The organism is Bradyrhizobium sp. USDA 4461, assembly GCF_054055655.1.
This window is the reverse complement of sequence record NZ_JBSRXM010000001.1, coordinates 6519824-6576689: the sequence shown is the minus strand read 5'-3', so window position 1 is coordinate 6576689 and position 56866 is coordinate 6519824. Positions and strand designations below refer to the sequence as shown.

The 56866-nt window shown below is 65.5% G+C and carries 48 protein-coding genes, 2 tRNA genes and 2 pseudogenes (2 of these 52 cut by a window edge); 18 read left to right on the top strand and 34 right to left on the bottom strand.

Annotation, left to right across the window (positions count from 1 at the left end):
* Positions 1 to 285, top strand: partial view of a septal ring lytic transglycosylase RlpA family protein gene (locus tag ACVINW_RS30905; protein ID WP_456754759.1) — the 3' portion only. It extends 645 nt beyond the left edge of the window; 285 of the gene's 930 nt are visible here — the last part of the coding sequence; its start codon lies off the left edge, out of view; the stop codon is at positions 283 to 285.
* Positions 286 to 303: 18 nt separating this feature from the next.
* On the opposite strand, the gene ACVINW_RS30900 is transcribed toward ACVINW_RS30905, so the two are convergent.
* On the bottom strand, positions 304 to 1239 hold the full coding sequence (locus tag ACVINW_RS30900; protein WP_456754758.1) for an alpha/beta fold hydrolase: 936 nt from the start codon (positions 1237 to 1239) through the stop codon (positions 304 to 306).
* A 162-nt stretch (positions 1240 to 1401) separates the two neighbouring features.
* On the opposite strand from ACVINW_RS30900, the gene ACVINW_RS30895 reads away from it, so the two are divergent.
* The 6 genes from ACVINW_RS30895 to ACVINW_RS30870 all read left to right on the top strand — a co-directional run bounded on the left by ACVINW_RS30895 (position 1402) and on the right by ACVINW_RS30870 (position 8055).
* Entirely contained in the window at positions 1402 to 2661 is a 1260-nt protein-coding gene (locus tag ACVINW_RS30895) for a D-alanyl-D-alanine carboxypeptidase family protein (protein WP_456754757.1), read from the top strand.
* 1 nt (position 2662) lies between these two features.
* The gene (tmk, locus tag ACVINW_RS30890) at positions 2663 to 3349 is read left to right on the top strand and encodes a dTMP kinase (protein ID WP_456754756.1); all 687 of its coding nucleotides are present in this window, start codon (positions 2663 to 2665) and stop codon (positions 3347 to 3349) included.
* On the top strand, positions 3346 to 4386 hold the full coding sequence (locus ACVINW_RS30885; RefSeq protein ID WP_456754755.1) for a DNA polymerase III subunit delta': 1041 nt from the start codon (positions 3346 to 3348) through the stop codon (positions 4384 to 4386). Before tmk ends, ACVINW_RS30885 begins: the two co-directional genes overlap by 4 nt.
* A gap of 86 nt (positions 4387 to 4472) precedes the next feature.
* Complete coding sequence (gene metG, locus ACVINW_RS30880) at positions 4473 to 6446, top strand: methionine--tRNA ligase (RefSeq protein WP_456754754.1); 1974 nt, start codon at positions 4473 to 4475, stop codon at positions 6444 to 6446.
* Between the two features lie 14 nt (positions 6447 to 6460).
* Positions 6461 to 7252, top strand: a complete 792-nt coding sequence (locus ACVINW_RS30875; RefSeq protein ID WP_456756539.1) for a TatD family hydrolase — start codon at positions 6461 to 6463, stop codon at positions 7250 to 7252.
* Entirely contained in the window at positions 7249 to 8055 is an 807-nt protein-coding gene (locus ACVINW_RS30870; protein WP_456754753.1) for an MBL fold metallo-hydrolase, read from the top strand. The genes ACVINW_RS30875 and ACVINW_RS30870 overlap by 4 nt, the downstream gene beginning before the upstream one ends.
* Before the next feature lie 184 nt (positions 8056 to 8239).
* Here ACVINW_RS30870 and ACVINW_RS30865 read toward each other — a convergent pair whose 3' ends face one another.
* The 4 genes from ACVINW_RS30865 to ACVINW_RS30850 all read right to left on the bottom strand — a co-directional run bounded on the left by ACVINW_RS30865 (position 8240) and on the right by ACVINW_RS30850 (position 13824).
* Entirely contained in the window at positions 8240 to 9889 is a 1650-nt protein-coding gene (locus ACVINW_RS30865) for an acyl-CoA synthetase (RefSeq protein WP_456754752.1), read from the bottom strand.
* Between the two features lie 24 nt (positions 9890 to 9913).
* Positions 9914 to 11800 carry a TRAP transporter large permease gene (locus ACVINW_RS30860; protein ID WP_456754751.1) on the bottom strand — a complete coding sequence of 629 codons (1887 nt, stop codon included), beginning with the start codon at positions 11798 to 11800 and terminating at the stop codon, positions 9914 to 9916.
* A 37-nt stretch (positions 11801 to 11837) separates the two neighbouring features.
* Complete coding sequence (locus tag ACVINW_RS30855) at positions 11838 to 12857, bottom strand: TRAP transporter substrate-binding protein (protein WP_456754750.1); 1020 nt, start codon at positions 12855 to 12857, stop codon at positions 11838 to 11840.
* Between the two features lie 406 nt (positions 12858 to 13263).
* Positions 13264 to 13824 (bottom strand): phosphatase PAP2 family protein, encoded by a 561-nt coding sequence (locus tag ACVINW_RS30850; RefSeq protein WP_456754749.1) that lies wholly within the window; start codon positions 13822 to 13824, stop codon positions 13264 to 13266.
* Between the two features lie 313 nt (positions 13825 to 14137).
* On the opposite strand from ACVINW_RS30850, the gene ACVINW_RS30845 reads away from it, so the two are divergent.
* The 4 genes from ACVINW_RS30845 (at position 14138) to ACVINW_RS30830 (ending at position 17232) form a co-directional block, all read left to right on the top strand.
* Positions 14138 to 15385, top strand: coding sequence for a DUF763 domain-containing protein (locus ACVINW_RS30845; RefSeq protein WP_456754748.1), 1248 nt, complete (start codon positions 14138 to 14140; stop codon positions 15383 to 15385).
* A gap of 184 nt (positions 15386 to 15569) precedes the next feature.
* Positions 15570 to 16199 (top strand): nitrile hydratase subunit alpha, encoded by a 630-nt coding sequence (gene nthA / locus ACVINW_RS30840; protein WP_456754747.1) that lies wholly within the window; start codon positions 15570 to 15572, stop codon positions 16197 to 16199.
* Positions 16196 to 16855, top strand: a complete 660-nt coding sequence (nthB, locus tag ACVINW_RS30835) for a nitrile hydratase subunit beta (protein WP_456754746.1) — start codon at positions 16196 to 16198, stop codon at positions 16853 to 16855. Before nthA ends, nthB begins: the two co-directional genes overlap by 4 nt.
* Positions 16855 to 17232 (top strand): nitrile hydratase accessory protein, encoded by a 378-nt coding sequence (locus ACVINW_RS30830; protein WP_456754745.1) that lies wholly within the window; start codon positions 16855 to 16857, stop codon positions 17230 to 17232. Before nthB ends, ACVINW_RS30830 begins: the two co-directional genes overlap by 1 nt.
* A 112-nt stretch (positions 17233 to 17344) precedes the next feature.
* Here the strand turns inward: ACVINW_RS30830 and queC are convergent, their stop codons facing one another.
* Positions 17345 to 18064: a 7-cyano-7-deazaguanine synthase QueC gene (gene queC / locus ACVINW_RS30825; RefSeq protein ID WP_456754744.1), complete on the bottom strand. Its 720-nt coding sequence runs from the start codon at positions 18062 to 18064 to the stop codon at positions 17345 to 17347.
* 127 nt (positions 18065 to 18191) lie between these two features.
* On the opposite strand from queC, the gene mazG reads away from it, so the two are divergent.
* Positions 18192 to 19046, top strand: coding sequence for a nucleoside triphosphate pyrophosphohydrolase (gene mazG / locus ACVINW_RS30820; protein WP_456754743.1), 855 nt, complete (start codon positions 18192 to 18194; stop codon positions 19044 to 19046).
* Between the two features lie 159 nt (positions 19047 to 19205).
* On the opposite strand, the gene mgtE is transcribed toward mazG, so the two are convergent.
* From mgtE to dusB, 8 genes are all read right to left on the bottom strand, one after another.
* Positions 19206 to 20573, bottom strand: a complete 1368-nt coding sequence (mgtE, locus tag ACVINW_RS30815; RefSeq protein ID WP_456754742.1) for a magnesium transporter — start codon at positions 20571 to 20573, stop codon at positions 19206 to 19208.
* A 155-nt stretch (positions 20574 to 20728) separates the two neighbouring features.
* The gene (hflX, locus tag ACVINW_RS30810; RefSeq protein WP_456754741.1) at positions 20729 to 22123 is read right to left on the bottom strand and encodes a GTPase HflX; all 1395 of its coding nucleotides are present in this window, start codon (positions 22121 to 22123) and stop codon (positions 20729 to 20731) included.
* Positions 22124 to 22134: 11 nt separating this feature from the next.
* Positions 22135 to 22383: an RNA chaperone Hfq gene (gene hfq, locus ACVINW_RS30805; protein ID WP_006020546.1), complete on the bottom strand. Its 249-nt coding sequence runs from the start codon at positions 22381 to 22383 to the stop codon at positions 22135 to 22137.
* A 360-nt stretch (positions 22384 to 22743) separates the two neighbouring features.
* A complete protein-coding gene (ntrX, locus tag ACVINW_RS30800; protein ID WP_456754740.1) occupies positions 22744 to 24114 on the bottom strand; it encodes a nitrogen assimilation response regulator NtrX in 1371 nt (456 codons plus the stop codon).
* A 17-nt stretch (positions 24115 to 24131) separates the two neighbouring features.
* Positions 24132 to 26612, bottom strand: a complete 2481-nt coding sequence (locus ACVINW_RS30795; RefSeq protein WP_456754739.1) for an ATP-binding protein — start codon at positions 26610 to 26612, stop codon at positions 24132 to 24134.
* A 176-nt stretch (positions 26613 to 26788) separates the two neighbouring features.
* Entirely contained in the window at positions 26789 to 28231 is a 1443-nt protein-coding gene (gene ntrC, locus ACVINW_RS30790; RefSeq protein ID WP_050419700.1) for a nitrogen regulation protein NR(I), read from the bottom strand.
* Between the two features lie 12 nt (positions 28232 to 28243).
* Positions 28244 to 29419, bottom strand: a complete 1176-nt coding sequence (locus ACVINW_RS30785; protein ID WP_456754738.1) for a two-component system sensor histidine kinase NtrB — start codon at positions 29417 to 29419, stop codon at positions 28244 to 28246.
* Positions 29416 to 30417: a tRNA dihydrouridine synthase DusB gene (dusB, locus tag ACVINW_RS30780; protein ID WP_456754737.1), complete on the bottom strand. Its 1002-nt coding sequence runs from the start codon at positions 30415 to 30417 to the stop codon at positions 29416 to 29418. The genes ACVINW_RS30785 and dusB overlap by 4 nt, the downstream gene beginning before the upstream one ends.
* A 284-nt stretch (positions 30418 to 30701) precedes the next feature.
* Between dusB and ACVINW_RS30775 the strand changes: the two genes are divergently transcribed.
* The 3 genes from ACVINW_RS30775 (at position 30702) to ACVINW_RS30765 (ending at position 33070) form a co-directional block, all read left to right on the top strand.
* Positions 30702 to 31898 (top strand): bifunctional 2-C-methyl-D-erythritol 4-phosphate cytidylyltransferase/2-C-methyl-D-erythritol 2,4-cyclodiphosphate synthase, encoded by a 1197-nt coding sequence (locus tag ACVINW_RS30775; RefSeq protein WP_456754736.1) that lies wholly within the window; start codon positions 30702 to 30704, stop codon positions 31896 to 31898.
* Position 31899: 1 nt separating this feature from the next.
* Positions 31900 to 32499 (top strand): CinA family protein, encoded by a 600-nt coding sequence (locus ACVINW_RS30770; protein ID WP_194454282.1) that lies wholly within the window; start codon positions 31900 to 31902, stop codon positions 32497 to 32499.
* A gap of 172 nt (positions 32500 to 32671) precedes the next feature.
* Complete coding sequence (locus ACVINW_RS30765) at positions 32672 to 33070, top strand: BA14K family protein (RefSeq protein ID WP_456754735.1); 399 nt, start codon at positions 32672 to 32674, stop codon at positions 33068 to 33070.
* Positions 33071 to 33408: 338 nt separating this feature from the next.
* Here ACVINW_RS30765 and ACVINW_RS30760 read toward each other — a convergent pair whose 3' ends face one another.
* The 3 genes from ACVINW_RS30760 to lipA all read right to left on the bottom strand — a co-directional run bounded on the left by ACVINW_RS30760 (position 33409) and on the right by lipA (position 35458).
* Positions 33409 to 33867 carry a type II toxin-antitoxin system RatA family toxin gene (locus ACVINW_RS30760; RefSeq protein WP_456754734.1) on the bottom strand — a complete coding sequence of 153 codons (459 nt, stop codon included), beginning with the start codon at positions 33865 to 33867 and terminating at the stop codon, positions 33409 to 33411.
* Between the two features lie 13 nt (positions 33868 to 33880).
* Positions 33881 to 34420 carry a DNA topology modulation protein gene (locus tag ACVINW_RS30755; protein ID WP_456754733.1) on the bottom strand — a complete coding sequence of 180 codons (540 nt, stop codon included), beginning with the start codon at positions 34418 to 34420 and terminating at the stop codon, positions 33881 to 33883.
* A gap of 78 nt (positions 34421 to 34498) precedes the next feature.
* The gene (gene lipA / locus ACVINW_RS30750; RefSeq protein WP_456754732.1) at positions 34499 to 35458 is read right to left on the bottom strand and encodes a lipoyl synthase; all 960 of its coding nucleotides are present in this window, start codon (positions 35456 to 35458) and stop codon (positions 34499 to 34501) included.
* 132 nt (positions 35459 to 35590) lie between these two features.
* Here lipA and ACVINW_RS30745 point away from each other — a divergent pair, with 132 nt between their 5' ends.
* Positions 35591 to 36196 (top strand): DNA-3-methyladenine glycosylase, encoded by a 606-nt coding sequence (locus tag ACVINW_RS30745; protein ID WP_456754731.1) that lies wholly within the window; start codon positions 35591 to 35593, stop codon positions 36194 to 36196.
* A gap of 4 nt (positions 36197 to 36200) precedes the next feature.
* On the opposite strand, the gene ACVINW_RS30740 is transcribed toward ACVINW_RS30745, so the two are convergent.
* From ACVINW_RS30740 to ACVINW_RS30710, 7 genes are all read right to left on the bottom strand, one after another.
* Positions 36201 to 39068, bottom strand: coding sequence for a valine--tRNA ligase (locus ACVINW_RS30740; RefSeq protein WP_456754730.1), 2868 nt, complete (start codon positions 39066 to 39068; stop codon positions 36201 to 36203).
* A 161-nt stretch (positions 39069 to 39229) separates the two neighbouring features.
* A complete protein-coding gene (locus ACVINW_RS30735; RefSeq protein WP_456754729.1) occupies positions 39230 to 39967 on the bottom strand; it encodes a PopZ family protein in 738 nt (245 codons plus the stop codon).
* Between the two features lie 335 nt (positions 39968 to 40302).
* Positions 40303 to 41685, bottom strand: a complete 1383-nt coding sequence (locus ACVINW_RS30730) for a TolC family outer membrane protein (protein ID WP_456754728.1) — start codon at positions 41683 to 41685, stop codon at positions 40303 to 40305.
* Positions 41686 to 41896: 211 nt separating this feature from the next.
* The gene (locus tag ACVINW_RS30725; protein ID WP_456754727.1) at positions 41897 to 42562 is read right to left on the bottom strand and encodes a protein-L-isoaspartate O-methyltransferase family protein; all 666 of its coding nucleotides are present in this window, start codon (positions 42560 to 42562) and stop codon (positions 41897 to 41899) included.
* Positions 42563 to 42685: 123 nt separating this feature from the next.
* Positions 42686 to 42865 (bottom strand): hypothetical protein, encoded by a 180-nt coding sequence (locus ACVINW_RS30720; RefSeq protein WP_076859518.1) that lies wholly within the window; start codon positions 42863 to 42865, stop codon positions 42686 to 42688.
* 136 nt (positions 42866 to 43001) lie between these two features.
* Positions 43002 to 43076: transfer RNA gene (locus ACVINW_RS30715), tRNA-Asn, on the bottom strand.
* Between the two features lie 253 nt (positions 43077 to 43329).
* Complete coding sequence (locus ACVINW_RS30710) at positions 43330 to 43815, bottom strand: anthrone oxygenase family protein (RefSeq protein ID WP_456754726.1); 486 nt, start codon at positions 43813 to 43815, stop codon at positions 43330 to 43332.
* A gap of 92 nt (positions 43816 to 43907) precedes the next feature.
* On the opposite strand from ACVINW_RS30710, the gene ACVINW_RS30705 reads away from it, so the two are divergent.
* Positions 43908 to 44555, top strand: coding sequence for a TetR family transcriptional regulator (locus ACVINW_RS30705; protein ID WP_456754725.1), 648 nt, complete (start codon positions 43908 to 43910; stop codon positions 44553 to 44555).
* Between the two features lie 12 nt (positions 44556 to 44567).
* Here the strand turns inward: ACVINW_RS30705 and ACVINW_RS30700 are convergent, their stop codons facing one another.
* The 6 genes and pseudogenes from ACVINW_RS30700 to ACVINW_RS30675 all read right to left on the bottom strand — a co-directional run bounded on the left by ACVINW_RS30700 (position 44568) and on the right by ACVINW_RS30675 (position 51191).
* Complete coding sequence (locus ACVINW_RS30700; RefSeq protein ID WP_456754724.1) at positions 44568 to 44951, bottom strand: RidA family protein; 384 nt, start codon at positions 44949 to 44951, stop codon at positions 44568 to 44570.
* Positions 44952 to 44973: 22 nt separating this feature from the next.
* Positions 44974 to 46221: pseudogene (locus ACVINW_RS30695) on the bottom strand (acetamidase/formamidase family protein); the annotation flags it as partial.
* 83 nt (positions 46222 to 46304) lie between these two features.
* Positions 46305 to 47325, bottom strand: a pseudogene (locus ACVINW_RS30690) (helix-turn-helix domain-containing protein); the annotation flags it as partial.
* Positions 47326 to 47375: 50 nt separating this feature from the next.
* Positions 47376 to 48617, bottom strand: a complete 1242-nt coding sequence (locus ACVINW_RS30685; RefSeq protein WP_456754723.1) for an acetamidase/formamidase family protein — start codon at positions 48615 to 48617, stop codon at positions 47376 to 47378.
* A 49-nt stretch (positions 48618 to 48666) separates the two neighbouring features.
* Positions 48667 to 50286 (bottom strand): amino acid ABC transporter permease/ATP-binding protein, encoded by a 1620-nt coding sequence (locus tag ACVINW_RS30680; RefSeq protein ID WP_456754722.1) that lies wholly within the window; start codon positions 50284 to 50286, stop codon positions 48667 to 48669.
* A 5-nt stretch (positions 50287 to 50291) separates the two neighbouring features.
* Positions 50292 to 51191, bottom strand: a complete 900-nt coding sequence (locus ACVINW_RS30675; RefSeq protein WP_456754721.1) for an ABC transporter substrate-binding protein — start codon at positions 51189 to 51191, stop codon at positions 50292 to 50294.
* Between the two features lie 503 nt (positions 51192 to 51694).
* Between ACVINW_RS30675 and ACVINW_RS30670 the strand changes: the two genes are divergently transcribed.
* On the top strand, positions 51695 to 51877 hold the full coding sequence (locus ACVINW_RS30670; protein WP_024584196.1) for a hypothetical protein: 183 nt from the start codon (positions 51695 to 51697) through the stop codon (positions 51875 to 51877).
* A 43-nt stretch (positions 51878 to 51920) separates the two neighbouring features.
* On the opposite strand, the gene ACVINW_RS30665 is transcribed toward ACVINW_RS30670, so the two are convergent.
* The 4 genes from ACVINW_RS30665 to ACVINW_RS30650 form a co-directional block, all read right to left on the bottom strand.
* Positions 51921 to 51994 (bottom strand) — tRNA-Cys (locus tag ACVINW_RS30665).
* 55 nt (positions 51995 to 52049) lie between these two features.
* Positions 52050 to 52775 carry a tRNA-uridine aminocarboxypropyltransferase gene (locus tag ACVINW_RS30660; RefSeq protein WP_456754720.1) on the bottom strand — a complete coding sequence of 242 codons (726 nt, stop codon included), beginning with the start codon at positions 52773 to 52775 and terminating at the stop codon, positions 52050 to 52052.
* A 37-nt stretch (positions 52776 to 52812) separates the two neighbouring features.
* A complete protein-coding gene (locus tag ACVINW_RS30655; protein WP_456754719.1) occupies positions 52813 to 55917 on the bottom strand; it encodes an efflux RND transporter permease subunit in 3105 nt (1034 codons plus the stop codon).
* Positions 55914 to 56866 carry the final stretch of an efflux RND transporter permease subunit gene (locus tag ACVINW_RS30650; protein ID WP_456754718.1) on the bottom strand. Its footprint extends 2176 nt past the window's final position, so only the last 953 of its 3129 coding nucleotides appear in the window; its start codon lies off the right edge, out of view; its stop codon occupies positions 55914 to 55916. Before ACVINW_RS30650 ends, ACVINW_RS30655 begins: the two co-directional genes overlap by 4 nt.

The window sequence follows — 56866 nt, the reverse complement described above, 5'->3', positions numbered from 1 at the left end:
ATCCCGGAAGTGTCGTCTTCGGCCGGCCGGATCCGCGGCGATGTCCCGCTGCCCGAAGGGCGGCCCTACAGCCTCGGCAACACCCAGGCCGACTACGCCTCGGTGAACGCGACCTCCGAAATGTCGGCCTCGAGCCGGTCGCACCGCCGCGTCGCGAACAATCAGCGCGAAGTCTCCTACGAGGGTGACCCGCGCTATGCCGCAGCTCCGAGCCCGGCGGCCGCCTATGTGCCGATCGACGCGCGTGGGCCCGCCGAAGTCCTCAGCGGGCGCGGCCTCTACTGAATCAGATACTTCCTCTGATCACTTCAGAAACGCGATCAGCGCCGCGTTGACCTCGCCGGGGCGCTCCTGCTGGATCCAGTGGCCGGCGCCCTCGATGATGAGCTTCTGCTTGAGGTTCGGCAGCACGCGCTCCATGTCCGCAACCCGCTTGGCGCCGATCAGCCCGGTGATGACAGAATCGTTCGAGCCGGCGATGAACAACGACGGCTGATGGATCTGCGCGTCCTGCCAAGGCGCGGTCAGCTCCCAGTTGCGGTCGAGATTGCGGTACCAGTTCAGGCCGCCGCGGAATCCGGACTGCCGGTAGCCGTCGGCGAATTCGGCGATGTCGGCCTCGGTGATCCAAGCCGGCAGCGGCATTCCGGTCGGCAGCTTGCCGAGGAAGCCCTTGGCCTCGTCGACGAACATTGAGCTCGGATCGGAGACGCCGCGCCCGAGCACCAGCCGCATGGTGTGGGCGATGTCGCGCTCGAACTCAGCCTCGGCGACGCCCGGTGGCTGGAAGTACTGCCAATAGAAATTCGTGATTCCGCTCTCCCGCAGGGTTTCCAGCGGGCGGCCGCGACCACGGAATGGCGGCGGCACGCTGAGGCCGGCGACCTTGGTGAAGATGTCCGGACGGAATAGGGCTGCGTGCCAGGCGACCGGCGCGCCCCAATCATGGCCGACGACCATCGCCTGCTTCTCGCCGAGCGCAGCGACAAGTGCGACCATGTCGCCGACGGTATCGAAGATCGTGTAGGCGCCGACATCAGCCGGGGCGCTGGTCCGGCCGAAGCCGCGCATGTCGGGCGCGACGACCCGGAAGCCCGCAGCGGCAAGTGCCGCGATTTGGTGCCGCCAGGAATAGGACAGTTCCGGCCAGCCGTGGCAGAGCACGACCAGCGGGCCTTGGCCTGCCTCGCGCACGAACAAGTCGATGCCGTTGGCGGAAATGGTGCGGGAGGATGACATTCGCGTTTCCGCCTTGTTTGCTGGTTCTGCTGTCGCTAGCTGGTTCCAAGGATACGGACGTTCAATGCCGCCGGCAATCCAGCCGGCCGTGCACAAGCGCAGAAACCTCAGTTGTTTGCGATACTTCCAGCTGTTAGAACGCAGTCTTTCAGGACATCGCCGATGCCAGCCCCAACCGCAGTTCCCCGCACGTTACTAGCTCGCGCCGGGCGGCACTGGCGCGGCCTGGTCGCGGCCGCCGTCGCGCTGGCGATCGGCTGCGGCGGGGTGGCCTACGCGGCCAACAACAGCGTCCAGGGCGCCAAGAAGGAAGAGGGCGGGTTCGACGGCGATGCGCCGACCGCGATCCTGGTCGAGGCCTCCTCGGGCAGCGTGCTGTTCGAGAAGAACGCCGACGAGCTGCGCGCGCCCTCCAGCATGATGAAGCTGATGACCGCCGAGGTGGTGTTCGACGCCATCAAGAAGGGCGACATCAAGCTCACGGACGAATACCGGATCAGCGAGAACGCCTGGCGGCGCGGCGGGGCGCCGTCCGGGACCTCGACCATGTTCGCGGCCATCAACAGCAAGGTCTCGGTCGACGACCTCCTGCATGGCGCGATCATCCCGAGCGGCAATGACGCCTGCATCGCGCTCGCCGAAGGCATTGCCGGCAACGAGCATACGTTTGCGACCGACTTCATGACCAAGCGCGCCCGCGAGCTCGGCATGACCAAGTCGACCTTCGGCAATTCCAACGGGCTGCCTGATCCCGCCAACAAGATGACGGTGCGGGAACTCGCGGTGCTGGCGCGGCACATCATCCTGACCTATCCGGACCGGTACAAGCTGTTCGGCGAGAAGGAATTCACCTGGAACAAGATCCGCCAGCAGAACCGCAATCCGCTGCTGAATGCGTTGCCCGGCGCCGACGGCCTGAAGACCGGCTACACCAAGGAAGGCGGCTACGGCATGGTCGGCTCGGCGGTGCAGAACGACACGCGGCTGATCGTGGTGGTCAATGGCCTCGAGGATTCCGAGGACCGCGCGACCGAAGCCAAGAAGATGCTGGAATGGGGGTTTCGCAGCTTCGAGACCCGGGTCCTGATCGCGGCCAATCAGCCGGTCGGCTACGCCCGCGTGTTCGGCGGCGAGAGCCGATCGGTCAAGCTGGTGAGTCCCGATCCGATCAAGGTGATGGTGTCGAAGAACGGCAACGACAAGCTGCTCGCGCGCGTCATCTATAGCGGCCCGGTCAAGGCGCCGATCACGGCCGGCCAGAAGATCGGCGTGGTGCGCGTGTGGCGCGGCGCCAATGTCGCGATGGAGACGCCGGTCTACGCGGCGGATGCGGTCGGCACGGGATCGACGATGCGCCGTGCGCTGGACGGTGCCCAGGAGCTGGTGATCGGCATGTTCCGCGCAGGAGTCGAGAAGCTCTGACATGGCGGACGCGGCACTCCAACGGCCGAGCTTGCGCGGTCGCTTCATCACCTTTGAGGGCGGCGAGGGGTCCGGGAAATCGACCCAGATCCGCAAGCTCGCCGAACGGCTCGATACCGCCAAGCTGCGTGTGATCGTGACCCGCGAGCCGGGCGGCTCGCCGGGCGCGGAGATCATCCGTCACCTCGTGCTGTCGGGAATGGGCAAGCTGCTCGGGCCCGAAGCCGAGACGCTGCTGTTTGCCGCCGCGCGCGACGACCATGTCCGCACCGTGATCCTGCCGGCGCTGAACCAGGGCATCTGGGTGCTGTGCGATCGCTTCTTCGATTCCACCCGCGCCTATCAGGGCCAGCTTGGGCAGGTGCCGCCAGGTCTCGTCAATGCCATGCAGCGCGTCACCATCGGCGATCTCAAGCCCGATCTGACCTTCATCCTCGACGTGCCGGTCGAGGTTGGTTTGCAACGCGCCGCCGCGCGCCGCGGCAACGCCACGGCCGACCGCTTCGAGGCCGAGGGCATCAAGTTCCATCAGGATTTGCGCGAGGCCTACCGCCGGATCGCGGCCGAGGACCCGGAGCGCTGCATCCTGATCGACGCCACGCCCGATCCGGACACCGTCACGGCCACGATATGGGCCGCGCTGCGCGAGCATCTGCGCGCAACGCTCACCGCGGACAGTCCCGCATGAGCGCGCGCAAGGTCGAACAGGAGAGCCCGGCTCGGCATCCGCGCGAAACCTCCGATCTGTTCGGGCATCGTGAGGCAGAGAGCACCTTGCTCGATGCCTATCGCAGCGGACGGATTCCGCATGCCTGGCTGATCGGCGGCGCGCAGGGGATCGGCAAGGCGACGCTGGCCTACCGCATGGCGCGGTTCGTGCTGGCGTTTCGCAATCCGCGATCGTCCCAGGTGCAGGCCGCGCCGACGCTGCGGGTCGATCCCACAGATCCGGTAGCGCGGCAGATCACGGCCGGTGCCCATGGCGGGCTGCTGGTGCTGGAGCGCGGCCTCAACGACCGCGGCGTGATGCGCACGGTGATCACGGTCGACGAGACGCGGGAGACCATCTCGTTCTTCGGCTCGACTGCCGCGGTCGACGGCTGGCGCGTCTGCATCGTCGACACCGTCGACGAGCTCAATCCGAACGCTGCGAACGCGCTGCTGAAGATCCTCGAGGAGCCGCCGCAGCGGTCGCTGTTTTTGCTGGTCAGCCACGCGCCGTCGCGGGTGCTGCCGACCATCCTGTCCCGTTGCCGCAAATTGCTGCTGCGGCCGCTGGAGGCCGGCGACGTGGTGCGCGCAGCTGCGGCCGCAATCGATATCGACGCTGCGGATCCGGCGCTGCTGGAAGCCGCGGCGGCCTCCGAGGGCAGCGTCGGGCGGGCGCTGTCGCTGCTCGGTGGCGATACGCTGAAGCTGCAGCAGCGCACGGCCGCGCTGCTCGCGACGTTGCCGAGCGTCGATCCGCGCGAGCTGCATGCACTGGGTGATGCGCTCGGCACCAGCGACCGCGTCGCGCTCGCCGCCTTCGTCGACGGCATCGATCGCTGGATGAGCGAGCGCATGCGCAGCGGCGACGTCAATGCCAACCTGCCGCGCCTTGCACGGCTGGCGGAGGTATGGGAAAAGATCGTCCGCGCCGCGCGCGATACCGAAGCCTACAATCTGGAGCGCAAGCCGCTGGTTTTCTCGGTGTTTTCGATGCTCGCGGACGCGACCCGGTAGACGCCAAGTCTGAAAACACCAGTCTAAAAGCAATCTGCCTGACAACACTCCCGACAATCTCGTTTCGATCTGCAAAGGATTCCGTGGTGGCGACCGCTAAGAAGAAATCGTCGAACAAGGCCAAGAAGACGAAGAAGGCATCGCCCGCCCGCGCGACCCGGAAAGCCGCGGCGAAGTCGCGCACGGCCAAGAAGGGCGGGCGCGTCACCAAGACGGCGAAGACGGCCGCCAAGGCCAAGACGGGAGCCAATACGACGGGAGCCAAGACGTCGGCAGCGAAGAAGGCTGCCAAGAAGGCCGTGAAGAAGGCTGCGAAGAAGACGGTCAAGAAAGCCGCCGCGAAGGCCACCAAGGCCGCGCCGAAGAAGGCCGCCGCAGCGGCTGTCGTACCGGCTGCAAAGAAGCCCGCTCCGCCGAAGAAAGCGCCGGCTGCCGAGAAGGCGTCGAGACCGTCAGCCGTCCGCGCGCCGAAGCCGCCCAAACCCGCCGCCGCGGCTCCTGTATCCGCGCCCGCCGCAGATCGCGGCAACGTCTACTATATCACCACCGCGATCGCCTATCCGAACGGCCAGCCGCATATCGGTCACGCCTATGAGGCGATCGCGACCGACGCGCTGGCGCGCTTCCAGCGGCTCGACGGCAAGGACGTGTTCTTCCTGACCGGCACCGACGAGCATGGTCAGAAGATGATCCAGACCGCGCAGGGCGAGGGGATGACGCCGCACGATCTCGCGACCCGCAATGCGGCGCGGTTCAAGGAGATGGACGAACGGCTCAACGTCTCGTTCGACCGCTTCATCCGAACCTCCGAACCTGCTCACCACAAATCGGTGCAGGAGATCTGGCGCCGCATGCAGGACAATGGCGACATCTATATCGACACCTATGCCGGCTGGTATTCGGTGCGCGACGAGGCCTACTACGCCGAGGATGAGACCACGGTCGGCGAGGACAATGTCCGCCGCGGCCCACAGGGCACGCCGGTCGAGTGGGTCGAGGAGAAGAGCTATTTCTTCAAGCTTTCGGCCTACCAGGACAGGCTGTTGCAGCTCTATGAGAGCCAGCCCGATTTCATCGGCCCGGACTCGCGCCGCAACGAGGTGATGAGCTTCGTGCGCGGCGGACTGAAGGATCTCTCGATCTCGCGCACGACGTTCGACTGGGGCGTCAAGGTCCCCAACGATCCCGAGCATGTGATGTATGTCTGGGTCGATGCGCTGACCAACTACATCACCGGCGTCGGCTATCCCGACGAGAGCGACAAGCGCTGGCGCTACTGGCCGGCCGATGTGCACATCATCGGCAAGGACATCATCCGCTTCCACGCGGTGTACTGGCCGGCGTTCCTGATGTCGGCCGGCATTCCCCTGCAGAAGCGGGTCTATGCGCACGGCTTCTTGTTCAGCAGGGGCGAGAAGATGTCGAAGTCGGTCGGCAACGTGGTCGATCCCTTCAATCTTGCCGACCAGTACGGCGTCGATCAGGTGCGCTACTTCTTCCTGCGCGAGGTGCCGTTCGGCCAGGACGGCAACTACAACCATGAAGCCATCGTCGCGCGCATCAATGCCGACCTCGCCAATGATTTCGGCAATCTGGCGCAGCGCTCGCTGTCGATGATCGCCAAGCAGCTCGGCGGCGTGCTGCCGGAGCCCGGCGAATTCACCGACAACGACAAGGCGATCCTGGCGCAGGCCGATGCCATGCTGGAGACGTCGCGGACCGCGATGGCGACGCAGCAGATCCATCAATGGCTCAACACGGTCTGGGCCGTGGTTGCCGAGGCCAACCGCTATTTTGCCGGCGAGGCGCCGTGGGCGCTGGCCAAGACCGATCCGGCGCGCCAGAAGACGGTGCTCTATGTCACCGCCGAAGTCGTGCGGCAGATCGCGATCATGGCGCAGGCCGTGATGCCGGAGTCCTGCGGCAAGATGCTCGACAGCCTCGGCATCCCGGCGGATGCGCGCAGCTTCGCGGCGATCGGGGAGCGGATCAAGCCGGGCACGGCGCTGCCGGCGCCTGTCGGCGTGTTCCCGCGCTACGTGGAACCGAAGACCGAATGAGCGGTTCGAAATTCATGCTGGTCGACAGTCACTGCCATCTGGATTTTCCTGATTTCGCCGACGATCTCGACGGGATCGTCGGCCGCGCCGAAGCGGCCGGCGTCGGCCGCATGGTTACGATTTCGACCCGCGTGAAGCGGCTCGGCGGCTTGCTCGCGATCACGGAGCGCTTTCCAGACGTCTACTGCTCGGTCGGCACCCATCCGCATCATGCCGATGAAGAGGACGGCATCCCGGCCAGCGAACTGATCGAACTCACCAGGCATCCGAAGGTCGTGGCGCTCGGCGAGGCGGGACTCGATTATTTCTACGAGCACGGCTCGCGCGAGGCGCAGGAACGCGGTTTTCGTGCGCACATCGCGGCTGCGCGTGAAACCGGCCTGCCGCTCGTCATTCACACAAGGGAGGCCGACGAGGATTGCGGCCGCATCCTGGAGGAGGAAGTCGCGAAGGGCCCGTTCAAGGCCATCCTGCACTGCTACACCGGCGGACGCGAGCTCGCGATGAAGGCGATCGCGCTCGGGCTTTCGATCTCGTTCACGGGCATCCTGACCTTCAAGAAGTCGGACACGCTGCGCGCGCTGGCCGCCGAGCTGCCGGCCGACCGCATCATGGTCGAGACCGACGCGCCGTATCTTGCGCCCGGCAAATTCCGCGGCAAGCGTAACGAGCCGTCCTACGTCGTCGAGGTCGCCCAGGTGCTCGCCGAAACCCGCGGCGTCTCCCTGGAGGAGATCTCGCGGCAGACAAGCGAAAACTTCTTCCGGCTGTTCTCCAAGGTGCCGGCGCCGAAGGTTGCTGCATGACGCTGACACTGACCATCCTGGGCTGCGGCTCATCCGCCGGCGTGCCGCGCCCGGCGCTCGGCTGGGGCGCCTGCGATCCCAACAATCCCAAAAATCGCCGTCGCCGCTGCTCGATCATGGCCGAGCGCACCATGGAGCACGGCACGACGCGGGTCGTGATCGACACCGCACCCGACCTGCGCGAGCAGCTGATCGACGCCAATGTCGAGCATATCGACGCGGTGTTCCTGACCCATGAACATGCCGACCAGACCCATGGCATCGACGATCTGCGCTCGGTCGTGCTGCACCAGCGCCGCCGCATCCCGGTCTACTTCAACCAGTCGACCGCCAAGGACATCATGGCCCGGTTCTCCTATTGCTTCATCTCGCCTGAAGGCAGCGACTATCCGCCGATCCTGACCCGGCATTCGATCGAGGCCGGCGAGAGCCATACGGTGCAGGGGAAGGGCGGTCCGCTGAAGCTTGAAGCCATCCTGGTGCAGCATGGCCGGATCCCGGCGCTCGGCTACCGGATCGGTGACGCCGCCTACACGCCCGATCTGCACGACATTCCCGAGGAGAGCTGGCCGGCGCTGCAAGGTCTTGAGCTCTGGATCGTCGACGGCCTGCGTTACGCGCAGCATCCCAGCCATTTCAGCGTTGCGGACGCGCTGTCGTGGATCGAGCGCTTCAAGCCGAAGCGCGCCGTCATCACCAACATGCATTCCGACCTCGACTACGAGGTGCTGCGGCAGAGCCTGCCGGCCGGTGTGATCCCGGCCTATGACGGCATGCGGCTGACGCTCGATCGGGCCGGCTGAAAATCCAGTTGATCCAGAGCGAGGCGCCACATACTCGCTGTCGTCCCTGCGAAAGCAGGGACCCATAACCACAGGGCATCGTTGTTGAAGTAAGCTGTCGCTCCAGCTTTGCAATACAATCGGCATTCGTGGTTATGGGTCCCGGGTCAAGCCCGGGACGACAGCGGGTATGTATGTGGCGCTGTTAGGCCGAGATCGCCTTGGCTGATCCGACCTGATTGCGCAGCAGGAATTTCTGGATCTTGCCGGTGGATGTCTTCGGGATCACGCCGAACACCACCGACTTCGGCGTCTTGAAGCCCGACATGTGCTCGCGGCAATAGGCGATGATCTCGGCCTCGGTCGCCTTGGCGCCGTCCTTCAGCTCGATGAAGGCGCAGGGCACTTCACCCCATTTCGGATCGGGCTTGGCGACGACAGCCGCGAACAGCACGGCCGGGTGCTTGTAGAGGATGTCCTCGACCTCGACGGACGAGACATTCTCGCCGCCGGAGATGATGATGTCCTTGGAGCGGTCCTTGATGATGACGTAGCCGTGCTCGTCGAGCACGCCGAGATCGCCGGTGTGAAACCAGCCGCCGGCGAAGGCCTCCTGCGTCGCCTTCTCGTTCTTCAGATAGCCCTTCATCACGATGTTGCCGCGGAACATGACCTCGCCGATGGTCTCGCCGTCGCGCGCCACCTCGCGCATGGTCTCGGGATCGAGCACCGTGACGCCTTCCTGCAATGGATAGGACACGCCCTGACGTCGCTTCAGCTGCGCGCGCGCATCCGCCGATAGCTCGTCCCAGCCGGGCTGCTCGGCACAGACGGAGGCGGGGCCGTAGACTTCGGTCAGTCCATAGACATGGGTCAGCTTGATGCCGATGCTTTCAGCCCCTTCGAGCACCGCAACCGGCGGCGCCGCACCCGCGATCAGGCCGACGACGGGCTTTGCCTTGCCGCTCTTTGGCGCATCGGGCGCATTGATCAGCGTGTTGTAGACGATCGGCGCGCCGCACATATGGGTGACGCCGTGCTTCGGGATCAATTCGAAGATCTTGGCCGGATCGACCTTGCGCAGGCAGACATTGACGCCGGCGGTCGCCGCAATGGTCCAGGGGAAGCACCAGCCGTTGCAGTGAAACATCGGCAGCGTCCAGAGATAGACCGGGTGCTGGCCGAGATTGCCGGCCAGGATGTTGCTGACGGCGTTGAGATAGGCGCCGCGGTGATGGGTCACCACGCCCTTTGGATTGCCCGTCGTGCCCGACGTATAGCTCAGCGCAATCGCGTTCCATTCGTCGGCCGGCGGCCGCTCCACGAAGGCCGGATCGCCCGCCGCAACCGCCGCCTCATATTCGATTTCGCCGATCCGCATGCCGCCGGCGAACGCCGCGTCGTCGACGTCGATCACGAACGGCTTTGCGCCCTTCATCAGCGTCAAGGCCTCAGCGATCACGCCGGAGAATTCGGGATCGACGAGGATGATCTTGGCGCCGCCGTGATCGAGCTGGAACGCGATCGACGCCGCGTCGAGCCGGATGTTGAGTGCATTCAGCACCGCGCCGGTCATCGGCACCGCAAAGTGCAGCTCGTTCATCGCCGGGATGTTCGGCAGCATCGCAGCGACGGTGTCGCCATGGCCGATGCCGTGGCCCGCGAGATAGGACGCGAACCGTTTGCAGCGTTCGTAGGTCGCTTTCCAGGTGATGCTGCGGCCTTCATAGACTGCGCTGAGATGGTCGGGATAAACAGCGGCCGAGCGCGCCAGGAAGCTCAGCGGCGTCAGCGGCACGTAATTGGCCGGCGTCTTGTCCAACCCGATCGAGTACTGGTTTTGAGCTGCACTCATGGCTCTATCCATCCGCAAGGTGCTTTACAGGAAACCGATCGATATCCAGGGGAAGATGGCAACGATGATCAGGCCGATCAACAGCGCCAGCATGTAGCCCCAGATCGGCCGGATACCCTCGGCCGGATCGACGCGCCCGATGGCACAGGCGGCATAATAGCCGACCCCGAACGGCGGCGCGAACAATCCGATGCCCATCGCCAGGATGATGATCATGGCGTAGTGCACCTCGTGGACGCCGACCTGGTGCGCAATCGGAAACAGCAGCGGCCCGAACAGCACGATCGCCGGAATGCCCTCGAGCACGCTGCCGAGGATCACGAAGGCCAGTATCGAGACCGCGATGAAGGTCGCTGACCCGCCGGGCAGCCCGGTCATCGCCGCCGCCAGCGCCCGCGAGAAGCCGGACTGGGTCAGGCCCCAGGCCATGCCGGTCGCGGTGCCGATGATGAACAGGATCGCGCCCGACAGGCACGCGGTGTCGATCAGCATCGGCACGAGCCGCCGCCAGTTGAACTTGCGGTAGATCAACAGGCCGATGACGAAGGCGTAGACGATGCCGATGGTCGAGACTTCGGTCGCGGTGGCGATGCCTTCGACCACGGCGTAGCGGATCACGAAGGGCAGGGCCAATGCGGGCAGGGCGAACACCAATGCCTTGCCGATCTCGCCGCCGGAGGCGCGCTGCACGTGGCTGAGATCCTCGCCGCGGTAGCGCCACCACACCAGCCCCGACAGGGTGATCGCCAGCACCACGCCCGGCAGCAGGCCGCCGGTGAACAGCGCCGAGATCGAGACGCCGGTCACCGAGCCGATCGTGATCAGCACGAGGCTCGGCGGAATGGTTTCGGTCTGCGCGCCGGTTGCGGCGAGCAGGGCGACCAGATCGCCCGGCTTGGCGCCGCGCTGCTTCATTTCGGGGAACAGCACCGGCGCGACGGCGGCCATGTCGGCGGCCTTCGATCCGGAGATGCCGGAGACCAGATACATGGCGCCGACCAGCACGTAATGCAGGCCGCCGCGGACATGTCCGAGCAGGCTCGCCAGGAACGCGACCATCGCGCGCGCCATGCCGGTCATCTCGATCAAGAGGCCGAGGAAGACGAATAGCGGCACCGACAGCAGGATCAGGTGGCTCATGCCCTCGTCCATCCGGCCGACCAGCACCATCAGCGGCGTCCGTGTCGTCAGCGCCAGATAGCCGAAGATCGCCATGCCGAAGGCAAAGCCGATCGGCACGCCGGCGAACACGCAGAAGCCGACCACACCGACGAAGAAGATGATCAAATTGAGATTGCCGAGCGGCCGCAGCATCGGCTGCGCCAGCCAGAACAGGCCGATCAGGACGACCACGGTCAGCGCCGCCAGCAGGAAGGTTTTGAAACTACCGACCCGCGCCAGCCGCAGCAGCGCGAACAGCCCCATCAGGCAGGTGCCGACCGGCAGCGCCGCCGCGCGCCAGGTGTTGGAGATCTGCAGCGCCGGCGTGGTGATGAAGCTTTCCTCGTAGGCGTATTCATAGGCCGGCCGCACGATCAGGATCAGGAACGCCAGCGCGGCGCAGGTCGCGACCACGTCGAGATAGGCCCACAGCCGCGGTCCGGCGCTCGCGACCAGCGCGGTCATTCGCATGTGCTCGCCGCGGCGGAACGCGACCGCCGAGCCCAGCATCGCGAGCCACAGGAACAGGATCGAGGCCAGTTCGTCGGACCAGATCAGCGGCGCATGCAGCACGTAGCGCGACACCACGCCGGCGAACAGGATCACGACCTCAGCGACGACCAGGATCGCCGCCGGGATTTCCACCAGCCATCCAAGCGCCGCCTCGATGGAACCGAGTACGGAGCGGCGGCGAGGGGGCTGCGACGCCGCCTCGCCGGCCACGGCCGGCGTCATCTCGACATGAGCCATAGCAAATCTCCCGCTGGCCAGCCTCCCGCTTGATCGATCAGGACAGCTTGCCGACGGACTTCTCGAGCAGATCCCAGGCCTTCTCGCCGTACTTGCCCTTCCACTCGGCGTAGAAGCCGGCGGCGCGCAGCTTGTCTCGGAACGGCCCGACCTGGGGCTGGTTGAACACGAGGCCCTTGCCCGTGAGCTCCTGCTTCACGGTGGCGTTGAGCTTCTCGGTGTCCTCGCGCTCCTTGACGGCGGCGGCGTTGACGTTCTTGGCGACGATGGTCTTGATATCGTCCGGCAGTGCCGCCCATGCTCTACGGTTCATCAGGAACCAGAAGCCGTCCCACATATGGTTGGTCATCGAGCAGTACTTCTGCACCTCGTACAGCTTCGCGGCCGAGATCAGCGCCAGCGGGTTCTCCTGGCCTTCGACGATCTTGGTCTGCAGCGCCGAATAGACCTCGCTGAAATTGATCGAGGCGGGCGAGGCATCGAACGCCTTGAACATCGAGGTCCACAACGGCGACACCGGCACGCGGATCTTGAAGCCCTTGAGATCGTCAGGACCCGTGATCGGCTTGGTCGACGACGTGGTCTGGCGGAAGCCGTTGTCCCAGATCTTCTCCATGACCTCGAGGCCGGCCTTGTTGATCTCGCCACGCACATAGGCGCCGAGCTCGCCGTCCATGGCCTTCCAGACCGTGGGATAGTCAGGGAATGCGAAACCGATGCCGTTGATCGAGGCGGCCGGCACCAGGGTCGCCAGGATCAGCCCGGACAGCGTGAAGAACTCGACGCCGCCGGAGCGCACCTGGCTCAACATGTCGGTGTCGGAACCGAGCTGGCTGTTCGGGAACACCTGGAGGTCAAACCGGCCATTGGTCTCGGTCTTGATCGCCGCCGCCATCTCCCGGGCGCGCGCCACGAACGGATGCGACTCCGGCAGGTTGTTGGCGAACTTGTAGGAGAACTCGGCCGACTGGGCGCGCGCGACATACGGCGCGCCAATTCCGCCCAGGACGGCGGAAGCGGCGGAGACCTTCAGCAGCGTGCGTCGTGAAAAGCTCATTGGGTTTGCTCCCTCGAGAGGCTTGTTGTTGTTCTGAGATGCCATCCTATACGGACCTGATGCTGTGGGGTCACCAGCGATCTCTGCACAGCTGGGGCTTATTGCAGCGTCCGTACGCCGCGGCAATATCGGCTTTCTGACGAGACGCGCCGGCGTCGACCGCTGCGCTGTCTGGGCGAGCCGAACCAATGACCGGGTCAAGCCGGGACGGCAGCCAAGCTGCGGTCTCGTGCGAAGATTTCCCACTAAACATCTGATCCAATTATAGATATAAATATTCCATAATATACCTTATGCGAATTTCGGATGTGGACGTGGCCACGACTGCCGGCGGCTATTCCATTGCTTCCCTATGGCTTGGCCTGATGGATGTTGTGACCCAGACCTGAGCTAACGACGCATCGCCTCAGACCTGATCGAGCCGCCCGTACCCTGTGACGCGCCGGATCAGCCGCTCGAGCACCACCCCGATCGCCGATCCCACGACGACGTCACTCGTCCAGTGCGCGAGCAACAGAACGCGGGTTGATATCAGGCAAGCGCCGAGCGCTCGGACCATTCCGCGCTCGCCCCGGGGAAGCTGGCTCGTTGCCGAACTGATGGCGCCGACCTGAATTGCATGGCCGGACGGAAACGAATCCTCAGTTTTGCCAGAGATTGGGACGCCGTGCAGATGACCACGAAGGGTGAGCCGGTCCGGCCGCTTCTGATTGAATACCGATTTGAGCAAGTGCGGAACCAGCGATGCGGCTAACGCCGTGACCAGAAGATGATCGCTCGCCAGACGCTGCGGCTCCGGCTTGCTCCGACACCATAGCCACCATCCAAGTGCCAGGGCGCAGACGACGTGCTCGTCCGCCGCCCATGTCAGCATCGAGGCGGCGCGTTCCGTTGGCGGGTTCGTGTTGCGCGAAATAAAGCCCGCAATGGCAATATCCGGCTGGGTCGGTCGGACCGTGATCGGCATGGATGCCCTTGCTTGAGGCGATGACGGCATCTTTCAAACGTTTTGCATTCGCCCCTGTTCCAATGCGCGGACGCGCCGGCGCTCGATCCGGGCCTGGTCTCCGCGACCCAGAGCGCATCAACGCTGAGGCGGCCTGAGGAGACACCCGGATGATCCGGCCGGGTCTCCGCAGGGTCGACAGCGGGGCGTTTGGCGATCACAATCCCCTCGCGGTCCTCGACGGATTGCCAGGAGTCGTCGAGGATCGTCGGCCTTGACTCACGGATGTCGTGTCGAGGCTCGATCGAAGGCATGACGCGAGGTTTGCAGATCGATGGCCCGACGTACCGGCAGCGCTGATCTGCCCCTCCATGGTGGACGCGTGCCGCCGTGGCTGGCGCAGCGCATGGCGACTCTGGGCGCGATCATCACCCAGGCCGTAGTCCATCATTACGGCCGTGACGCGTTTCTGCAGCGGCTCTCGCATCCGTTCTGGTTCCAGTCGTTCGGCGCCGTCATGGGCATGGACTGGCATTCGTCTGGAATCACCACGAGCGTCATCGGCGCGCTCAAGCGCGGGCTGGCGCCGATGCAGGACGAGCTCGGCATCTATGTCTGCGGCGGCCGCGGCAAGCATTCGCGGCGCACGCCGGACGAGCTGACGTCGCTGGGCGAGCGGACCGGCTTCGATGGCGTTGCCCTCACCCGCGCCAGCCGTCTGGTCGCCAAGGTCGACAGTGCCGCGGTCCAGGACGGGTTCGAGCTCTATCTGCATGGCTTCTTCGTCACGGCGGATGGCAAATGGACCGTGGTCCAGCAAGGCATGAGCGACAGCAAGCGTCAGGCGCGGCGCTATCATTGGCATTCCGAGGGCCTGCGCTGCTTTGTCGACGAGCCGCACAGCGCGATCGACGGCCCATCGCAGGGTGAGATCGTCAATCTGACCGACCACCGCGCCGAGGCCTCGCGCGAGGCCCAGCTCGATTTGCTCGCCGGGCTCGGTCCCGACGGCATCGCGCGGGAATATGCAGAGCTGACCGAGAAGGTAGAGGCGCAGGGCGATCTGTTGCACCTGATCATGCCCGCGCATCACGATGTGCGCTCCAGCGACGTCTTCATCCGTCGCCTGCACGGCACCCTCGCCGCCGCCGCGGAGTGCGGACCGCTGGACTTCCCCGAACTGCTGCTGACGCCTGGCGTCGGCGCCCGCACCGTGGAGTCGCTCGCGATGGTCGCCGAGGTGGTCCACGGGACACCATATCGTTTCCGCGATCCGGCGCGGTTCTCGCTCGCACATGGCGGCAAGGACCGTCATCCGTTTCCGGTGCCGATCAAGGTCTATGACGAGACCATCGGCGTGCTGAAATCGGCGGTGCAGCAGGCGAAGCTCGGCCGTGACGAGGAGTTGCAAGCGTTGAAGCGGCTGGATGATCAGGCCCGCAGGCTGGAACGCACGGCGACCGGTCCGTCCTTCGATGCCTTCGTGGCCAATGAGCGCGCGCGTTCGCCTGGCCTCGACGGACGCTCGGTGTTCGGCTGGGAGGCCGACCTCGCCGGTCGCGGCGGCATCACCAAACGCTAGAGCCGCGCTTGTCGACCGTGACACCCGTCTGCGTCGCCGCGGTCGAACCGCACCACGGCGATGCGCCCCTCCGGCCCGAGGCCCTTCTCGATCGTCACATCGTCAACCACGCATACCTCCCAGCTCGCATTGTTGTGTACGGCTTGCCTCGACATAGCACGGCGGTTTCGCCTATTCTGTGGGCATGAGCGAACATGATCATCACCACCACGATCACGACCATTCCGAATTGTCGGAGACCGAACTGCGCGTCCGTGCGCTGGAATCGATCCTGACCGAAAAGGGCTATGTCGAGTCTGCCGCGCTCGACGCCATCGTGCAGGCCTATGAGACCAAGATCGGCCCGCATAACGGCGCCCGGGTCGTCGCCAAGGCCTGGAGCGATCCCGCCTTCAAGAAGGCGCTGCTCGAGGACGCCTCCAAGGCGGTCGGCACGCTCGGCCATGTCAGCCGGGTCGGCGACCATCTGGTCGCGATCGAGAATACGCCTGGCCGCCACAACATGGTCGTCTGCACACTCTGCTCCTGTTACCCCTGGGAAATGCTCGGCCTGCCGCCGGTCTGGTACAAGGCCTCGCCCTACCGCTCGCGCGCGGTCAAGGATCCGCGCGGCGTGCTCGCCGATTTCGGCGTCAGCCTGCCCAAAGATACCGAAATTCGCGTGTGGGATTCGACCGCGGAGACGCGCTTCCTGGTGCTGCCGATGCGGCCCGCAGGCACCGAGGGCTGGAGCGAAGAGCAGCTCGCCGAACTCGTGACGCGCGACTCGATGATCGGCACCGGATTCCCGAAAACGCCGGGAGCCCCGTCGTGAACGGCGTCCACGACATGGGCGGCATGGACGGGTTTGGCAAGGTCGAGCCCGAACCGAACGAGCCGATGTTCCATGAGGAATGGGAATCGCGCGTGCTCGCGATGGTCCGCGCGATGGGCGCGGTCGGCGCCTTCAACATCGACACCTCCCGCTTCTATCGCGAGACCCTGCCCCCGCAGGTCTATCTGTCGAGCTCCTATTACAAGAAATGGTTCCTTGGGCTGGAAGCCCTGCTGCTCGACAAGGGCTACATCTCCAGGGACGACGTAGCATCCGGACATTCCGTTGCGCCGGCGAAAACGCTCAAGCACGGCACGTTCTCGATGGCCGACGTCGAGCGCATCATGGTGCGCGGCAAGTTCGGCCGCGCGGCGCCGGCCCCGGCGAAGTTCAAGGCCGGCGATCGGGTGCGGGCGAAGAACATCCACCCTGCCACGCACACGCGGCTGCCGCGCTATGTGCGCGGTCATGTCGGCATCGTCGAGCGCGATCATGGCTGCCACGTATTTCCCGATACGGCGGCCAATGACGCCGGCGAGCATCCGCAGTGGCTCTACACCGTCGTGTTCGATGGACGTGAGCTGTGGGGACCGGACTCCGATCCGACCATCAAGGTCTCGATCGACGCGTTCGAGCCGTATCTGGAGGCGGTGTGATGGATGCCGGCGCCGCCGCGCGCGCGACCAGCGCCGTCTCCAGCATCCCCCGCGATCAGGACGGCCCGGTGTTCCGCGCGCCCTGGGAAGCGCAGGCCTTCGCGATGGCGCTGACGCTGCATGATCGCGGCGTATTCACCTGGCCCGAATGGGCGGCTGCTCTCGCCGACCAGATCAAGCGCGCGCAGGCCGCCGGCGATCCCGACACCGGCGAGACCTATTACCAGCATTGGCTGGCAACCCTCGAGCATCTCGTCGCCGCCAAAGGCGTCACGACGCAAGAGACGCTGCATCGCTATCGCGATGCCTGGGACCACGCCGCCGACCGCACCCCGCACGGCCAACCGATCGTCCTGACGGCCGCGGATTTCGAGTAGCGGCGTTTTCCTCTCTCTTCCGTCATTCCGGGGCGCGCCTCTCGGCGCGAGCCCTCAGGTGCACAATTGCGCACCGGGAATGACGGATAAGTGGGACTGCTGCCGGGGCAACTCAGCGATTGCCCTGCGCGACGTACTCCCGCCAGCCCTTGGCCCGCAGGCTGCACGCCGGGCATTCGCCGCAGCCGTAACCCCAATCGTGCTGTGCGCCGCGTTCGCCGAGATAGCAGGTGTGGGAGTGCTCGCGGATCAGGTCGACCAGCCCTGCCCCGCCGAGTTCGTGTGCGAGCCGCCAGGTCGCGGCCTTGTCGAGCCACATCAACGGCGTGTGCAGTTCGAAGTCCTTGGCCATGCCGAGGTTGAGCGCCGACTGCAACGCCTTGATGGTCTCGTCGCGGCAATCCGGATAGCCGGAGTAGTCGGTCTCGCACATGCCGCCGATGATGTGGCGGATGCCGCGCCGGTAGGCGAGCGCCGCAGCGAAGGTGAGGAACACCAGGTTGCGGCCCGGCACGAAGGTGTTGGGCAACCCATCCGCGCCCATTTCGATGGCGACGTCGCGGGTCAGCGCGGTGTCCGAGATCTCGGACAGCGTCGGGATCGCGAGGGTATGGCTGTCGCCGAGCTTCGCCGCCCAGTCGGGCCGCACGTACTTGATCCCGGCCAGCAGCCGGTCGCGGCAATCGAGCTCCACGGCATGGCGCTGGCCGTAGGAGAAACCGAGCATCTCGACGCGCGCAAAGCGCGACAACGCCCAGGCCAGACAGGTGGTGGAATCCTGGCCGCCGGAAAACAGCACCAGCGCCGTGTCGGAAGTGTTCTGATCGGTCATGGAACGGGCTTTAGCATTCCTTGGCCTGACGGCCAATCGGTGGACAGCGCCGTGATTCCGGCGCGTTTTGCTGGGATCGACAGGGTCGATTTGGCATAAGGCGTCTACCCTCACAGCCCGGTGGCCCATGACCCCTTCCCGCGACATTTCCCGCCTGATCGAGATCATGGCTGCGCTGCGCACGCCGGTGACCGGCTGCCCGTGGGACCTCGAGCAGGATTTCCAGACGATTGCGCCCTACACGATCGAGGAGGCGTATGAAGTTGCGGATGCGATCACGCGCGGCGATCTCGACGATCTGCGCGAGGAGCTCGGCGACCTGCTGCTGCAGGTGGTCTATCACGCAAGGATGGCCGAAGAGCAGAACGCGTTTGCGTTCGGCGACGTGGTCGAGGCGATCACGAAGAAGATGATCCGCCGACATCCGCATGTGTTTGCCGACAAGGACGGCAATATCCAGCCCGCCGGCGTCAAGAGCGCCTGGGAGCGCATCAAGGCCGAGGAGAAGGCCGAGCGCGCGGCGCGGCGGCCGCCGGGGGACACCGCACACACATCCTTGCTCGCCAGCGTCAAGGCGGGCCTCCCTGCCCTGACGCGGGCGATGGAATTGCAGCGCAAGGCCTCCACCGTCGGCTTCGACTGGAACGATCCGCGCGCGGTGCTTGCCAAGATCCGCGAGGAAGCCGACGAGATCGAGGCCGCGCTGGAGCGCAACGACAAGGCCGAGATCGCGGAAGAGACCGGCGACCTGATGTTCGCGCTGGTCAACCTCGCCCGCCACGTCGACGCCGATCCCGAAACCGCGCTGCGCGCGACCAACGCCAAGTTCGAGCGGCGGTTCGCCTATATCGAGAAGGCGCTGGCGGCGAAGGGCCGCTCGCTCGAAGACGCGACGCTCGAGGAGATGGACGCGTTGTGGAATGAGGCGAAGACCGCAACTAGCACTGTCGTCCCTGCGAAAGCAGGGACCCATACCGCGTGATCTATCGATAGGCTGCCGGCGACAGTCCCGCGCGAGTCATCGACGGACGACGTTGTCGCGTGAAACTACGACCGCGTATATACACGATGGCCTGTGGTTATGGGTCGCCGGTTTCGCAGGGACGATATCGAATATGTGGAGCAGCCGCGTCCTCCTCGCCTACAACAGCGTCCCGTGCAGGATCACCGCGGCAACACCGAAATAGATAACGAGCCCGGTGACGTCGACCAGCGTCGCGACGAACGGCGCGGAGGCGCTGGCGGGGTCGAAGCCGATGCGCTTGAGGATGAAGGGCAGCATCGAGCCGCACAGCGAACCGAAGGTGACGATGCCGACCAGCGCGGCCCCGACGGTCGCGGCAACCAGCACCCAATGCGGGCCGTAGTCGAACAGGCCGAGCGTCTGCCAGAGCGTGATCCTGATGATGCCGATCAGGCCGAGGATGGCGCCGAGTACGATGCCGGTCGGCAGTTCGCGCACCGCGACCCGCCACCAGTCGCCGAGCCGCACCTCGTGCAGCGCCAGCGAGCGGATCAGGAGCGAGGTCGCCTGCGAGCCGGAATTGCCGCCGGAGCTCATGATCAGCGGGATGAACAGCGTCAGCACGATCGCTTTCTCGAGCTCGCTCTGGTACGACTGCATCGCGGTCGCGGTCAGCATTTCCGACAGGAACAGCGCGCACAGCCAGCCGGCGCGTTTCTTGATCATCTCGCCGAAACCGATCCGCAAGTAAGGCTCGTCGATCGCTTCCATGCCGCCGAACTTCTGGGCGTCCTCGGTCGATTCCTCGACGATGGCGTCGATGACGTCGTCGACCGTGACGATGCCGAGGATGTGGCCGGGGCCGTCGACGACCGCAACCGCGAGCAGATCGTAACGCGAGATCAGCCGCGCCGCCTCCATGCGGTCGGCTTCCGGCGCGATCATCAGCGGCTTGCGCGCAGGCGCTGCGGTCAGCACATTGGCATGCGGATCGGCCGAGATCAGGCGGCGCAGCGGCACGGCCTGGATCAGGGTCTTCTTGACCGGGTCGATGACGAAGATCGAATAGACGGTCTCGCGGGTGCGCTCGACCATCCGGATGTGATGCAGCACCTCGGCGATCGTCCAGGTCGAGGGCACGCTGACGAACTCGGTCGTCATGATGCTGCCGGCGCTGCGCTCGGGATAGGCGAGCAGCCCCGAGATGACGTTGCGGGTTTCCGGATTGAGGCCGTTCAGCAGCGTGGTGCGCAGCGGCTCGACCAGCTCCTTGAAGATGTCCGCGGCGCGGTCGTCGGAGACGCCCGACAGCAGCGACACCGCAGTGTCGGTCGGCAGCTCGGCCAGGATCTCGCAGGTGTTGTCGAGCCCGGGCAGGTCGAGCACCTCGATCGCCTTCTCCGACGGCAGCGACCGCAGCAGCTGCGCGGCCTCCTCCGGCTCCCTGGCATTGAGCGCATCGACGATCTCGGGCGCCCGGGCATGGGCGAGATCACCGTGCTGGCCGGCGAGCGTGTCGTGGGTGATGGTTTCCGTGTCCTGCATCGATCGGCCTCGGCTTTGCGTCAAGCAGCGCAATGAACCAAGGCGGCGCAGATTTCAAACAGAAAGTGCGGCGGCACGTCGCAGGCGGGCCGGAGTGAGGCTGCGTCACCGCGCCGTCACATTTCGGGGGATTGCGACCGGCCCGCGTGCTTCGTTCAGACCTCGTGGGGCACCGCGGCGAACCGGCGCACGACGATGTCGCGCTTGGTCTCGTCGACGCGCACCGTCATGTCGAAACGCTCGCCATTGAGCTCCTTGTCCAGGACCTCGGCATTGCGATGCAGCCAGCTGATGCCGGCGCCGTCGGAGGCGTCGATCGACAGCTGCAGGGTCGTACGCTTGGCCGCGAGGCGATCCTCGATCGCCGTCAACAGCGCGTCGATCCCCTCGCCTGTTGCGGCCGAAACCAGGAAGCAGGGCCGCTCCGGCGGACGGCGTGCCGCGATGTTGCGCAGGTTGTCCCGCTCCTCCGGATCGAAGCGATCGATCTTGTTCCAGACCTCGATGACCCGCTGGCCGCCATCGGCGTCGGGATCGATGCCGAGCTGGCGCAATACGCCCTCGACGTCGCGCTCCTGAGCTTCCGCATCTTCATGCGAGATGTCGCGGACATGCAGGATGATGTCGGCTTCCAGCACCTCCTCCAGCGTGGCGCGAAACGCGGCCACCAGCTGGGTCGGCAGATTGGAGATGAAGCCGACCGTGTCCGACAGCATTGCCTTGCCGCCATGCGGCAGGTTGAGTGCGCGCAGCGTCGGGTCCAGCGTCGCAAACAGCATGTCGGCGGCCTGCACGTCGGATCGGGTCAGGCGGTTGAACAGCGTCGACTTGCCGGCATTGGTGTAGCCGACCAGTGCCACCACGCGGTATGGCACGCGCTGGCGGCCGGCACGATGCAGCCGCCGCGTCGCCTGCACCTTCTTCAACTCGCCTTCGAGCTTGGTGATGCGCTCGCTGATCAGGCGACGGTCCGCCTCGATCTGGGTCTCGCCGGGGCCGCCCATGAAGCCGAAGCCGCCGCGCTGGCGCTCGAGATGGGTCCACGACCGCACCAGGCGGCTGCGCTGGTAATTGAGATGGGCGAGCTCGACCTGCAGCGCGCCTTCCTTGGTCTTGGCGCGACGGCCGAAGATCTCGAGGATCAGGCCGGTCCGGTCGAGCACCTTGGCGCTCCAGGCCTTCTCCAGGTTGCGCTGCTGGATCGGCGACAGCGCGCAATCCATCACCACGAGCTCGACCTCGTTGCTGGCGACGAGGCCGTGGATTTCCTCGACCTTGCCCTTGCCGAGATAGGTCGCAGGCCGGATCTGGCTGATCGGCGCCACGATGGAGTCGACCACGGTGAGCTCGATCGCCGCAGCAAGGCCGGCGGCCTCCTCGATCCGGGCTTCATAGTCGCGGACAGAGGACTCCGTTTGCGCATCGCCGTCGCCGCGGCGCATGCGCAGGTACGGGCCGATGACGATCACCCGCCCGCTGCTGCCGTTCCCCGTCGGCCCGGCCCTGGATTTGGTCCGGTCGGCGCCCCCTTCACGATCGAAGGGTTCCAATCAGTTCACTCTCAAGCCGGTGCGTCCTCACCACCTTCGAACAGCTGAATCGGGGCGCCGGGCATGATGGTCGAGATCGCGTGCTTGTAGACCAGCTGCGAGTGACCGTCGCGCCGCAGCAGCAAGCAGAAATTGTCGAACCATGTGACAATGCCCTGCAGCTTTACTCCGTTGACCAGAAATATCGTCAGTGGCGTCTTGGTTTTACGAACGTGATTCAGGAAGGTGTCTTGTAGATTTTGTGCGCGGTCTGCCGCCATTGTTTTTGTCCCGCAAGCTTGTGCTTCTTTTTATTGAACCGGTTGCGGCCCTCTGACGGGGCCTCCTCCGGCTGCCCGCCTGCCCTGAGATCCCCCTCTGGCAGGCGTAGCGGTAGGATTAGAGGCCACGCGCGGTTTTTAGGCAAGCCGGTTCGCAGTGCAGTCGGTAGGAACACGGTGGCAATTCTAAGAAATGGCAGGGAAAGAGACGAATATTCTCGCGGAGAGTGGATAAATCCCCGGTTGTACCGGCTCCGCTCTCGCCTTACCGGCCACCCGGCCCGAGCCCGAACAGGCTCCGGTATCCCCGGCGGATCGCCGGGGCGTCGCTCCAGGCCGCCGACCCGGGAGCGTTCCGGGTCAGCCGACCCCGAGCGCCTTCAGCTTGCGATGCAGCGCCGAGCGCTCCATGCCGACGAACTCCGCGGTCCGCGAGATATTGCCGGAGAAGCGGCTGATCTGGGCGATCAGATAATCGCGCTCGAACACCTCGCGCGCCTCGCGCAGCGGCAGGCCCATGATGTGCTCGCCGTTGTTGGAGGTCGGCATCGCCGGCACCATCGAGCCGACGTCCTGCGGCAGCATGTCGGCGGTGATGATCGCCTCCGGGCCGCCGCCCGCCAGGATCATCACACGCTCGACGTTGTTGCGGAGCTGGCGGACGTTGCCGGGCCAGACATGCGACTGCAGCACGGCCATCGCGTCCTGCCCGATCTGCCGCTTCGGCAGGCCGGTCGCCGCCGAAATCTGGTCCATGAAATAGTCGATCAGCTCGGGGATGTCCTCGCGGCGCTCCGACAGCGGCGGCACCCGGATCGGCACCACGGAGAGGCGATGATAGAGGTCCTCGCGGAAGCGGCCCGCCGCAATCTCTTCCTCCAGATTGCGCGCCGTCGAGGAGATGATGCGGACGTCGACATGCACCTTGCTGGTGCCGCCCTGGCGCTGGAAGGTCTGATCGACCAGCACGCGCAGGATCTTGTTCTGGGTCTCGCGCGGCATGTCCGCGATCTCGTCGATGAACAGCGTGCCGCCATGCGCTTCCTCGAGCGCGCCGGCCTTGCGTTGCTGCTCGCCATTGGCTCCTTCGATGCCGAACAGCTCGATCTCCATGCGCTCCGGCGTAATCGCAGCGGCGTTGATCACCACGAACGGTCCCTCGGCGCGTCCGGAGGCGTGATGCAGCGTCCGCGCGGCGAGCTCCTTGCCGGCGCCGGACGGCCCGACGATCAGGATGCGGCTGTTGGCCTTGGCGGCACGGTCGATGGTCTGGCGTAGCTGGTTCATGCAGGCCGAGCGGCCGGTCAGCACGCTGGCTGCGGGAGCCAGCTGCTTCAGCTCCTTCACCTCGCGCTTCAGCCGCGAGGTCTCCAGCGCGCGGGTCGCGACCAGGATCAGCCGGTCCGACTTGAAAGGCTTCTCGATGAAGTCATAGGCGCCGCGCTTGATCGCGGCGACGGCGGTCTCGATGTTGCCGTGGCCGGAGATCATCACGACCGGCAGATCGGCATTGTCCTTCTTTATCTGCTCGAGCAGCTGCAGGCCGTCGAGCTTGGAGCCCTGCAGCCAGATGTCGAGGAACACCAGGTTCGGGCGGCGGTTGGCGATCTCGGCGAGCGCCGAATCGCTGTCGCGCGCGGTGCGCGTGGAAAACCCCTCATCGTCCAGGATGCCCGCGACGAGGTCGCGAATGTCAGCTTCGTCGTCGACAATCAGAATGTCACTGGCCATGGGTTACACCTGCGTTGTCAGTCGCCCGTCGCGGCTTTGAATTTTGGCACATGGATTTCTGGCTGTTGCGCATTTGGCTCTTGATTATTGGGTTCTGGATTAGCGGGGTCTTGGATTGGTTCTTGAATTTTTGGTTCATTGTTGGTCGCCTGTGCCGGGCCGTTGGTCGGCTCTTGCGGCGGATTTTTTTCGCTGTCGGGTTCGGTCTCGTCCGGCTTTTGCTCCTTGCCCTCGGGCTTCGTCTCAGGCTTGGCCGCCTGGCCGGTGACGGAAAAGCGCAGCCGCATCCAGGCACCGCGCTGGCCCTCGCGGAAATCGGAGGCGTCCTTGAGCTCGATGCGGCCGCCATGGTCCTCGAGGACGCGGCCGACGATCGCAAGTCCGAGGCCGGTCCCCTTCGCCCGCGTCGTGACATAGGGCTCCAGCAGCCGCGCACGCGCGACCTTGGGCAGGCCGATGCCATTGTCGACGACGTCGATCAGGATGTCGTCATTCTCGCGCTGCGCCACGACGTCGATGCGGCCCTTGCCGAGCTCCTCGGGCGGGACCTGCTCGATCGCCTCGGTGGCGTTCTTGATGATGTTGGTCAGTGCCTGCGAGATCAGCCGGCGGTCGAACTGCGCCGGCAGCGGTGACTGCTTGATGTCGGCCTCGATGTCGAGATCGGGATGCGCGACCTTCATCAGGAACACGGCCTGGCGCACCACGTCGGCGACGTCCTCGCCTTCCATCACGGGCTTCGGCATCCGCGCAAAGCGCGAGAACTCGTCGACCATGCGCCTGATGTCGTCGACCTGGCGCACGATGGTGTCGGTGCACTGCTCGAAAATCGACTTGTCCTTCGCTTCGGTGATGGTCTTGCCGAATTTGCGGCGGATGCGCTCGGCCGAAAGCTGGATCGGGGTCAGCGGGTTCTTGATCTCGTGGGCGATGCGGCGCGCGACGTCGCCCCAGGCCGAGGTGCGCTGCGCCGAGACCAGTTCGGTGATGTCGTCGAGCGTGATGATGTAGCTGTCGCGCGACTGGCTGGTCTGCTCGGCGGACACCCGAACCGACAGATTGCGCTCGTTGCCGTCGCGCAGGATCGTCACCTGGCCCTGCACCAGCCGCTGCGTGCCCTCGCGCGCGGTCTTCATCATCTCGTCGAGTTCGGGCAGCACGTCCGAGAGCGGATGACCGAGCGTCTCCGACTCGGCATGCCCGATCAGCTTCTCCGCCGAGCGATTGAGGATGCCGACGCTGCCCGAGCCGTCGACCCCGATGATGCCGGCGCTCGCCGACGACAGCACCGCTTCGATGAAGCGGCGGCGGCTGTCGATGGTCTCGGAGGCATCGACCAGCTCGTTGCGCTGGGTGCGCAGCTCCTGCGTCATCTTGTTGAAGGTTTCGCCGAGCAGCGCGAGGTCGCTCGCCGATTTGTTGACGGGCACCTGGACGTTGAGATTGCCGGTCGAGACCTCGCTTGCCGCACCCATCAGCTGGCGGATCGGCGACACCAGGCCGTTGGCGAAGTTCAGCCCGATCAGCACCGAGGCCATCAGGATGGTCAGCGCGATCACCGCGAACATCAGCGCGAACGCGACCTGGATGCCGAGCCGGCGGGTCTCGAGCTGGGCATATTCGGCGGCGCTGGTCTGGGTCTGCTTGAGCTGGGCAACCACGGCCGGATCAAGCAGCCGCGCCACGTAGAGGAAGGTGTCGTCGAAGGTCTTGAGGCGAACCACGGAGGCGACATAGCTCTCCGGGAATACCGAGATCTCGGGATCGGTATCGTTGACCTTGCTGAGGAAATCCGGCGGCGGCAGCGCGTAGCTCAGGTTGATCCCGGTCTCGGCGCTCTCCAGGATGTGGCCGTCCTTGTCCATCAGCACCACGACCGGCAGGTTGCGCGCGGCCGCGGCCGCGGTCAGGAACTCGCGGAACGAGAGGCGGTCCTGGTCGTAGAGCGGGGTCAGCCGGGCACGGGAGATGTCGTTGGCCATCCCCAGGATGTCGCCGCGGATCAGCTGGGCATGCTCCTGCATGTAGGCGCTGGCAATGGTCAGCGAATTCTGGATCACCTCCTTGGTGGGACCCGAGAACAGCCGGTCGAGGCCGCGCTCGATGGTGACGTTGGCCACGATCGAGACCAGCACGGCGGGCAACACCGCGATCACCGAGAACAGGCCGACGATCTGCACATGCAGCCGCGCCGCCGCCCGGCCGCGCCGCCTCGCCTGCACCATCTGCCAGACTTCCCGGACGATGATCCCGACCAGCAGCAGGATGGTGCCGGCGTTGATCATCAGGAACGAGCGCACCACCTCGGGCGTCGGCTCGATCGGGGTCAGGTTGGTCAACACCACGAAGGTGAGGAAGCCCGACAGCAGCGCGAGGGCGATGGCGAACGGCGCCAGCCAGCGCCGCAAGGGGAAGCCGCGCGCCTCCGCCCCTGCCTCTGGATTGGGCCCGGCCGGTGACGCGTGTAATGTTGAAGCGGTGGTCTCTGCGCTGGTCATACCGGCAATTGAGCTGAGTGCGATCGCCCGCGGGAATTGCGAACTGATGCAATCATATCACAATGTTGCCGAATTGCGACATTTCCGCGGCGCAAACCGCAGTGCGGCGCCGTGTCCTCAAAACCATTTGTGACTACTCAATAAAGGCAGCGAGGCCTGAAGCCCCGCCCGTGGGCCTACCCGCCGCTGCGGTAGACCTGGATGTCGAGGTCGCGGATCTTCTTGCGCAGCGTGTTGCGGTTCAGGCCGAGCAGGTCGGCGGCCCGGATCTGGTTGCCGCGGGTCGCCGCCAGCGCGGCGGTCAACAGCGGGATCTCGATCTCCTTGAGGATGCGGTGGTAGAGGCCCGGGGGCGGCACGCCGTTCGGGAAGCCGGAGAAGTGCGAGGACAGATAGGCCTCGACCGCGCCGCCGAGATTGTCGACGCCGACGGTTGCAGTGCTGCCCGAGGTGACCGCCGGCGGCGCCAGCTCGCCGTCGATGACCGATGACGTGATGACGTCCTGCGGGTAGAGCGCGGCCAGCCGCCGGGCGAGGTTTTCCAGCTCGCGGACGTTGCCCGGCCAGCGGTGCTGCTTGAGCCGCTCCAGGGCCTGGGCGTCGAGCTTCTTCGGCGGCAGGCCGTCCTTCTCGGCGAGCGAGAAGAAGTGCCGGATCAAATCGGGCAGATCCTCGATGCGCTCGCGCAAGGGCGGCAGCCGCAGCGGCACCACGTTGAGCCGGAAGAACAGGTCTTCGCGGAACAGGCCCTGCTGGATCAGGATGCGCAGGTCCTTGTTGGAGGCCGCGACGATGCGGACGTCGGTCTTGATCGGGGTGCGGCCGCCGACGGTGGTGTATTCGCCCTGCTGCAGCACGCGCAGCAGCCGGGTCTGCGCCTCCATCGGCATGTCGCCGATCTCGTCGAGGAACAGCGTGCCGCCCTCGGCCTGCTCGAAGCGGCCGGAGGCGCGGGTGTTGGCACCGGTGAAGGCGCCGCGCTCATGGCCGAACAGCTCTGATTCAATGAGGTCGCGCGGGATCGCCGCCATGTTGACCGCGACGAACGGGCCGTTGCGGCGCCGGCCGTAATCGTGCAGCGCGCGGGCGACCAGCTCCTTGCCGGTGCCCGACTCGCCCGAGATCATCACGGTGAGATCGGTCTGCATCAGCCGCGCCAGCACGCGATAGATTTCCTGCATCGCCGGCGAGCGGCCGACCAGCGGGATCGAGTCGAACTCGCCGTCGTCGGCGGGGCTCGAGACCCGCTCCTTCGGTTCGGCCAGCGCGCGGCCGACGATGGTGATCAGCTCTTTCAGGTCGAACGGCTTCGGCAGATATTCATAGGCGCCGCGCTCGGAGGCGCGGATCGCGGTCATGAAGGTGTTCTGCGCGCTCATCACGATGACAGGCAGATTGGGCCGCATCTTCTTGATCCGCGGCAGCAGATCGAACGCGTTCTCGTCCGGCATTACCACGTCGGTGATGACGAGGTCGCCCTCGCCCTGGCTGACCCAGCGCCACAGCGTGGCGGCGTTGCCGGTCAGGCGAACCTCATAGCCGGCGCGCGACAGCGCCTGGTTCAGGACGGTCCGGATGGCAGTGTCGTCGTCAGCGACAAGTATGCTACCTGCAGGCATTGTTGTTGTTCCTCATCGTGCGTCCTGAGAGGCAGGCGAGGACGTACCCGGAACGTCATCGCGGTTGCTATGGTCGTGTTGCTTGGCGGCGCTGTACATCGGCATCAGCACGCGGAAAGTGGTTTTGCGCGGCTGCGACTCGCATTCGATGATGCCGCCGTGATCGCCGACGATCTTGGCGACCAGCGCGAGGCCGAGCCCGCTGCCGGTCTGCTTTGTCGTGACGAAGGGATCGAACAGGTTCGGCAGCAGGTCTTCCGGCACGCCCGAGCCGTTGTCCTTGACGCAGAATTCGAGCGGCAGCGAGACCCGCGATTTCTTGCCGGGCACCGACAGCCGCACGCCCGGCCGGAACGCCGTGGTGAGCTGGATCTCGGCATCGGTGCCGAGATCGGCGACGGCTTCGGCCGCGTTCTTCACCAGGTTGAGGAACACCTGGATCAGCTGGTCCTGGTTGGCGAGCACAGGCGGCAGCGACGGATCGTAGTCCTCGATGAAGCGCACGTTGCGGGCAAAGCCCGATTGCGCCAGGCGCTTCACATGATCGAGCACGGAATGGATGTTGACCGGGCCGCGCGCCACCGGGCGGTCGTCGCCGAACACCTCCATGCGGTCGACCAGCGTGACGATACGGTCGGCTTCGTCGCAGATCAGCCGCGTCAGCAGCCGGTCCTCGGATGACGCCTGCTGCTCCAGGAGCTGCGCGGCGCCGCGGATGCCCGACAGCGGATTCTTGATCTCATGGGCGAGCATCGCGGCCAGCGCGATCACCGAGCGCGCCGCGCTGCGATGAGTGAGCTGGCGGTCCATCTTGTCGGCGATGGTGCGCTCCTGCAGCATTACCACGATGTGACCGGGCCGCTCGGTCAGCGGCGCGACGTGCAGGTCGACCTGGCGATCGCCGCCGATCCGCGGCGTACCGAGATCGACCTTGTATTCGTTGACCGGCGAGCCGCTGGTCCGCACCTGCTCGATCAGCGCCAGCAGCGGGCTGCCGAACGGCACCAGCTCCTTCAGCGACTGCCGGCGTAGGAACTGGGTCGAGATCTCAAAGAAGGATTCGGCCGCGATGTTGGCATCGACGATGCGTCCATCGGGCGCGACCAGCAGCACCGGATTGGGCAGCGCGTTGAGGATGGCCTCGCCGTCGGTCGGCACGGGGCGGCGAAATTCCATGGCTGACGTCATGCGGCAGCACTCCAGGCAAAATCGTCGTAGGCGTCTTCGAGCGAGCGATGCACGCTGGACGGCTCTTCCGAAGTCAGGATCGCCTGTCGCCAGGTCTTCAAGGTCGCCGCCGGCGCGCAGCTATAGGCGGCCGCGATCTCCAGCGCCCAACCGAGATGCTTGCGCGCATGCTTGAGGCCGACGCGCAGGCCGTAATGGCTGCAGACCTCGTCATAGAGCGCGCGAACATGCTTGAGCTGCTCGGCGAGCGACGGCGCGGTCTCGGCGATCCCGGTCTCCAGGCGCCGTCCGATCTGGCCGGGCAGCCAGGGCTGGCCCTGCGCGCCGCGGCCGATCATCACGGCGTCGGCGCCCGACATGTCCAGCGCGTCGACAGCCTTGTCGAACGAGGTGATGTCGCCGTTGACCACGACCGGGATCGTGACCGCGTCCTTGACCGCGCGCACCGCCGTCCAGCTCGCCTCACCCTTGTAGAACTGGCAGCGGGTGCGGCCATGCACGGTGATCATCTGCACGCCCGACGCCTCGGCGCGGCGCGCCAGTTCGGGTGCGTTGAGCGAGCGGTCGTCCCAGCCGAGCCGCATCTTCAGCGTCACCGGCACCTTGACCGCGGCAATCGTCGCGTCGATCAGCGTCACCGCGTGGTCGAGGTCGCGCATCAGGGCCGAGCCGGACTGGCCGCCGGTCACGTGCCGTGCCGGACAACCCATGTTGATGTCGATGATGTCGGCGCCGGCGGCTTCGGCGATCCGTGCGCCCTCCGCCATCCAGCGGGTCTCGCAGCCGGCCAGTTGAACCACATGCGGCCCGATCCCGGCGGCCTCGCAACGCAGCTTCGACATCGGCTTGCCGTTCACAAGATCATCACTGGCCGTCATCTCGGAGACCACCAGACCAGCTCCCAGGGTGGCCGCGAGTCGCCGGAAGGGCGCGTCCGTGATCCCTGACATGGGCGCGAGAAGAACCCGGTTGACGATAGCAATATCGCCTATCTTCAATGGGTTACGAGGACTACTTTGCACGCCGGTCACAGCCGTCTCGTCGTTTTGTCAGCAACGCCATTGCAGCTGACATGGTCTATTCTGCGCACAATTCTTGTGCAGTCAAGGCTCATGCCTACGGTTTAGACATTCCTACCACTGACGCAAGTGCACTGCAACAAAATCTGCTTTTCCCACAGTCATCGCAAACGCTCTGTTTTTGCGCAGCGGTCATGCTAAGGGCTGTGCGCGGCGGTATCAGCCGCCCCCCTCATCCCCGATTCGTCTGTCGTTGGTTCAAAATGCCGAAGCCTGAGCGTACCGCAGCCATCCTCGTCGCCGCAGGCCGTGGGCTGCGCGCCGGCGCAGGCGGGCCGAAGCAATACCGGATGATCGGCGGCCAGACGGTGATCTACCGCGCCATGGAGGCGTTCTCCGCGCATCCGGACGTGTTTGCGGTGCAGCCGGTGGTCAATCCCGACGACGCCGCGCTGTTCGATGAGGCGGTCGCGGGCCTTCGCCATCGGCCGCCGACGCCGGGCGGCGCGACAAGGCAGGCCTCGGTGCATGCCGGGCTCGAGGCGCTCGCCGCCGACAAGCCCGACATCGTCCTGATCCACGACGCCGCGCGGCCCTTCGTCACGTCGGCCGTGATCTCGCGCGCGATTGCCGCCGCCGGCCGGACCGGCGCCGCGATCCCGGTGATTCCCGTCACCGATACCATCAAGCTCACCGGCGATGCCGGCGACGTCGAGGCGACACCGGAGCGCGCGCGGCTGCGGATCGCGCAGACGCCGCAGGCTTTTCGTTTCGACGTAATATTGGAAGCGCATCGTCGTGCCGCGCGCGAGGCGCGCTCCGATTTCACCGACGATGCGGCGCTTGCCGAATGGGCGGGATTGACGGTTGCGACATTTGAAGGTGATCCTGCCAACATGAAACTGACCACCCCCGAAGACTTCGTGCGCGAGGAAGCGCGGCTCGCAAGCCAGCTCGGCGACATCAGGACCGGCACCGGCTACGACGTGCACGCCTTTGGCGACGGCGACCATGTCATGCTCTGCGGCGTGCGGGTGCCGCATACACGCGGCTTCCTGGCTCATTCCGACGGCGATGTCGGGCTGCATGCGCTGGTCGACGCCATCCTCGGCGCGCTGGCCGACGGCGACATCGGCTCGCATTTCCCGCCGAGCGACGCCAAGTGGAAGGGCGCCTCCTCCGACCAATTCCTGAAATACGCCGTCGAGCGTGTCACCGCGCGTGGTGGACGGATCGCCAATCTCGAAGTGACGATGATCTGCGAGCGGCCGAAGATCGGTCCGCTGCGTGACACCATGCGGGCGAAAATCGCGGAGATCTCCGGCGTCCACGTCTCGCGCGTGGCGGTCAAGGCGACCACCAGCGAGCGGCTCGGATTCACCGGCCGCGAGGAAGGCATCGCAGCGACCGCGAGCGCGACCATCCGTCTTCCCTGGGACGACAAGAGCTGGAGTGCCTGACATGGGCGGCAGCGACGCTCGTGCCCTCTCCCGCTCGCTGCTCGACCTGTGCCGGATGCGCAAGCTGACCATCGCGACCGCCGAATCCTGCACCGGCGGCCTGGTTGCTGGCGCGCTCACCGACATCCCCGGCTCCTCCGACGTGATCGACCGCGGCTTTGTCACCTATTCGAACGAGGCCAAGCGGGTGATGCTCGGCGTCAAGGCCGCGACGCTCGAGACCTTCGGTGCGGTGAGCAAGGAAACCGCGACCGCGATGGCGATCGGCGCGCTGGAAAAGGCCGGCGTCGACCTTGCGGTCTCGATCACCGGGATTGCGGGCCCCGGCGGCGCGACGCCGGGCAAGCCGGTCGGCCTGGTGCATTTCGCCGTCGCCGCGCGCGACGGCCGCATCCTGCATCGCGAGCAGCGCTTCGGCGCGATCGGCCGCAGCACGGTGCGGCAGCGCTCGGTCGTCGAAGCGCTGCGCATGCTGATGGAGCTTGCGCGTCCGCCGCAAGCCGCCAAGCCGCGCCGCGAGGCCGCCAGCAGGTTGCGGCCACGGGTGGCCCGTTCGCCGCGCAGCCACGCCGCGAAACGGCGACGGCCGCCACGCGGATAGGCCGACGAGAGTCGAATCGCGCCAGGGCGCACGTCTCGCTACCCTTCAGTCAACTGCGGCCCAGTGCCGCCTGTCTCAGGTGGAACCTGGACGCCGGCTCGCCGCTTTCTGTTGTTCCAACTCTGCCGTTTCGACCGTTCTTCGAACGGCAAAATCCCACAACAAGGAGAAAATGATGAAGTTGGGAACTTTGGTCGTGGCCGCAATTACTGCCGGCGCCATGACGCTGTCGACTGTCGCCCCCTCATTCGCCGCCCCGCTCGCACCCGCCGCCCGCTTGCAGGACCAGCCGACCTCCGTCGAACACGTGCAGTATCGCCACTGGCACGGCGGTCCGCGTTACGGCTATCGGGGTGGTTACGGCTACCGCGGCGGGTATTATCGCGACCGTGGTGGAAACGGCGCTGCGATCATCGGCGGGCTTGCGGCCGGTGCGATCATCGGCGGCGCCATCGCGGCGAGCCAGGCCAAGGCCAACAACGACGCCTATTGCTCGCAGCGTTTCCGCACCTACGATCCGGCGTCCGGCACCTACATCGCCTCCGGCGGCGTGCGCCGTTCCTGCCCGTAACGGCAACCTTCCGTCATTGCGAGCCAACGCGTCGCGCGAACGCGCGCCCGATGACAGGCTGCGCGAAGCAATCCATCTCACCACGCGGGGAGACCTGGATTGCTTCGTCGCTATCGCGCCGCAATGACGGCAGCGCAATCGCGCATGGCTACCGCCACGTCCCCTCGCGCGGGGTCAGCGGGTCTGCAATTTCTGTATAGTAGAATAATACCGCCGATTTGCCCGACATGTCGAGTTGCCGGGTCGAATGCACGCGGCCGGCTCCTTTGCATGGGGTTGTTTTCGCTGTTTTGGCAGTGCGCCCCTGCGGAGACAGGCAGCCTTGGCAAGCAGCTTCGCTAGGCCGGCTTGCCGTAGACCTGGTCCGCGCGCTTCTCGAACGCCGCGGCGAAACGCGAGAATGCGGCGTCGAACATCGAGCCCATCAGCATCGCCAGCATCCGGCTCTTGAATTCATAATTCAGGAAGAAGCCGACGTCGCATTCGGTCTCCGACTTCGGCTCGAAGCTCCAGCGGTTCTCCAGATTGCTGAACGGGCCGCGCAGATATTCGACCAGGATCTTCAGATTGGACCGGTCGAGCGTCACCTTGCTGGTGAAGGTCTCCTTGACCAGCTTGAAGGAGACCGTCATGTCGGCCACCACGATTTCGGTGCCGTCGTCCTTCGGCGTGCGCTGGCGAATCTTGAGCGCCTGGCACAGCGGCACGAATTCCGGATAGCGCTCGACGTCGGCGACCAGATCGAACATTTGAGACGCGGTGTGGCGAACCCGCCGCTTGCTTGAGAATCTTGGCATCAGAGTTTTGGCATCAGTGAATACTCGCACGGTTTTGCCGGCGTGCGACGCTCTCCAGATAATGGTCCGCCTGCGCCCGATCCGTGAAGCAGACCAGCGCTTGATCGGGGCGCAGTTCCTTGAAATATTCGAGCAGTTTCGGCCGCTGCTGCTGGCGATAGGTCCAGACATAGCGGAAGAACTCCAGATCGATCTTCTCCGGGCAACCTTCGGCCATCTCGGGGCGTACCTCGCCATAGCTGCCGGCAATGCGCCTGACGATGCCCAGCATGCAGGTCGATCGCGGCAGGTCGAACCAGATGATCGTGTCGGAGCGCTCGCGGCGCAGCTCACCTGCGCCATATCGCGTGTAATTCCCGTCCATGATCCAGCGCGGCTCGCGCGCGGCTGCGATCATGCGCTGCTCGAATTCGTTCTTGTCGGATTCGATCCAGCCCGGTTTCCAGAACAGCGCGTCGATCGACACGGTCGGGATGCCCGTCATGACGGACAGCCGCCGCGCAAATGTCGACTTGCCGGATCCCGACGATCCCATCACCAGAACACGCTGCATTGGTCCCGTCCAAAGGCTCAATCAAGGCTCGATCAAGCAACGGCGCGTGACGGCGCCGGCTCACCGCCGTTTACAAATCTAGCGGCCGCGGGCCGTGCGGGCCGCCTGCAGTTTGGCAAAATCCTCGCCGGCATGATGCGACGAGCGCGTCAGCGGGCTCGCCGACACCATCAGAAAACCCTTGGTATAGGCGACGCGCTCGTAGCCGGCGAACTCATCCGGCGTCACGTAGCGCATCACGGCGTGATGCTTGCGGGTCGGCTGCAGGTACTGGCCGATGGTCAGGAAGTCGACCTCGGCCGAGCGCAGATCGTCCATCACCTGCAGCACCTCGTGGCGCTCCTCGCCGAGGCCGACCATGATGCCCGACTTGGTGAAGATGGTTGGGTCGATCTCCTTGACCCGTTGCAGCAGGCGGATCGAATGAAAATAGCGGGCGCCGGGACGGACCGTCAGATAGCGCGACGGCACGGTTTCCAGATTGTGGTTGAAGACGTCGGGCTTGGCCGCGACCACGCGCTCGAGCGCGCCGTCCTTGCGCAGGAAGTCGGGCGTCAGGATCTCGATCGTGGTGGTCGGGCAGCGCGCGCGGATGGCGCGGATCACTTGCGCAAAATGCTCTGCGCCGCCGTCAGCGAGATCGTCGCGATCGACCGAGGTGATCACGACATGCGCCAGTCCCAGCTTGGAGACCGCCTCGGCGACGTGTTCGGGCTCATCGGCATCGAGCGCGCCGGGCATGCCGGTCTTGACGTTGCAGAACGCACAGGCCCGGGTGCAGGTGTCGCCCATGATCATGAAGGTGGCGTGCTTCTTGTCCCAGCACTCACCGATATTGGGGCAGCCCGCCTCCTCGCACACCGTGACGAGGCCGTTCTCCTTCACGATCTTGCGGGTATCCGCATAGCCGCGCGTGTTCGGCGCGCGAACCCGGATCCAGTCCGGCTTCGGCGGCGACACGGCATCCGGCCGGTTCACCTTTTCGGGGTGCCGCGGGCGAAGCTGAGTGGTGGAGATGGTATCGACGATGGTGACCATAGGTGCCTGCAAGTCGCGAGAAACCATAGCTAATCGGTGTTGATGCGGCTCGCAACCCGCGCCGCGACGCTAGCAGATCAGCCCATATATTGGCAGTGTTGCGGCCTGTTCCACGCCGATTCCTACCTCAAAATGGCTCAAAAACCCCGCCTCACCCGTGCGACCGCGCCGCGCCTCGGCAAGGCGCTGAAGCGCTCCTTCTTCGACCGCAACGTGCTCGAGGTCGCGCCCGACCTGATCGGTGCGACCTTCCTGGTCGGCGGCGTCGGCGGCATCATCACCGAGGTCGAGGCCTACCATCACACCGAACCGGCGGCGCACTCCTACAACGGCCCGACCCCGCGCAACCAGGTGATGTTCGGCCCGCCGGGCTTCTCCTACGTCTACCGCTCCTACGGCATCCATTGGTGCGTCAATTTCGTCTGCGAGGAGCCGGGCTCGGCCAGCGCCGTGCTGATCCGCGCGCTGGAGCCGACCCATGGGCTCGCCGCGATGCGACGGCGGCGCGGGCTGGAGGACGCGCGCGCGCTGTGCTCCGGTCCCGGCAAGCTCTGCGAGGCACTCGGCATCACCATCGCACACAGCGAATTGCCGCTCGATCGCCCGCCGATCGCGCTGCATGCGCGGACGGAGACGCCCGAGATCGTCACCGGCATCCGGATCGGCATCACCAAGGCGGTCGAACTGCCCTGGCGCTACGGGCTGAAGGGATCGAAATTCCTCAGCAAGCGATTTTGAGCGGCTATGACGCCTTCTTCAGCCGCTCGATCGCCTCGAGGATCTTGGTCCGGCGCTCCTGAGCTGCGGCGCGCTTTTCCTTCTCTTCCTCGACCAGCTCTTCCGGCGCGTTGGCGACGAACTTCTCGTTGGAGAGCTTTGCGTCGACCCGCTTGATGTCGGCATCGGCCTTACCGAGCTCCTTCTCCAGCCGAGCCCGTTCGGCCGCCAGATCGATCACGCCCTTCAGCGGCAATGCGACGACTTCGCCGCGCACCAGAAGCTGCATGGCGCCCTCCGGCGCGGCGTCGGCGAAGGAGATGTCCGACAACCGCGCGAGGCGCTTGATCGTGTCGTTCCAGCGCCGGGCGCGGTCGCGCGTCTCATCCGACGTCGTCACGATCACCAGCGGCGTCAGTGTCGACGGCGGGATGTTCATTTCCGCCTTCACCGAGCGCATCGCGGTGACGAGATCGACCACCCAGCCGATCTCGGCCTCGGCTGCGGGATCGCTGAACTCGTCGGTGTCGAGCGCGGCAACGACAGGCGGAATGATCGGATCGGCCACTGGACCGGCGGTCGCGATCGCCGCGAGTTGCTCGCCGGTCACGCCGGACTTGCGCGGCCAGGCCGCCAGCACCAAAAGGCCGTCGCGCTTGGCCGTCACGGCCCACAGCTCTTCGGTGATGAAGGGCATGAACGGATGCAACAGCTTGAGGATCTCGTCGCGCGTCCAGGCGATCATGGCGCGGGTTTCGGCCTTAGCCGCGCCCTCCTCGCCCATCAGCACCGGCTTTGCGAGCTCCAGGTACCAGTCGCAGAACACGTTCCAGACGAAACGGTAGATCGCCGCGGCGGCGTCGTTGAAGCGATGGTCCTCGATCGTCTCGGTCACCTCGCGGGTGACGCGCGAGGTCTCGTGCGCGATCCACCGGTTCAGTGTCTCCTTGGCGCCCCTGGGATCGAAACCGTCCGGCTTCACGCACTCGTTCATCTCGGCGAAGCGGCAGGCGTTCCAGAACTTGGTCGCGAAATTGCGGTTGGTCTCGACCAGATGCGGCGACAGGCGGATGTCATGGCCCTGCGCCGCCTCGCGGGTCAGCGCGAAGCGCAGCGCGTCGGCGCCGTATTCGTCGATCACGCCGAGCGGGTCGATGACGTTGCCCTTCGACTTCGACATCTTGGCACCCTTCTCGTCGCGGACGAGGCGGTGGATGTAGACGGTCGAGAACGGCGCCTGCTTCATGAAATGCAGGCCCATCATCATCATGCGGGCGACCCAGAAGAAGATGATGTCGAAGCCCGTCACCAGCGTGTTGGTCGGGTAGTAGCGCGCGACCTCCGGCGTATCGTCCGGCCAGCCCAGTGTCGAGAACGGCCACAGCGCCGACGAGAACCAGGTGTCGAGCACGTCCTCGTCACGCGTGATGAAGCCCTCGCGCTTGGCGGGATCGGTGGCCATCTCGTGGCCCTGCTCCGGCGTGATGACTTCCTGCTCGACGTAATAGCCGAGCGCGTTGCCGACCGCCTCTTCCTCGGTCTCGGCGACGAACACCTTGCCGTCCGGCCCATACCAGGCCGGGATCTGATGGCCCCACCACAGCTGGCGCGAAATGCACCAGGGCTGGATGTTCTCCATCCACTCGAAATAGGTCTTTTCCCAGTTCTTCGGCACGAATGTCGTCTCGCCCGAGCGCACCGCCGCCATTGCCGGCTGCGCCAGCGTGTGGGCGTCGACATACCACTGGTCGGTCAGATAGGGCTCGATCACCACGCCGGAGCGGTCGCCATGCGGCACCATGTGGGTGTTGGGCTCGATTCGCTCGAGGAAGCCGAACTCCTCCAGCCGTGCCACAATCTTCTTGCGCGCGGCGAAGCGCTCGATCTTGTCAAACTCGGCGGCGAATTCGTCCGCGCCCATCGGCAGGCCGCGCAGATAGTCCTCGTTGCCGGTGAGGTTGAGGCAGCCTTCCTGGTCGAGCACGCTGATCTGCGGCAGGCCGTGGCGCTTGCCGATCTCGAAGTCGTTGAAGTCGTGCGCAGGCGTCACCTTGACCGCGCCCGAGCCCTTCTCCGGATCGGAATAGTCATCGGCGACGATCGGAATCTTGCGGCCGACCAAGGGCAGGATAACGTGCTTGCCGACCAGATCGGTGTAACGCTCGTCGTCCGGATGCACGGCGACCGCGGTGTCGCCCAGCATCGTCTCGGGCCGCGTCGTCGCGACCACGATGAACGACTTCGGATCCTCGGGGCTGAAAGTCCGGCCCTCGATCGGGTAGCGCAGGTACCAGAGATGGCCCTTGACCTCGACCTGCTGCACTTCGAGATCGGAGATCGCGGTGAGCAGCTTCGGGTCCCAGTTGACCAGGCGCTTGTCCTTGTAGATCAGACCCTGCCGGTGCAGCTCGACGAACACCTTGACGACGGCGCGCGACAGGCCCTCGTCCATGGTGAAGCGTTCGCGCGACCAGTCGCAGGAGGCGCCGAGGCGCTTCAGCTGATTGACGATGGTGCCGCCGCTCTCGGCCTTCCACTGCCAGACCCGCTCGAGGAATTTGGCGCGGCCCATGTCGCGCCGTCCCGGCTCCTGCCGTTCCATCAGTTGACGCTCGACCACCATCTGGGTCGCGATGCCGGCATGGTCGGTGCCGGGCTGCCACAGCACGTCGCGGCCGCGCATCCGCTCGAACCGGCACAGGATGTCCTGCAGCGTGTTGTTGAGCGCGTGGCCCATATGCAGCGAGCCGGTCACGTTCGGCGGCGGGATCACGATGGTGAAAGGCGCAGCATCCTTGCGCTCGGGCCGGCCGGCTTTGAACGCCCCGCTGTCCTCCCAGATCCGGGCCATGCGGTGCTCGATATCGGCGGGCTGGTAGTTTTTCTCGATCATGACAATGCGCTGTGGACCATGAGGAAAGGCTAGAAAGCCGCCGGAGCGCACCAAGTCAACCGGACCGGTACGTCAAAACGGCGTTTTGGGTGTTTTGGGCATTTGGGGGCTGAAATGGAGGCCGCCAGGCCCTCGCGGCCAGCACGGCCTCCCGCGCGGAGCTACCGCCCGCGGGAGACCCGCTCGATCTCGGCCTTGACGATCCGCTCGACCAGCCCCGGCAGGTTGTCGTCCAGCCAGGACTTCAGCATCGGCCGCAGCATCTCCTTGACCAGATCCTCCAGCGTCCGAGCATTGTTGCTCAGCACGGTGTTGGCCAGCGAGTTGAACGCGGACTCGACCGCTCGCATCGTGGTTCCGGAGATGATCTGCTGCATCGGCGCAGGCTCGCTTGCAGGCTGTTCGCGACCAGGTTCCTGCGCCCGGCTGCGGGCTTCGGTGAACTCGACATCATCTTGCGGCTCGACCTTGCGGAACGACGGCGCGGCTGCCGCAGGGGCAGGGTCCGGCAGTGCCATGTCGTCGGTGAGCTCGAACACGTCGGCTTCCGGTTGGGCTTCGGGCTGCGGAGACGGCCGGATCTCGGCCGCCGGCGTCGCCTCGTCGAGACTGGCGAGCAGCGAGTCGATGTCGTCCTGACTGTTGCTGGCCGGCGCCGGCGCAGGCGGCGGTGATTTCGGCGCGGTCGCGGCGGCCTTCGCGGCCGGTGGCGCTGCGGGCGGCGGGCTCTTCATCGCGGGCTTGGCTGCGGGCGGCGGCTCAACCTTCGGCGACGGCGGTGCGGCGGCCGCAGGCTTCTCGGCAGCGCCCGGCTTCGCCTCGTCGTCGGCAATGATGCGACGGATCGACGCCAGGATCTCCTCCATCGAGGGCTCTTGGACCTTCGCAGGTTGCGTCATCTCCGACTCCACATCGAAACTTATTTTACATCAAGCCCGAGAGGATTCGCCGGTTCCGATGATGCGGGCGGAGATTTTCACGGCTCCCGCCCGACTTGTCCCCAGATCAAGCCCGCCCGAGGCTTTGTGCAAGCTTCGTGTCGCCCACTGCAGCGTGACCACAGGTGGCGTCGCACCCGTCATCACGCTACGCCGGCGCGCCGCGAATCGGCTTGCTGCCCGATAAAACGGTATGTCAGGCCAATTATCGATTGCAAGCAAACGCGCCAGTCCGTGGTTCTGATTAGCTCAGAACCACAAACATGGCGCGACAAGCGACGATGAAGTGAAGGTGTTTAGCGGCCGTCGGGCGTGCGTACGCCGGCCCAATTGTCACGAACTTGCTGGTAATGCACGCTCGGATCGTAGACGCTGGTGGCAAGGCCCATCACCTGCGGCGACAGACGGCCGATGTAGTTCAGCACGTTGTAGGACGCGACGACGCGATCATGCTGCGCGGTGACCAGCGCGTTGCGCGCATTGACGAGCGCCTGCTGCGCGTTGAGCACGTCGAGCGTGGTGCGCTGGCCGGCCTTGGCTTCTTCGCGGACGCCGTTCAGCGCGATCTCCGACGCGGTCACCTGCGCCTGCGCCGATGCCACCTGCGACTTGCCGGCGATCAACTGGCCCCACGCGGTCACGACGTTGGCACGTGCCTGATCTCTTGTCTGTTCCAGGACCAGGCGCTGCTGCGCCAGCGATTCCTTGGACTGCCGGATCAGCGAGTATTCCGCACCGCCCTGATAGATCGGCAGCGTCAGCTGAACGCCGACCGAGGCATTGAAGAGGCGGTATACGGTCAACTGCGTTTCGTAGCCCTGGCTGACCGATGCCTGCAGCGCAACCGACGGCAGCAGCGCGCCCTCGGCAACCTTGGTCTGCAAGTAGTTGACGTCGACGCCGTACATCGCTGCGGTGACGTTCGGGTTCTGGGTCAGGCCGAGCTCGACGGCGGCCGACAGCGTCGCCGGCAGGTACCGGTCGACCGGCGAGCCCGGCGCCGGATTCTGCGGGTCGACACCGATGATGCGGCGGTAGTTCGAGCGCGTCGTCGTCAGGTTGGATTCCGCTGTCAGCTGCTGGGTCCTGCCCGCCGCAAGCTGTGCCTCGGATTGCGCGACGTCGGTTCGTGTCACTTCGCCGACGTTGAAGCGATCCTGGGTCTGCTTCAGCGTCTGTTCCAGCACGCGCGTATTGCTGCGCTGGACCTCGACGATGGCCGCGTCACGAAGATAGTCCATGTAGATGGTCGCCGCGGCCAGCAGCACGGACTGCTCGAGCGCACGCAATGCTTCGCGCGCCGACGACACCTGGCTTTCGGCGGCCCGCACCCTGGGCGCGGTCTGCGCGTTGTACAGCGATTGATTGGCGGTGAGGCTGACGGTCCGCTGCCGGCTCACGCCCGACACAGCCGGAGTTCCCTGCCCCAATTGCTCATCGGTATATTGTCCGCCCGCATTCGCGGTGAGCGAAACCTTCGGGCGGTAGCCCGAGAGCGCTTGCGGAACGTTTTCGTCGGTCGACCGCACCAACGCACGTTGTGCGTTCAGCTGGGGATTATTCTGGTAAGACCGCACCAGCGCGGATTCGATAGTTTCGGCGAGCGCGGGCACAGGGCCCATCTCCGCCAATAGAAGGACGGCAGTCGCAGCCGCGGTGATAGCCTTCACCCCACGCATCCCCGGTAATCCAATCATTGTAGTCGCCGTCTCCACACGCAAGTCGGTCCGGCGGTCGCCTCAGACGAAGTGAGTCCCGCCTCACCTTAGTCCGCAGCTAAGGGCAACGGAACTACCCCGCAACGGAACGCGGTCGAAACTCTTCACATGGGGCAAACGGGCCACACTTCTGATTCGGAACGGGATTTTATCAGCTGGCGCAGTGCGGTAGTCAGAAGACGAAGGCGGGCAGCCGCTCCAGTCCGGGCAGCACGGGAGCCGTGGCGTCGAACAGCTCACGATGGCCGAAATCCCCGTGGGAGTGCGTCACGAGGGCGGCGCGCGGCGGCGGCGTCAGGCCGAACACCCCGACCAGCCGGCCCCCCTCCTTGAGCTGGCCGAACAGCCCGGTGGGGAGAGCCTCGGTCGCGCCATTGAGGACGATGACGTCGAACGGCGCGCCCGCGGCATCGCCATCGGCGGCCGCAGCGGTCTTGACCGTCACATTCTGGATGCCGAGGCGGGCGAACACCGCGGTCGCCTTGGCGGCCAGCGCCGAATCGCTCTCGGTTGCGCTGACCTCGGCCGCAATGCGCGCCACGATGGCGGCGGCGTAACCGGTTGCGCAGCCGACCACCAGGACGCGGTCGGTGGCCTTGATCGCAGCGGCCTGCAACATCCTGGCCAGCAGCGCCGGCGTGATCAGGCAGCGCCTGGCCGTCCCACCCTCGCTGACATCGAGATCGAGATCGAGATAGGCGAGCGCCTGCTTGTCGGCCGGCACGAATACCTCGCGCGGCACGGTCAGCATGGCTTCGAGAATACGATCATCGGTGACGTCGCTCGGACGCACCTGACCATCGACCATGTACTGGCGCGCGGTCGAAAAACCGGTCATTGGCGGGACCCTGCAAATCGCGGCATTGCCGCTGGAGAAGCTCGAACAGGGCCATCTTTTGGAACAGGCTCCGCCAAAACGCAACACGGCGTTGGCGTGCAGGACATGCGCCGCGGCGCGCGCCTACTCGATCGTGACCGCCAGCCGGCCGATCAGGCGGGCCACTTCGTCAAGATGCTCGGAATCGTGCTCCTCGACGGCTTTTGCGAGCAGGCGAACGCACTCGTCATCACTGATGCAGGGGGCATCGTTCGGAACGAGCGTTGGCTGCGGCATCGACAGGTCGATCAGGTTAATGGCCATCAAAATCACCTCTCAAGACCCGGCAAGACGAAGTGTCGACGGCTATTGAGTCGATTTGACGACGTTTTTGGTTCTGCCGGTAACAGACCACAGGCTTGTGATTGGCGATGTCGGATGTTGATGGGGCCAGCAAAACTGGCTCCCCGGGCTGGATTCGAACCAGCGACCATTCGATTAACAGTCGAATGCTCTACCGCTGAGCTACCGAGGAATAGGCGAACAAGTGTTCGCGAGCGGGCAGCGTATAACAAAGCCTTTCGGGCTTGCAAAGAACCAAATGGGGCTCCGGCCAAACTTTAGCGGCGGACGGTAAACCTCTGCTGCACAAGGGTTTGCCGGCGTTCCAGGGCGGTGCAGGTCCGTCCCGGCTGTCCTGTCGGCGCCGTCGCGTGTCCGGAAGCACTCTGTCGGCGCGGCCATTGCGCCGCGCCGGCGATTCTGGCTCGGGCGTCCCCGCCCCCGCCTCATTCCGCAGCGATCGCGACGGTGAACAGCGCGGTCGCCGCCAGCGAGGCAACGGTCCGGACGTGGTTCCAGAAGGTCCAGTCGGTCAGATAGCGCGCCCAGACCGGCGCGGCCGCAGCGCTCGCGGGATCGGTGGCCGCAAGCTGATCGTTCAGCGGCACGTTGAAGACGGCGGTGACGACGAACATCCCGACGACATAGAGGATGCCGCCGCCGATCATAGGCATCGCGCCCGGCTCCTGCCAACGCAGCGCGCCGAGCACCACCAGCGCGGTACAGGACAGCGTGGTGCCGAGGAAGACCGGCATGAACAGCGAGCGGACAATGGCGACATCGATCGCGTTCATCGCCGAGATGCCGGCGGCCTGATCGATGCGGCCCAGCGCGGTCATGACGAAGGCCGAGAACGCGAAATAAACCCCGGCAAGCAGGCCGCAGCCGAGCGCAGAAAACCACAGCAAGCCCGAGGTCAGCATATGGCGCATCTCTCCACCCTCCAAATGCGAGAATAACTCGTATTTGTGAAATGCGATAAACTCTCGTATTAGAGACGTCAACCGGTTTGTGGAGGACAGCGATGACGAAACGAAAGGCCGCGCCGGCGGCGCGCGCCGCCCTGCCCGGGCTGGCGCGGATGGCCCCGACGCAGCAGCGCAGCCGCGATCGCTTCGAGCGTATCCTTGCCTGTGCGACCGAGATCATGGCGGAAAAGGGCAGCGAGGCGTTCCGCATGAGCGACATCGTCGCGCGCAGCGGCGTCGCCTTCGGCTCGCTCTATCAATATTTCCCGGATAAGGCCGCGATCATCGGCACGCTTGCGGAACGTCATAACGCCGCCGGGCGCGACTGCGTCAGGCGCGACCTTTCCGTGGTCACGACCGCACGCGATCTGCATCCTGCGCTCTGCCGGATCGTCGACAGCTACTACGAGATGTTCATGCGCGAGCCGGGCGTGCGCGACATCTGGCAGGCGACCCAGGCTGACCGCGCGCTGCAAAAGCTCGATGCCGAGGACATGGCCGTGCTCTCGGGCCTGTTGTCCGATGCGATCAAGCGGGTCGCGCCCGGCATGCCGGCCGCAACCCTTGCCACGCTCTCGGGACTGACGATGACGCTGATCGCAGCCGCGGTACGTCACGCCATCACGCTGCCGCCGAAGAAGGCGCGGCAGGCGCTGACGCAGTTCAAGGCCATGCTGCCGCGCGACCTGACCGATCTGGGATGACGTCAGCGGCCGTCACGGCCGTCGGCACACCAGGTCGATTTCGATCAGCGCGTCATAGGCAAGCCCGGTGACGCCGACGCACGTTCGCGCCGGCAGGCGATCCGGCGGGAAGAACGTCCGGTAGGTCTCGTTCATCGCGGCATAGTCGTCGTTGAAACGCGTCAGATAGATCCGCGACATCACGATATGCTCGAGGCCGAGACCAAGGCCTGCGAGCACGACACGCAGGTTCTCCATCACGGCGTTCGTCTGGGCGACGATTCCATCCGGCAGCACGCCGGGCGTCGCCGGCGTATCCGGCATCTGACCGGTCACGAACACGAAGCCGTCAGTCTCGACGGCATGGCTGAACGGCGCGACCGGCTTCGGTCCGCCTGCAATCATATGGAATTTCACTGTTGGTCTCCGCTTTGCGCGATCAGCCGTCGCAGAACAGCCGTTTGCTCAGAATGGCGTGCACGCCCCAATTGCCATCGACCACCTGGGTCACGCCGAAGTCAACCGCCGCCGACATCAGCGCGATCGCCTCGTCCTCGCTCAGGCCTTTGACGCTCATCAGGAAGCGACGCATCTTGCGGAAGGCATCCTTCATCGCGAGATCGAGCGACGACTTGGCGTAGACCTCGCTCTGCCCCTGCGCGCCGAACTCGGCGAGATAGTTGGGATGGCTAAATCCGGTCAGCACCCAGTCGGTCCCGGTCTCGATCAGGGGATAGCTCAGGTCGGCGAAGGGCTGTCCGGTGTGGCTGCCTTTCTTGTGCAGGATCACCTGGAACGTGCCTGTCATCGAGCATTCGATCGCAGTGCCGCTGAGCTCGCCGTCGCCTTGCGCCGCGTGGGGATCGCCGACGGAAAGCAGCGCGCCCGGCACGGCCACCGGCAGATAGACGGTCGAGCCCTTGCCAAGCCGCCAATTGTCGAGATTGCCGCCGAAATAGGACGGCGGCACCGAGTCGACGAAATCGACCTCGCGCGGTGCCACCGCGATCACGCCGAAATGCGGCCGCAGCGGAATGCGGATGCCGTCAAGCACGGCATGGCGGCGCTTGACGCTGCCGGGCGCAACCGGGACGCCGGGATAATCATAGGTCGCGTGCACCACGCCGGACGGATCGGTCTGCGGCTCCCAGCGATAGGAGTAGAGCGCCCGGGCATGCGATGAACCGTCTCCACTGGGAAATATCTCGTAGATGGTGACGACCTCGCGCGGCTTCGGACCGGCGAGAAATTCGCCGTAATGATAGCCCCACCAGGCGGCGACGCTGGAGCCGAACACACGGCCTTCGAACTGCGGGTGGCGGCTTGGCCGCGGCACGATGTCGAGGATGCGCACCTCGAGCACGTCGCCGGGCTGCGCGTCCTTCACCGCGATCGGGCCGGTGCAGATATGCACGCCGAACCCCTCGCCCGCCCCGCGCCCGAACACCGAGGCATCCATCGGGCCGGCGCCACGCCGATCCACATTCTTGCGATCCGCGGTCCAGCCGAACACGCTCTCCGCACCGGGATCGCCCGAGATCATCCGCTCCGGATCGTCGGAGGCATGCTGCGAGAGCGTCTCGATCGTGATGGTGTCGCCCGATGCGATCTCGGCCTGCGGCGGCAGCGTGCGGCTGAAATAGCCCCAGTGAACCTTGTCCGCCTCGACCGCGAGGTGATGGTGCGCCTGTGCGTCAAGAATACCATGAACCGCACCATGAACCGCGCGGTCATCGTCGCGCGACACTGCCGCGGTTTTCGGCGAGGTCGCCACCGGCGGATGCGTGCGCAACTGTGCCAGCGCATCCTGCGGCCAGCCGCGCTGGCCGATCGACGCGGGGGCTGCGCGTTCAGCCTCCTGTTGGCGGAATTCGCGTGGCGGCAGACCGAAGCGATGGCGGAAGGCGCGGCTGAAATGAGCAGAATCGCTGAAGCCGAAGCGATAGGCGATCTCGGAAATCGAGCGATGCGCCTCGCCCGGATTGGACAGGTCGGCCCAGGCACGCTGCAGCCGGCGCTCGCGCACATAGTGCGTGAAATTGTCGCCGACCCCCTCGAACAGCTTCTGCAGGTAACGTTCCGAAATCCCTTCGGCCTGCGCGACGCTCGCCGGCGCAAGGTTGGGATCGTCGAGCCGCCGCTCGATCGCCTGGCAGATCCGGTGCAGGGTCGCAGCCTGCGATGCGGTATGGCGGGCATCGGGGGCCGCACCGGCGAACTGATGCGCAATGGTGAGCAGGAGATCGGCCATGGCCTGCGCCACGGTCATCCATGCGCTGTCGTCCAGCGTCTCCAGCGTCCGCGCGGTCGCATCGAGCATGCGGGAAAAGACAGCGGCCACGCCGCCCGGCGCCACCACGCGCGCCTCGCCCAGCCGCAGCTTGCCGGGAATCCGGCCGTGCAGCGCGTCCGGCGTCACCGACAGCACGATCGCCCGCATGTCGCGCTGGAACACGACGCTGCAATCCCCGCTCCTCGGCAACAGCAGCAAGTGGCCGACCGGAACGATCTGATGGCTGGCGCCATGCCGCAGCATCACGCCGTCGTCGATCGGCAGCAGCGCAATCGGGAGGCCCTCGGCGCCCTGCGGCAATGGCGCCACCGTCTGCGCCCCCGCGGCGATCCGGGTCAGCGCGATCCCGGCAGCGCTGCGGTGCGAGGCGGTGGCATGGCCATCATAAGGAGGCCTGGCGGGGTCCGGCCGCAGGCCAATGGCGCCCAGCACGTCCCGCCACGCCTCGGGCCGGTCATCCTGCGCATAGGATTCGCTCGTGTACGGACGGAAGCTCATCGCATCGACCCAATCGGGGTCGATCGAAGCAACCTGCGTGCCAGTTGCGCCTAATCGCACCTGAACACGTTCTTCCGGATGGTGCCGTGCACGCCCCAATTGGCATCGACGACCTGGGTGACGCCGAAGTCGGCGCCGACCGACATCAGGGAGATCGCCTCGTCCTCGCTGAGCCGATGTACCGTCATCAGGAACCGGCGCAGCTTGCGGAACGCGTCGCGCATCGCCCGGTCGAGGCTGGAATGGCTGGCGATCTCGGTCTGGGCGTTGGCGCCGAGCTCGGCGAGGTAGTTCGGATAGGTGAAGCCATAGACCGACCAGGCCTGCTCGGTTTCCAGCATCGGATGGGTCAACCCTTCCAGCGCGGTACCGCCGAGATCGTTCTTCTTGTGCAGGATGAATTCGAAATCGCCGGTCAGCGAGGTCTCGATCGCGGTGCCGCCGAGCTCGCTGTCGCCCTGGGCGGCATGGGGATCGCCGACCGAGAAGAAGGCCCCGGGCACGGCCACCGGATAGTACATCCGCGCGCCCTTCCCGATCCGCCAGTCGTCGATATTGCCGCCGGTATAGCTCGGCGGGATCGAGCTGACGAAATCCGCTTCCGACGGCGCCAAGCCCATGGTGCCGAAATGCAGCCGCGCCGGCACCTTGACGCCCGTCAGGATGTTCTCGCGCTTGCGGATGGTGCCGTGATCGACCCGCACGCCGGGATAATCGATGGTCGGATGAACGATGCCGTCGGGATCGGTCTGCGGCGTCCAGACGTAGTTGTAGACCGCCTTGGCGAAGGGTTCGCCCGAAGTGTCGAGCTCGAAGATGGTTACGACCTCGCGCGGCTTCGGCTCCTCGATCAGGTCGTGATAGTGAAAACCCCAATTGGCCGCGACGTTGGAGCCGAAGCAGCGGCCGGCGTGGCAGGCGCTGCAACTCGGCCGTGGCTTGATGTCCAGGATACGCACTTCAAGGACATCGCCCGGCTCGGCATTCTCGACCGCGACGGGACCCGTGAGCAGATGAACGCCGAGCCCCTCGCCGGAGCCGCGTATGAACGGCGCGTCGGTTGAGCCGGCACCGCGGCGCGCCACCGCCTTGTGCTCGCGCGTCCAGTGAAACACGCTTTCGGCGCCCGGATCGTTCGCGATCATCCGCTCGTAGTCGTCGTTGGCGTGATGGGTCAGCGTTTCGATCGTGGCGCGATCGCCCGAAAGCAGCGTGAGCGCGGGCGCGACCTTCTTGCTGAAATAACCCCAGTGAACGGTCGCCGGCGAAACCGGCAGATTGAAGTGCCTCATGCAAATGCCTCTTCGATGGATCGGAGGATCGTCCGGTCGCCGGTCGCGTTCATCGCACCGTCTCCGGCGTTTTGTCGGCGTCCATCACGTTGAGGAAACGCGCCGTGACGGGGTTGCGCGGGTTGGAGAGCACCTCGTGCGCCGGTCCCTCCTCGAGGATGGCGCCGCCGGTGAGGAAGGCGACGCGGTCGGCCACCTCGTCGGCGAAACGGATCTGGTGGGTCGAGATGATCATCGTGAGGCCGTCATCGACCGCCAGCCGCCGGATCACTTCGAGCACCTCGTTGACGAGCTCGGGGTCGAGCGCCGAGGTCGGTTCGTCGAGCAGCAGCACGCTCGGGTTTGGCGCCAGCGCGCGTGCAATCGCCACCCGCTGCTGCTGGCCGCCGGAGAGATGACGCGGCAGCGCATCGGCGCGATGGCTGAGGCCGACGCGGTCGAGCAGCTCGCTCGCCCGGCGGTCGGCATCGACCCGCGTCATTCCGTGGACCCAGCGCAGCGGCCCCGCGATGTTCTCCTTCGCCGTCAAATGGCTGAACAGGTTGAACTGCTGGAACACCATCCCGACGCCGACGCTGGCGCGCTCATTCGCGATTGCGCGCGGCGACAACGCCTTGCCGTGTTCGGAAAAGCCGAGACGGCGTCCGCCGACCCGAACGGTGCCGGCGTCCCAGTCCTCCAGATGATTGATGCAGCGAAGCAGCGTGCTCTTTCCGGAGCCACTGGGCCCGAGCAACGCCACGACTTCGCCGACGCGCACCGTCAGGTCGACGCCGTTAAGCACGGCCTGCGCGCCGTAGCTCTTGCGCAAGTCCCTGACCTCGACCGCAACGTTGTTGCGCGCGATCGCCGCGGCCCGCCTGGCGCGCCCCTCCGCCGACAGAACGCGCGTCGCCGGTGGCGGGATGTCAGCGGGCGGCACCGCGACCTCGATACCGGGCGCGGCCTTTTCGACCAGCGCGAGCACGGCTTCAGGATCGCCGCGCCGCCACGGCAGGAGATCCGCAAGACCGCGCTGGCGCCGGTCGAGATCGAGCATCCGCTCCAGCACGAGCTGGATCAGGCTGACGGCGCCCGTCAGCACCAGATACAGCAGGCCGGAGGCAAAAAAGATCGAGAAGAAGTCGAACGTCGAGGATGCAAGCTGCGTGCTTCGGAGCGTCAATTCCTGCACGGCGATCACCGAGGCGAGCGACGAATTCTTCAAGGCGCTGACGGCCTCGTTGCCGAACGCCGGGATCATGGTCCGGATCGCCTGGGGGGCCACCACCCGCCGCAGCAGCACGGATGGCGTCATGCCCAGTGCCTGCCCGGCGGCGAGTTGTCCGCGATCGACGCCCAGCACACCGGCGCGCAACATCTCGGCGATGAAGGGAGCTTCGTTACAGGCCAATGCGAGACCTGCCGCGAGGATCGCCGGCAGCTTGATGCCGATATGCGGCAGCGCGTCGTAGGCAAACACCATTTGCAGGATCAGCGGCGTGCCGCGGAAGATCACGGTGTAGCCCCGCGCCAACCCTGCCAGCAGCCCGAACCGGCTGAGCTGCATCGAGGCGAGGATCAACCCCAGCAGCAGCCCGCCGCCGAGCCCGAGGGCAGTCACCTGGAGGGTGATCTCGATGCCCTCGAGCAGATACGACAGACTGAGATAGTGCAGGAACAGCGACATCAGGATCAGTTGACGGTCAGCAGTCCCGGCTCTTTCAGGTTATTGGGGTCGAGATCCCACTTCTTCAGAAGCGCGAGCTGATCGCCGGATTTGTGGATTTCAGTCAGCGCCGCCATCACGGCTTCACGGAACTTGGGCTTGTCCTTCGGCACGGCGATGCCGACCGAATACGGAATGGTGACCGCAACCGCCTTTTCGAGCTTGTCGGGATAGGCCTTCACGGCGTTGTCGACCGTGTTGACGTCGTTGACGTAGGTGTCGGCGCGCCCCGCCAGGATGGCCTGGATGCAGTTCGCGTTGTTGTCGTAGAGCTGCAGCGTCGGCTCCGGCTTGCCGGCGGCCTTGCATTGCGGAATCAGCGCCTGCACCAGCGGCACCTCGACGAAGCCCGTATTCTCGGCGGCTGCGGCGCCGCACAGCGACAGATTGATGCCGTTGATGCCCTTGGGATTGCCCTTGGCGACCAGCACGCCGTCGAACACCTTCGAATAGGTGATGAAGTCGGCCGCCTTGGCCCGCTCTTCGGTGGCATAGATGTCGGAGATGACGATGTCGGCCTGCCCGCTCGCCAATGTGGTGAGCAGCGCAGCGAACGTCACCGCCTTGTAGGTCAGCTTGAAGCCGAGACACTCGCCGATCTCCTCGCCGAGATCGATGTCGAAGCCGACATATTTGCTGGGATCCTTCGGATCGATCGCTTCATAACCCGGTGTATGCGGGTTGATGGCGTTGACCAGCGTCTTGCCCTTCCAGTCCGGATATTTCGCCTGCAATGCGGCGCATTCGGCAGGCGCAGCCTGGGCGCCAACCGGCGTCAAAAGCCCGGCGGCGGCGACGGCACTCAATATCGCCAGGCACACTGAACGCGACGCGCGCCATCCACTCCCACAAAGCCAATTTTGCATATTGCCAACTCCTCCGAATTTGTCATGGCAAGGCCATGTCCCAAAACTCGACGGAAAGGCTACGGGGAACGATGCCGGGAAGGCTTGTCCCGGGACGTACAAAAAATTGGATCAGCCGGGCCTGAGAATTGGGCAGGCCTGCTCAAGATTCATCCGTGACGCCCGCCGATCCATTGCTGATCTCTTGGGATCGCGTGGTTGCTCGCGCACCGCGACACGCGACCGACGGCCAGCTTGCCCTCGCTGTCACGTCTCCCTAAAATTCCTGCGATATTTGACGGCTATGAATACTGCCGGACAGTCCGGAACAGTTTTTCGAAACATGTGATTTGTCTCACACGAGGTGCGGCCATGCCGACCTAGGTTCCCCCCGCGGGAGGGGTATCAGTGATTCATTAACCAAGCCGGGCGCCATCGTTCTTTTCATAAAATTCGAACGAATCGCTCAATCCGGACCGAAGACAGTTTTGCGACCATTGCGCTCTCGAACCTCGGAGAGCGCGATGAGCGAAGTCGAATTTGATCTGCTGCTGGACGCCGTGCGTACGGCAATCGCGCCCATTGCTCAGGAGGATTTCGTGGCTCAGCCCTCGCCCCGTATTCAGCCGCCGCCGCGTGCTGCCAATGACAACCAGGCGCCGTGGCCGCTGATTCCGTTTCCTGAAGGTTGGTATGCCGCAAGCTAATGCGGCTTCTCATTGATCGGCTGCAAGCCATTGATGAGATGAATGGAGGCCACGACCAGAATTGAACTGGTGTACACGGTTTTGCAGACCGTTGCGTAACCACTCCGCCACGTGGCCCCTTGCGGCGCACTTCATATACGCCCTCTCTCAGATAGGCAACCAAGCCCAATAGCTATCGCCGACGCTTCCGATAGTCCCGTTTCCTGGGTTTTGGCGCCAATTCCGGCATTTTGGCCTGGACTTCGCGGAATCTCGCCAGCATCCGCTCGAAACTGTCGGTTAACGTTGCTGCGATATCGGGCCGCTTTTGCAGCCCGGCCAGCAGGATCGCGGCCGCTTCGATGGTGGACAGGCCGTCGCGACGCGGTTCCCGGCGCAGCTTGCCGTAGCGCGAGGGCTTTTTCGGCCCGAGAATCACCCGCTGGCACTTCAGCATCCAGGCATTGCGCCACCACAGCGCCTTGGCCTGGCTCCAGGTGCCGTCGAGCAGCACGACCCCCTCGATATCGGACAGGATGGCGCGCTGGTGCGGCTCCAGTTCGCCCTTGCGGTTGATCGCGACGATCTCGGCCTCGGTCTCGAGCTCCTCGACCTTGGCCGAGCCGAGATAGAGCACCGCCCAGCGCGACGGATCAGGCACCGGCCGGCCGAGCGCCTTGGCGAGGCTCGGCCAGGACAGCCCGATCCGCACCACGGCGTTCTCGAAATGCTGCGCCAACAGCCGCGCGGTGCCGAGCGCCCGGTCCTGCTCCTGCGGATGGATCAGGATCAGCAGCTGGATGCGGCTCTCGATCGGGGTGACGCTGTCGCAGATGCAGAGCGGCAGCGGCTTGCCGCAATGCGGGCACTCCTCGATCTCGGCAACAACGTCGGCTTTGACTTCGGTCGGGTCGGACATGGCTCCGCTATACGCGCGCGGAGCTGTACAATTCAACCTATTCCGCCGGGGCGTGCACGCCCGACGGCTCGCGGCGCTGGCGCAGCCGGTCGATCAGGAGATAGATCACCGGCGTGGTGTAGAGCGTCAGGATCTGCGACACGAACAGGCCGCCAATGATGGTGATGCCGAGCGGCCGGCGCAGCTCGGTGCCCGGACCGGTCGCAATGACCAGCGGAATGCCCGCGAACAGCGCGGCCATGGTCGTCATCAGGATCGGACGGAAACGGGCCCGGCAGGCCTCGAAGATCGCGTCCCGCGACGACAGCCCCTGATGCCGCTCCGCGTCGAGCGCGAAGTCGACCATCATGATGCCGTTCTTCTTGACGATGCCGATCAACAGGATGATGCCGACGAAGGCGATCACGGTCAGCGGCGTGTTGGTCACCTGCAACGCCAGCAACGCGCCGAGGCCGGCTGACGGCAGGGTCGAGATGATCGTAATTGGATGCGCCAGGCTCTCATAGAGCACGCCGAGCACGATATACATCGCGATCAGCGCGCCGAGGATGAGCAGCGGCTGCCGCCCGCTGGTCTTGTTGAAGTCGCCGGCATTGCCGTCGAAGCTGCCGCGAATGCCCTCCGGCATGTGCAGCTCGTTGACCGCCTGCTGGATGTTGGTGGTCGCGACCTCGAGCGGCACGTCGGGCAGCAGGTTGAACGACACGGTGGTCGAGGGGAAGCCGCCGGAGTGGAAGACCGCGAGCGCCGACAGTCCGCGCTGATAGTGCACCAGCGCCGACAGCGGCACCTGCACGTCATTGGCGCCTGCGACATAGATGCGCTCGAGGTTCGACGGATCGCTCTGGAATTTCGGATCGATCTCGAGCACCACGACGTACTGGTTGCGCTGGGTGTAGATGTAGGAGATCTGCCGCTGCGAGAACGCGTTGTTGAGCGCGTTGTCGATGTCCTGCACCCGGACGCCGAGGCTGGAAGCGGTCTTGCGGTCGATCACGAGGTTGAGCTGCAGGCCGCCGGGATCGCGATCAGATGACACGTCGGTGATGCCCTCGACGGTCTCCATCCGCTTGGCGACCAGCGGCGCCCATTTCTGCAACAGCTCGAGATCGGTCGAAGCGAGCGTGTACTGGTAGTCGGAATCGCTCTGGCGGCCCCCGGTGCGGATGTCCTGGGCGGCGAACATGAACAGGCGGATGCCCGGCACCATGAACAGATTGCGGCGCAGCCGGTCGATCACCTGCGCGGTCGATAGGCCTGCCCGCTCCTCGGGCGGCTTCAGGCTGATGAACATGGTGCCGCGGTTGGAGGTGGCGCCGCCCGGGCCGCCGCCGGAGCCGACCGACGAGCCGATGCCGGCGACCGCCGGGTCGGCCATCACGATGTCGGCGAGCCGCTGCTGCAGCTGGAGCATCGCCTGGAACGAGATATCCGCCGACGCCCGCGTCGAGCCGATCACAAAGCCGCTGTCGTCGGTCGGGAAATAGCCCTTCGGCGTCTTGATGTAGAGCGTCACCGTCAGCGCGACGGTAGCGAAGAACACCACCAGGGTCAGGAAGGGATAGCCGAGCACGATCCGCAGCGTCGACGCATAGAACGCCACGACGCGCGACAGCGTGCCCTCGATGGCGCGGTCGTACCAGGTGGCGCGATCCGAGGTCGCCTCCCTGATGTAGTGCGCGCAGATCATCGGCGTGATCGTCACCGACACCAGCGTTGACACGATGATGGCAAAGGTCAGGGTCAGCGAGAATTCGCGGAGCAGCCGGCCGACGATGCCGTCCATGAAGATCAGCGGGGTGAAGGCCGCGATCAGCGACAGCGAGATCGACAGCACCGTGAAGCCGATCTGCTTGGCGCCCTCGACCGCCGCCGGATATGGCGCCATGCCCTGCTCGAGGTTGCGGTACATGTTCTCGATCATCACGATGGCGTCGTCGACCACGAAGCCGACCGAGATCGCGAGCGCCATCAGCGACAGATTGTCGATCGAGAAGCCGGCGAGCCACATCCCGGCGCAGGTGCCGGCCAGCGCCAGCGGCACCGAGACGCCGGCCGCGATCGTCGGCACCACACGACGCAGGAACACGAACACGACGACCATCACGAGCACCGCGGTCGCCAGCAGCGTGAACTGCATGTCCTCGACGCTGGCGCGGATCGTTCCGGTACGATCCACCAGGGTCGAGATCTCGACGCCGGCCGGAATCCACTTCTTCAGTTCCGGCAGCAGCCGGCGCACGCTGTCGACGGTATCGATGACGTTGGCGTCGCCCTGCTTGGTGATCTGGATCAGCACCGCCGGCTGCTTGTTGAACCAGGCAATCGAGCGCGAGTTGCGGACGGAATCCTCGACCTCGGCGACATCAGAGAGGCGGACGAAATTGCCGTTCGAGCTCTTGATGATGATGTCGCGGAACTCGGCCGCGGTGCGCATCTGCTTGTTGATCGAGAGCGTCTCGCTCAGCCGCTCGCCATTGAAGATGCCGACCGGGCCGAGCGGATTGGCATTGATGATCGCGGTCCGGACGTCGTCGGTCGCGATCCCGGCATTCGCCAGCGACACCGGGTTGAGCGCGATGCGCACCGCCGGTTGGTCGGCGCCGCTGACGGTGACCTCGCCGACCCCAGGCACCTGCGAGATGCGCTGCGCCAGCACAGTGTCGGCGACGTCGTACATCGCGCTGGTCGAAATCGTCTTCGAGGTCAGCGCCAGCACGAACACCGGCGCCGCGGCCGGATTGGCCTTGCGGAACTTGGGCAGCGACGGCAGGTCGCTCGGCAGATCGGCGAGCGAGGCGTTGATCGCGGCCTGCACGTCGCGCGCGGCGCGGTCGATATCGCGGCCGATCGAGAACTGCACCTGGATGCTGGTGGTGCCGAGCGAGCTCGTCGAGGTGATCTGGTCGACGCCCGAGATGGTGCCGAGCTTGCGCTCCAGCGGCGCGGCGACGGTCGCGGCCATGACAGAGGGATCGGCGCCGGGCCGCGACGCCGACACCCGGATGGTCGGGAAGTCGACATTCGGCACCGAAGAGACCGGCAGGAACTCGTAGGCGACGATCCCGACCAGGAACAGCCCGATCGCCAGCAAGGTGGTGCCCACCGGCCGGCGGATGAAGGGCTCCGAGATCGAGATCACTGCATGCCCTCGGTGGCTCCCGCGATCGGCGGGCCGCCCCGGCCCGGCTCCGGCACCGCCCGCTCGATCCGGCGATTGAGCCGGTCGAGCGCCAGATAGATCACGGGCGTGGTGTAGAGCGTCAGCAGCTGGCTCAGCAGCAGGCCGCCGATGATCGAGATGCCGAGCGGAAAGCGCAGCTCGGCGCCGGTGCCGCTTTCGATCGCGAGCGGCAGCGCGCCGAACAGCGCCGCCAGGGTCGTCATCATGATCGGCCGGAAGCGCAGCAGGCAGGCCTGCACGATGGCATCATAGGACGACATGCCCTGATGCCGCTCGGCCTCCAGCGCGAAGTCGATCATCATGATAGCATTCTTCTTGACGATGCCCATCAACAGGATGATGCCGATCAGGCCGATCACCGAGAGGTCCTGCCCGCACAGCATCAAGGCGAGGATGGCGCCGACGCCGGCCGAGGGCAACGTCGACAGGATGGTGATCGGATGGATGTAGCTCTCATAGAGCACGCCGAGCACGATGTAGATCGTGATGATCGCGGCCAGGATCAGCCAGGGCTGTCCGGCCAGCGAGCGCGCGAATTCGGCGGCGTCGCCGGAATAGATCCCGACGATGCTGCCGGGCATTCCGATCCGGGTCTCGATTGCCTTCACTGCCACCACGGCATCGCCAAGCGCCTCGCCCGGCGCTAGGTTGAAGCTCAGCGAGACCGACGGGAATTGCGCCTGGTGCGAGATCGCGAGCGGCGCCGTGGTGCGGATCAGCGTCGCCACCGCCGACAGCGGCACCTGCGCGCCGTTGGCTCCGGGCAGATACAGTTTGTCGAGGATCGAGGGGTCGCGCTGGTACATCGGCAGCGCCTCGAGCACCACGCGGTACTGGTTGGCCTGGCCATAGATCGTCGAGATCTGCCGCTGAGCGAAGGCATCGTTCAGCGTGTCGGTAACACCCT

Excerpts from the sequence above, each read along its gene's own strand:
- ACVINW_RS30755 (WP_456754733.1), bottom strand. The coding sequence starts at position 34,420 with ATGCAGCGTGTTCTGGTGATGGGATCGTCGGGATCCGGCAAGTCGACA.
- ACVINW_RS30765 (WP_456754735.1), top strand. The coding sequence starts at position 32,672 with ATGATGAAGTTGGGAACTTTGGTCGTGGCCGCAATTACTGCCGGCGCC.
- ACVINW_RS30675 (WP_456754721.1), bottom strand. The coding sequence starts at position 51,191 with ATGCAAAATTGGCTTTGTGGGAGTGGATGGCGCGCGTCGCGTTCAGTG.
- ACVINW_RS30760 (WP_456754734.1), bottom strand. The coding sequence starts at position 33,867 with ATGCCAAGATTCTCAAGCAAGCGGCGGGTTCGCCACACCGCGTCTCAA.
- ACVINW_RS30745 (WP_456754731.1), top strand. The coding sequence starts at position 35,591 with ATGGCTCAAAAACCCCGCCTCACCCGTGCGACCGCGCCGCGCCTCGGC.
- ACVINW_RS30870 (WP_456754753.1), top strand. The coding sequence starts at position 7,249 with ATGACGCTGACACTGACCATCCTGGGCTGCGGCTCATCCGCCGGCGTG.
- hfq (WP_006020546.1), bottom strand. The coding sequence starts at position 22,383 with ATGGCGGCAGACCGCGCACAAAATCTACAAGACACCTTCCTGAATCAC.
- ACVINW_RS30830 (WP_456754745.1), top strand. The coding sequence starts at position 16,855 with ATGGATGCCGGCGCCGCCGCGCGCGCGACCAGCGCCGTCTCCAGCATC.
- ACVINW_RS30670 (WP_024584196.1), top strand. The coding sequence starts at position 51,695 with ATGAGCGAAGTCGAATTTGATCTGCTGCTGGACGCCGTGCGTACGGCA.
- ACVINW_RS30730 (WP_456754728.1), bottom strand. The coding sequence starts at position 41,685 with ATGCGTGGGGTGAAGGCTATCACCGCGGCTGCGACTGCCGTCCTTCTA.
- ntrX (WP_456754740.1), bottom strand. The coding sequence starts at position 24,114 with ATGGCCAGTGACATTCTGATTGTCGACGACGAAGCTGACATTCGCGAC.
- ACVINW_RS30740 (WP_456754730.1), bottom strand. The coding sequence starts at position 39,068 with ATGATCGAGAAAAACTACCAGCCCGCCGATATCGAGCACCGCATGGCC.
- ACVINW_RS30685 (WP_456754723.1), bottom strand. The coding sequence starts at position 48,617 with ATGAGGCACTTCAATCTGCCGGTTTCGCCGGCGACCGTTCACTGGGGT.
- ntrC (WP_050419700.1), bottom strand. The coding sequence starts at position 28,231 with ATGCCTGCAGGTAGCATACTTGTCGCTGACGACGACACTGCCATCCGG.
- ACVINW_RS30860 (WP_456754751.1), bottom strand. The coding sequence starts at position 11,800 with ATGGCTCATGTCGAGATGACGCCGGCCGTGGCCGGCGAGGCGGCGTCG.
- ACVINW_RS30720 (WP_076859518.1), bottom strand. The coding sequence starts at position 42,865 with ATGGCCATTAACCTGATCGACCTGTCGATGCCGCAGCCAACGCTCGTT.
- ACVINW_RS30900 (WP_456754758.1), bottom strand. The coding sequence starts at position 1,239 with ATGTCATCCTCCCGCACCATTTCCGCCAACGGCATCGACTTGTTCGTG.
- ACVINW_RS30770 (WP_194454282.1), top strand. The coding sequence starts at position 31,900 with ATGGGCGGCAGCGACGCTCGTGCCCTCTCCCGCTCGCTGCTCGACCTG.
- lipA (WP_456754732.1), bottom strand. The coding sequence starts at position 35,458 with ATGGTCACCATCGTCGATACCATCTCCACCACTCAGCTTCGCCCGCGG.
- mazG (WP_456754743.1), top strand. The coding sequence starts at position 18,192 with ATGACCCCTTCCCGCGACATTTCCCGCCTGATCGAGATCATGGCTGCG.
- ACVINW_RS30795 (WP_456754739.1), bottom strand. The coding sequence starts at position 26,612 with ATGACCAGCGCAGAGACCACCGCTTCAACATTACACGCGTCACCGGCC.
- ACVINW_RS30735 (WP_456754729.1), bottom strand. The coding sequence starts at position 39,967 with ATGACGCAACCTGCGAAGGTCCAAGAGCCCTCGATGGAGGAGATCCTG.
- ACVINW_RS30885 (WP_456754755.1), top strand. The coding sequence starts at position 3,346 with ATGAGCGCGCGCAAGGTCGAACAGGAGAGCCCGGCTCGGCATCCGCGC.
- ACVINW_RS30865 (WP_456754752.1), bottom strand. The coding sequence starts at position 9,889 with ATGAGTGCAGCTCAAAACCAGTACTCGATCGGGTTGGACAAGACGCCG.
- ACVINW_RS30850 (WP_456754749.1), bottom strand. The coding sequence starts at position 13,824 with ATGCCGATCACGGTCCGACCGACCCAGCCGGATATTGCCATTGCGGGC.
- ACVINW_RS30875 (WP_456756539.1), top strand. The coding sequence starts at position 6,461 with ATGCTGGTCGACAGTCACTGCCATCTGGATTTTCCTGATTTCGCCGAC.
- ACVINW_RS30725 (WP_456754727.1), bottom strand. The coding sequence starts at position 42,562 with ATGACCGGTTTTTCGACCGCGCGCCAGTACATGGTCGATGGTCAGGTG.
- nthA (WP_456754747.1), top strand. The coding sequence starts at position 15,570 with ATGAGCGAACATGATCATCACCACCACGATCACGACCATTCCGAATTG.
- ACVINW_RS30895 (WP_456754757.1), top strand. The coding sequence starts at position 1,402 with ATGCCAGCCCCAACCGCAGTTCCCCGCACGTTACTAGCTCGCGCCGGG.
- queC (WP_456754744.1), bottom strand. The coding sequence starts at position 18,064 with ATGACCGATCAGAACACTTCCGACACGGCGCTGGTGCTGTTTTCCGGC.
- ACVINW_RS30660 (WP_456754720.1), bottom strand. The coding sequence starts at position 52,775 with ATGTCCGACCCGACCGAAGTCAAAGCCGACGTTGTTGCCGAGATCGAG.
- ACVINW_RS30785 (WP_456754738.1), bottom strand. The coding sequence starts at position 29,419 with ATGACGTCAGCCATGGAATTTCGCCGCCCCGTGCCGACCGACGGCGAG.
- ACVINW_RS30775 (WP_456754736.1), top strand. The coding sequence starts at position 30,702 with ATGCCGAAGCCTGAGCGTACCGCAGCCATCCTCGTCGCCGCAGGCCGT.
- mgtE (WP_456754742.1), bottom strand. The coding sequence starts at position 20,573 with ATGCAGGACACGGAAACCATCACCCACGACACGCTCGCCGGCCAGCAC.
- ACVINW_RS30705 (WP_456754725.1), top strand. The coding sequence starts at position 43,908 with ATGACGAAACGAAAGGCCGCGCCGGCGGCGCGCGCCGCCCTGCCCGGG.
- tmk (WP_456754756.1), top strand. The coding sequence starts at position 2,663 with ATGGCGGACGCGGCACTCCAACGGCCGAGCTTGCGCGGTCGCTTCATC.
- ACVINW_RS30845 (WP_456754748.1), top strand. The coding sequence starts at position 14,138 with ATGGCCCGACGTACCGGCAGCGCTGATCTGCCCCTCCATGGTGGACGC.
- ACVINW_RS30855 (WP_456754750.1), bottom strand. The coding sequence starts at position 12,857 with ATGAGCTTTTCACGACGCACGCTGCTGAAGGTCTCCGCCGCTTCCGCC.
- ACVINW_RS30680 (WP_456754722.1), bottom strand. The coding sequence starts at position 50,286 with ATGTCGCTGTTCCTGCACTATCTCAGTCTGTCGTATCTGCTCGAGGGC.
- ACVINW_RS30710 (WP_456754726.1), bottom strand. The coding sequence starts at position 43,815 with ATGCGCCATATGCTGACCTCGGGCTTGCTGTGGTTTTCTGCGCTCGGC.